Origin of the sequence: Micrococcus sp. 116, from assembly GCF_902506395.1 — a bacterium.
Lineage (GTDB): Bacteria > Actinomycetota > Actinomycetes > Actinomycetales > Micrococcaceae > Micrococcus > Micrococcus luteus.
This window is the reverse complement of sequence record NZ_LR732370.1, coordinates 1,134,000-1,186,640: the sequence shown is the minus strand read 5'-3', so window position 1 is coordinate 1,186,640 and position 52,641 is coordinate 1,134,000. Positions and strand designations below refer to the sequence as shown.

At 73.9% G+C, this 52,641-nt stretch carries 40 protein-coding genes and 3 pseudogenes; 28 read left to right on the top strand and 15 right to left on the bottom strand.

What is annotated here, in order from left to right; translation table 11 throughout:
- The 18 genes and pseudogenes from CITRIK5_RS05490 to nrdR all read left to right on the top strand — a co-directional run.
- A partial coding sequence (locus CITRIK5_RS05490; RefSeq protein ID WP_159833219.1) for a Mur ligase family protein occupies positions 1 to 1,693 on the top strand: 1,693 nt, incomplete at its 5' end.
- The gene (gene murF, locus CITRIK5_RS05485) at positions 1,690 to 3,204 is read left to right on the top strand and encodes a UDP-N-acetylmuramoyl-tripeptide--D-alanyl-D-alanine ligase (protein ID WP_095694686.1); all 1,515 of its coding nucleotides are present in this window, start codon (positions 1,690 to 1,692) and stop codon (positions 3,202 to 3,204) included. The genes CITRIK5_RS05490 and murF, both read left to right, overlap by 4 nt.
- Entirely contained in the window at positions 3,201 to 4,328 is a 1,128-nt protein-coding gene (mraY, locus tag CITRIK5_RS05480; protein WP_044659502.1) for a phospho-N-acetylmuramoyl-pentapeptide-transferase, read from the top strand. The genes murF and mraY overlap by 4 nt, the downstream gene beginning before the upstream one ends.
- A complete protein-coding gene (gene murD, locus CITRIK5_RS05475) occupies positions 4,325 to 5,920 on the top strand; it encodes a UDP-N-acetylmuramoyl-L-alanine--D-glutamate ligase (protein ID WP_044659503.1) in 1,596 nt (531 codons plus the stop codon). The genes mraY and murD overlap by 4 nt, the downstream gene beginning before the upstream one ends.
- Before the next feature lie 44 nt (positions 5,921 to 5,964).
- Positions 5,965 to 7,098: pseudogene (locus CITRIK5_RS05470) on the top strand (FtsW/RodA/SpoVE family cell cycle protein); the annotation flags it as partial.
- A gap of 154 nt (positions 7,099 to 7,252) precedes the next feature.
- Positions 7,253 to 8,383 (top strand): undecaprenyldiphospho-muramoylpentapeptide beta-N-acetylglucosaminyltransferase, encoded by a 1,131-nt coding sequence (murG, locus tag CITRIK5_RS05465; RefSeq protein ID WP_036314165.1) that lies wholly within the window; start codon positions 7,253 to 7,255, stop codon positions 8,381 to 8,383.
- Positions 8,380 to 9,867, top strand: coding sequence for a UDP-N-acetylmuramate--L-alanine ligase (gene murC, locus CITRIK5_RS05460; RefSeq protein ID WP_095694684.1), 1,488 nt, complete (start codon positions 8,380 to 8,382; stop codon positions 9,865 to 9,867). Before murG ends, murC begins: the two co-directional genes overlap by 4 nt.
- 53 nt (positions 9,868 to 9,920) lie before the next feature.
- Entirely contained in the window at positions 9,921 to 10,649 is a 729-nt protein-coding gene (locus CITRIK5_RS05455; RefSeq protein ID WP_179288578.1) for a cell division protein FtsQ/DivIB, read from the top strand.
- 317 nt (positions 10,650 to 10,966) lie between these two features.
- Positions 10,967 to 12,207, top strand: a pseudogene (ftsZ, locus tag CITRIK5_RS05450) (cell division protein FtsZ).
- Entirely contained in the window at positions 12,204 to 13,025 is an 822-nt protein-coding gene (locus CITRIK5_RS05445; protein ID WP_095694683.1) for a polyphenol oxidase family protein, read from the top strand. Before ftsZ ends, CITRIK5_RS05445 begins: the two are co-directional and overlap by 4 nt.
- The gene (locus CITRIK5_RS05440) at positions 13,022 to 13,810 is read left to right on the top strand and encodes a YggS family pyridoxal phosphate-dependent enzyme (protein ID WP_095694682.1); all 789 of its coding nucleotides are present in this window, start codon (positions 13,022 to 13,024) and stop codon (positions 13,808 to 13,810) included. The genes CITRIK5_RS05445 and CITRIK5_RS05440 overlap by 4 nt, the downstream gene beginning before the upstream one ends.
- A 110-nt stretch (positions 13,811 to 13,920) precedes the next feature.
- Positions 13,921 to 14,553, top strand: a complete 633-nt coding sequence (sepF, locus tag CITRIK5_RS05435) for a cell division protein SepF (protein ID WP_095694681.1) — start codon at positions 13,921 to 13,923, stop codon at positions 14,551 to 14,553.
- A gap of 7 nt (positions 14,554 to 14,560) precedes the next feature.
- Positions 14,561 to 14,857 (top strand): YggT family protein, encoded by a 297-nt coding sequence (locus CITRIK5_RS05430; protein WP_049146938.1) that lies wholly within the window; start codon positions 14,561 to 14,563, stop codon positions 14,855 to 14,857.
- 139 nt (positions 14,858 to 14,996) lie between these two features.
- Complete coding sequence (locus CITRIK5_RS05425) at positions 14,997 to 15,596, top strand: DivIVA domain-containing protein (RefSeq protein ID WP_036314182.1); 600 nt, start codon at positions 14,997 to 14,999, stop codon at positions 15,594 to 15,596.
- A gap of 56 nt (positions 15,597 to 15,652) precedes the next feature.
- On the top strand, positions 15,653 to 16,123 hold the full coding sequence (gene lspA, locus CITRIK5_RS05420) for a signal peptidase II (protein WP_036314214.1): 471 nt from the start codon (positions 15,653 to 15,655) through the stop codon (positions 16,121 to 16,123).
- Between the two features lie 4 nt (positions 16,124 to 16,127).
- Positions 16,128 to 17,090, top strand: a complete 963-nt coding sequence (locus CITRIK5_RS05415; protein WP_078025836.1) for an RluA family pseudouridine synthase — start codon at positions 16,128 to 16,130, stop codon at positions 17,088 to 17,090.
- A 107-nt stretch (positions 17,091 to 17,197) separates the two neighbouring features.
- Entirely contained in the window at positions 17,198 to 20,794 is a 3,597-nt protein-coding gene (gene dnaE / locus CITRIK5_RS05410) for a DNA polymerase III subunit alpha (protein WP_159833217.1), read from the top strand.
- Positions 20,795 to 20,837: 43 nt separating this feature from the next.
- Positions 20,838 to 21,332 carry a transcriptional regulator NrdR gene (gene nrdR, locus CITRIK5_RS05405; protein WP_002855838.1) on the top strand — a complete coding sequence of 165 codons (495 nt, stop codon included), beginning with the start codon at positions 20,838 to 20,840 and terminating at the stop codon, positions 21,330 to 21,332.
- 158 nt (positions 21,333 to 21,490) lie between these two features.
- On the opposite strand, the gene ppgK is transcribed toward nrdR, so the two are convergent.
- Together ppgK and map are read right to left on the bottom strand one after the other, a co-directional pair.
- A complete protein-coding gene (gene ppgK / locus CITRIK5_RS05400) occupies positions 21,491 to 22,315 on the bottom strand; it encodes a polyphosphate--glucose phosphotransferase (RefSeq protein ID WP_159833215.1) in 825 nt (274 codons plus the stop codon).
- Between the two features lie 21 nt (positions 22,316 to 22,336).
- Positions 22,337 to 23,146 (bottom strand): type I methionyl aminopeptidase, encoded by an 810-nt coding sequence (map, locus tag CITRIK5_RS05395; protein ID WP_159833213.1) that lies wholly within the window; start codon positions 23,144 to 23,146, stop codon positions 22,337 to 22,339.
- 89 nt (positions 23,147 to 23,235) lie between these two features.
- Here map and CITRIK5_RS05390 point away from each other — a divergent pair, with 89 nt between their 5' ends.
- The gene (locus CITRIK5_RS05390; protein WP_010078516.1) at positions 23,236 to 23,448 is read left to right on the top strand and encodes an SPOR domain-containing protein; all 213 of its coding nucleotides are present in this window, start codon (positions 23,236 to 23,238) and stop codon (positions 23,446 to 23,448) included.
- A 68-nt stretch (positions 23,449 to 23,516) separates the two neighbouring features.
- On the opposite strand, the gene panB is transcribed toward CITRIK5_RS05390, so the two are convergent.
- On the bottom strand, positions 23,517 to 24,380 hold the full coding sequence (gene panB / locus CITRIK5_RS05385) for a 3-methyl-2-oxobutanoate hydroxymethyltransferase (RefSeq protein WP_159833211.1): 864 nt from the start codon (positions 24,378 to 24,380) through the stop codon (positions 23,517 to 23,519).
- A gap of 36 nt (positions 24,381 to 24,416) precedes the next feature.
- Here panB and glnA (CITRIK5_RS05380) point away from each other — a divergent pair, with 36 nt between their 5' ends.
- Together glnA (CITRIK5_RS05380) and CITRIK5_RS05375 are read left to right on the top strand one after the other, a co-directional pair.
- Entirely contained in the window at positions 24,417 to 25,757 is a 1,341-nt protein-coding gene (gene glnA, locus CITRIK5_RS05380; RefSeq protein WP_159833209.1) for a type I glutamate--ammonia ligase, read from the top strand.
- A gap of 10 nt (positions 25,758 to 25,767) precedes the next feature.
- Positions 25,768 to 28,890: a bifunctional [glutamine synthetase] adenylyltransferase/[glutamine synthetase]-adenylyl-L-tyrosine phosphorylase gene (locus CITRIK5_RS05375; RefSeq protein WP_159833207.1), complete on the top strand. Its 3,123-nt coding sequence runs from the start codon at positions 25,768 to 25,770 to the stop codon at positions 28,888 to 28,890.
- A gap of 66 nt (positions 28,891 to 28,956) precedes the next feature.
- Here CITRIK5_RS05375 and CITRIK5_RS05370 read toward each other — a convergent pair whose 3' ends face one another.
- A complete protein-coding gene (locus tag CITRIK5_RS05370) occupies positions 28,957 to 29,961 on the bottom strand; it encodes an LLM class flavin-dependent oxidoreductase (protein WP_095694674.1) in 1,005 nt (334 codons plus the stop codon).
- A gap of 153 nt (positions 29,962 to 30,114) precedes the next feature.
- On the bottom strand, positions 30,115 to 31,539 hold the full coding sequence (glnA, locus tag CITRIK5_RS05365; protein ID WP_095694673.1) for a type I glutamate--ammonia ligase: 1,425 nt from the start codon (positions 31,537 to 31,539) through the stop codon (positions 30,115 to 30,117).
- A 125-nt stretch (positions 31,540 to 31,664) separates the two neighbouring features.
- Between glnA (CITRIK5_RS05365) and CITRIK5_RS05360 the strand changes: the two genes are divergently transcribed.
- Entirely contained in the window at positions 31,665 to 32,165 is a 501-nt protein-coding gene (locus tag CITRIK5_RS05360) for an RDD family protein (protein ID WP_095694672.1), read from the top strand.
- A 71-nt stretch (positions 32,166 to 32,236) separates the two neighbouring features.
- Here CITRIK5_RS05360 and CITRIK5_RS05355 read toward each other — a convergent pair whose 3' ends face one another.
- The 3 genes from CITRIK5_RS05355 to lipB are packed head-to-tail and all read right to left on the bottom strand — an operon-like array spanning position 32,237 to position 34,781.
- Entirely contained in the window at positions 32,237 to 33,049 is an 813-nt protein-coding gene (locus CITRIK5_RS05355; protein WP_095694671.1) for a DUF4191 domain-containing protein, read from the bottom strand.
- Positions 33,050 to 33,075: 26 nt separating this feature from the next.
- Entirely contained in the window at positions 33,076 to 34,083 is a 1,008-nt protein-coding gene (gene lipA / locus CITRIK5_RS05350; RefSeq protein WP_002857341.1) for a lipoyl synthase, read from the bottom strand.
- Positions 34,080 to 34,781, bottom strand: a complete 702-nt coding sequence (gene lipB / locus CITRIK5_RS05345; protein WP_036314221.1) for a lipoyl(octanoyl) transferase LipB — start codon at positions 34,779 to 34,781, stop codon at positions 34,080 to 34,082. Before lipB ends, lipA begins: the two co-directional genes overlap by 4 nt.
- Positions 34,782 to 34,889: 108 nt before the next feature.
- Between lipB and CITRIK5_RS12160 the strand changes: the two are divergent.
- Positions 34,890 to 35,426 (top strand): annotated as a pseudogene (locus tag CITRIK5_RS12160) (protein kinase); the annotation flags it as partial.
- A gap of 95 nt (positions 35,427 to 35,521) precedes the next feature.
- Complete coding sequence (locus CITRIK5_RS12155) at positions 35,522 to 36,556, top strand: hypothetical protein (protein WP_236557145.1); 1,035 nt, start codon at positions 35,522 to 35,524, stop codon at positions 36,554 to 36,556.
- 116 nt (positions 36,557 to 36,672) lie between these two features.
- Here the strand turns inward: CITRIK5_RS12155 and CITRIK5_RS05335 are convergent, their stop codons facing one another.
- The 4 genes from CITRIK5_RS05335 to CITRIK5_RS05320 all read right to left on the bottom strand — a co-directional run bounded on the left by CITRIK5_RS05335 (position 36,673) and on the right by CITRIK5_RS05320 (position 41,946).
- Positions 36,673 to 37,017: a hypothetical protein gene (locus CITRIK5_RS05335; protein WP_010078527.1), complete on the bottom strand. Its 345-nt coding sequence runs from the start codon at positions 37,015 to 37,017 to the stop codon at positions 36,673 to 36,675.
- Between the two features lie 18 nt (positions 37,018 to 37,035).
- The gene (gene sucB, locus CITRIK5_RS05330) at positions 37,036 to 38,901 is read right to left on the bottom strand and encodes a 2-oxoglutarate dehydrogenase, E2 component, dihydrolipoamide succinyltransferase (RefSeq protein ID WP_060774488.1); all 1,866 of its coding nucleotides are present in this window, start codon (positions 38,899 to 38,901) and stop codon (positions 37,036 to 37,038) included.
- Between the two features lie 98 nt (positions 38,902 to 38,999).
- The gene (gene lpdA / locus CITRIK5_RS05325; RefSeq protein ID WP_036336938.1) at positions 39,000 to 40,379 is read right to left on the bottom strand and encodes a dihydrolipoyl dehydrogenase; all 1,380 of its coding nucleotides are present in this window, start codon (positions 40,377 to 40,379) and stop codon (positions 39,000 to 39,002) included.
- A gap of 115 nt (positions 40,380 to 40,494) precedes the next feature.
- A complete protein-coding gene (locus CITRIK5_RS05320; RefSeq protein ID WP_159833205.1) occupies positions 40,495 to 41,946 on the bottom strand; it encodes a leucyl aminopeptidase in 1,452 nt (483 codons plus the stop codon).
- Positions 41,947 to 42,113: 167 nt separating this feature from the next.
- Here CITRIK5_RS05320 and CITRIK5_RS05315 point away from each other — a divergent pair, with 167 nt between their 5' ends.
- The 3 genes from CITRIK5_RS05315 (at position 42,114) to CITRIK5_RS05305 (ending at position 45,891) form a co-directional block, all read left to right on the top strand.
- Positions 42,114 to 43,070, top strand: coding sequence for a PAC2 family protein (locus CITRIK5_RS05315; RefSeq protein ID WP_036384622.1), 957 nt, complete (start codon positions 42,114 to 42,116; stop codon positions 43,068 to 43,070).
- 36 nt (positions 43,071 to 43,106) lie between these two features.
- Entirely contained in the window at positions 43,107 to 44,165 is a 1,059-nt protein-coding gene (locus tag CITRIK5_RS05310) for a DUF4192 family protein (protein WP_159833203.1), read from the top strand.
- Positions 44,166 to 44,325: 160 nt separating this feature from the next.
- Complete coding sequence (locus CITRIK5_RS05305; RefSeq protein WP_205805457.1) at positions 44,326 to 45,891, top strand: RNA polymerase sigma factor; 1,566 nt, start codon at positions 44,326 to 44,328, stop codon at positions 45,889 to 45,891.
- Between the two features lie 65 nt (positions 45,892 to 45,956).
- Here the strand turns inward: CITRIK5_RS05305 and CITRIK5_RS05300 are convergent, their stop codons facing one another.
- The gene (locus CITRIK5_RS05300) at positions 45,957 to 46,166 is read right to left on the bottom strand and encodes a hypothetical protein (RefSeq protein ID WP_002858172.1); all 210 of its coding nucleotides are present in this window, start codon (positions 46,164 to 46,166) and stop codon (positions 45,957 to 45,959) included.
- Between the two features lie 252 nt (positions 46,167 to 46,418).
- On the opposite strand from CITRIK5_RS05300, the gene CITRIK5_RS05295 reads away from it, so the two are divergent.
- Positions 46,419 to 48,524: a type IIA DNA topoisomerase subunit B gene (locus CITRIK5_RS05295; protein ID WP_159833201.1), complete on the top strand. Its 2,106-nt coding sequence runs from the start codon at positions 46,419 to 46,421 to the stop codon at positions 48,522 to 48,524.
- Between the two features lie 124 nt (positions 48,525 to 48,648).
- On the opposite strand, the gene CITRIK5_RS05290 is transcribed toward CITRIK5_RS05295, so the two are convergent.
- A complete protein-coding gene (locus CITRIK5_RS05290; RefSeq protein ID WP_095694668.1) occupies positions 48,649 to 49,722 on the bottom strand; it encodes an NAD(P)-dependent oxidoreductase in 1,074 nt (357 codons plus the stop codon).
- On the bottom strand, positions 49,719 to 52,641 hold a 2,923-nt coding region (locus tag CITRIK5_RS05285; RefSeq protein ID WP_236557144.1), incomplete at its 5' end, for an alpha/beta fold hydrolase. The genes CITRIK5_RS05285 and CITRIK5_RS05290, both read right to left, overlap by 4 nt.

The following is a 52,641-nucleotide window of genomic DNA, read 5'->3' as shown; positions in this document are numbered from 1 at the left end:
CTCCCACACCCCCGCCACGCCCTGGCCCGCCCTCGCACAGGCGCTGGCCGGGGCGGGGATCGCGGCCCACGTCCACGGCGCGGCCCCGGCCGACGGCGTCACGGGGGTCAGCCTCGACTCGCGTGTCGTGCGCCCGGGCGACCTCTACGTCGCCGTCCCGGGGGCGCGCGCCCACGGCGCGGCGTTCGCGGCCACGGCGCTGGAGGCCGGCGCCGTCGGCGTCCTGACGGACGCGGCGGGCCGCGCGCTCCTGGCGGAGCAGGGCCTGGCCGACGTCCCGGTGCTCGAGGTCGACGCCGTGCGCACCGCCGCCGGCACCGTGGCGGCCCGCGTCTACGGCGGCGGGGGCGACGCCGGCCCGCGCCTGCTCGGCGTGACCGGCACCAACGGCAAGACCACCACGAGCTTCCTCGCCGCCGCCCTGCTCGAGGCCCTGGGGCGCCGGTCGGGCATCGTGGGCACGATCCTGATCCGCGCGGGGGAGCGGGAGGTCCCCTCCACGCTCACCACGCCCGAGGCCACCCAGCTGCACGCCCTCATGGCGCTCATGCGCGAGGAGGAGGTGGACACCGCCGTCATGGAGGTCTCCTCCCACGCCGTGGCGTACCAGCGGATCGCCGGCCTGCGCTACGCGGTGGCCGGGTTCACCAACCTGACCCAGGACCACCTGGACATGCACGGCTCGATGCAGGAGTACTTCGCGGCCAAGGCCGGTCTGTTCGACCCCGCCCGCACCGACCACGCCGTCATCACGCTCGACGGCGGCGAGGGGCCCCGCTGGGGCGTCGCCATGGCCCGGGCCGCCGGCGCTCCCGTCACCACGCTCGCCCTCGGGCCGGCCGCGCCGACGCCGGGCGCCCTGGCCGAGCACGACCCGGGCCTCCGGGCGGACTGGGAGGTCGCCGAGCTCGCGCCGGACGGCCTCGGCCACCGCTTCACGCTGCGCCACGCGGCCACGGGCCGGGAGCTGCGGGCCTCCGTCGGTCTGCCGGGCCGCTTCAACGTGGCCAACGCGGCCCTGGCGGTCCTGCTCGTGCTGCACGCCGTGGGGGAGGAGCACCTGGACGCGCTCGCCGCCGTCCTGGACGTGCCCGCGGGCGAGGGCCCTCTGGCCGCCGCCGTCCCGGGACGGATGGAGGTCGTGGGCCGCGAGCCGGACGCCGTCGTCGACTTCGCGCACAACCCGGACGGCATGGTCCAGGCACTGCGCTCCCTCGCCGACGCCCGGGCGGCGGCCGGGACGCGCGGGCGCACCCTGATCGTGTTCGGCTCCGCCGGTGACCGTGACCGTGACAAGCGGCCCGTGATGGGCGCGATCGCGGCCCGGGCGGCGGATGTGGTGATCGTCACCGACGACACCCCCCACTCGGAGGACCCGGCCCCGATCCGTGCCCACATCCTCGCCGGCGCCCGCGCCGAGGCCGACCGCATCGCGCGGGAGGAGGGCCGCACGGTCGTGATCGAGGAGGTGGCCGACCGTGCCGCGGCCATCCGCCGCGCCGTGGAGCTGGCGGGGCCGCAGGACGGCATCCTCCTGGCCGGCCGCGGACACGAGACCACGATGGACTACGACGGCGAGCTCGTCCCGCTGGACGACCGGGTGGCCCTCCGCGAGGCCCTGGCCGCCCGTGTCGCGGCGGCCTCCGCCTCGGGCTCCGGCCCCGCCCGCGAGGGTAAGGTCATCGAGTCATGATCGCTCTCACCGCAGCCCAGATCGCCGAGGCCGTGTCCGGCACGCTCTCGGCCACCCTCGACCCCGCCACCGTGCTGGTGCACGTCACCCCCGACTCGCGGGAGGTCACCGCCGAGGGCACGCTCTACGTGGCGAAGCCGGGGGAGCGCGCCGACGGCCACGACTTCATCGACGCCGCGCTGGGCGCCGGCGCCGCCGCCGTGCTCGCCGAGCGCGCCACGCACGCCCCCGACGGCGCCGCGCACCCGGCGATCCTCGTGGAGGACGCCGTGCTCGCGATGGGCGCGCTCGCCCGGGAGGTCGTGCGCCGCGTCCGGGAGCACTCCCCGACCACCGTCATCGGCATCACCGGCTCGGCCGGCAAGACCACCACGAAGGACCTGCTCGCCGCCCTGCTGGCCACCCAGGGCCCCACCGTCGCACCGGTCGGCTCGTACAACGGCGAGGTCGGCGTGCCGCTCACGGTGTTCCGGGCGGAGCTGGACACGCGCTTCCTCGTGGTCGAGATGGGCGCGGACCACGTCGGCAACATCGCGTACCTCTGCGACCTCGTGCGCCCGGACATCGGCGTCGTGCTCATGGTGGGCACCGCCCACGCGGGCAGCTTCGGCGGCGTGGCGAACATCGCACGCACCAAGGGCGAGCTCGTGGAGGCCCTCGGCCCCGACGGCGTCGCCGTCCTCAACCTCGACGACGAGCGTGTCGCCGGCATGGCGGCGCGGACCGCCGCCCCGATCACCTGGTTCACCGCGGACGAGCGGGGCGTCGCCCGCGCGGCCGAGGACGTGTCCGCCGGCCGCGCGTCAGGCCTCGTCGCCGCACGGGACGTGCACGCCGACGACCAGGAGCGCCCCGTGTTCGACCTGCAGGTCGGGACGGAGGGGGCCGCCCTGCGGCACCCGGTCGCCTCCGGACTGACCGGCCTGCACCACGTGCACAACGTGCTGGCCGCCGCCGCGGCCGCCCACGCCGCCGGCATGGACCCGGCCGAGATCGCCCGTGGTCTCGACGGGCTCGGACCCGCCAGCCGCTTCCGAATGGAGCGCACCGACCGCGCGGACGGCGTCACGGTCATCAACGACGCGTACAACGCCAACCCCGAGTCCATGCGCGCCGCGCTCCGGACGCTGGCCACCCTCGGCCGCTCCAGCGGCCGCCGCACCTGGGCCGTCCTGGGGGAGATGCTCGAACTCGGCGATGCCCGCGTCCGTGAGCACACCCTCGTGGGCGAGTCCGTGGTGCGCCTGAACATCGCCCAGCTGCTGGTGGTGGGCGCCGGAGCCCGGCCGCTCTACATCGGCGCCCTCAACGAGGGCAGCTGGGGCGAAGAGGCGCACTTCGTCGACGACGCCGCGCAGGCCGAGGCGTTCCTCACCGAGCACCTGCGCCCCGGCGACCTTGTCCTCGTCAAGTCCTCCAACGGCGTCGGGCTCGCGGCCCTCGGCGAGCGCCTCGCCACGGCCGACGCCGTCGCCGCCCCCTCCGCCTCCCCGAAGGAGTCCCGACCGTGATCGGACTGCTCATCGGCGGCGTGCTCGGCCTGGTCCTCTCGGCCGCCGGCACCCCGCTGTTCATCCGGTTCCTCGTCAAGCGCGGGTACGGCCAGTTCGTCCGCGACGACGGCCCGACCACCCACAAGACCAAGCGCGGCACGCCCACGATGGGCGGCGCGGTCATCATCGGGTCCCTCGTGCTGGCGTACCTGATCACCCACGGGCTGCTCGCCCTGCTCGGCGTCGACTTCGGCGGGCCCACGGCCTCCGGCCTCATCCTGCTGCTGCTCACCGTGGGCATGGCCTTCGTCGGGTTCGTGGACGACTTCACGAAGATCACGAAGCAGCGCTCGCTCGGCCTGACGCCGCGCGGCAAGATCATCCTCCAGGCCCTGATCGGCACCGCCTTCGCCGTCCTCGCCCTGAACTTCCCGGACGAGCGGGGCCTGACCCCCGCCTCGACGGCGATCTCCTTCGCCCGGGACATCCCGTGGCTCGACCTGGCCTTCGCCGGACCTGCGATCGGCGTCATCCTGTTCGTGATCTGGTCGAACCTCATCACCACCGCCACCACGAACGCCGTGAACCTCACGGACGGCCTCGACGGGCTCGCCACGGGCGCCACCGCCATGATCACGGGCGCCTACGTCCTGATGTCGCTCTTCCAGGCGAGCCAGTCCTGTGCGCTCGAGGGCACCCGCGGCTGCTACGAGGTCCGCGACCCCATGGACCTCGCCCTGCTCGCGGCGATCCTCACGGGCAGCCTGCTGGGGTTCCTCTGGTGGAACACCTCCCCGGCCAAGATCTTCATGGGGGACACCGGCTCCCTGGGCCTGGGCGGCGCCCTGGCCGGCTTCGCGATCTTCACGCGCACCGAGATCCTGGTGGCCGTGCTGGCCGGCCTCATGGTCGCGATCACCCTCTCCGTCATCATCCAGGTGGGCTGGTTCAAGGTCTCCGGCGGCAAGCGCGTGTTCCTCATGGCGCCGCTGCAGCACCACTTCGAGCTCAAGGGCTGGGCCGAGGTGACCGTCGTGGTCCGCTTCTGGCTGCTGTCCCTGATGTGCGTCACCGTGGGGCTCGCGATCTTCTACGGCGACTGGCTCATCCGCCAGGGCGGCCTCGCGGGGGTGACCCCGTGACCGGCCCCGCGTCCGACGCCGCGCCCGCACCGGTGCGCCGGCCCCGCGCCGACACCGCCCGCACCGCCGACCTCACGTCCTGGGACGCCCCGGGGTGGGCCGGCCTGCGCGTCGTCGTCACGGGCCTGGGCGTCACCGGCTTCTCCGTGGCCGACACCCTGGCCGAGCTGGGCGCCGCCGTCGTGGTGGTGGACGGCGACGGCGGCCCGGAGAACCGGGCGCGCGCCGAGACCCTGCGGATCGTGGGGGTCCGCGAGGTCCTGCTCGACCGGGCGGCCACGCAGGCGCTGCCCGAGGTCGACGGCGCCGCCGCGGACCTCGTCGTGACCTCCCCGGGCTGGCGGCCGGACCAGCCGCTGCTGATGGCCGCCCACGCGGCGGGCCTGCCGATCTGGTCCGACGTCGAACTGGCCTGGCGGCTGCGCGAGCGCGCCGGGCGGAAGACCGCCGACTGGGTGTGCCTGACGGGCACGAACGGCAAGACGACCACCGTGACGATGGTCGAGGCCATCCTGCGGGCGGACGGCCGTCGGGCGGTGGCCTGCGGCAACGTCGGCACCCCCGTGCTCGACGCGATCCGCGACCCGGAGGGTTTCGACGTGCTCGCCCTCGAGCTCTCCAGCTTCCAGCTGCACTGGACGCACGGCCTGGCCCCGGCCTCGTCCGCGGTGCTGAACCTCGCCGAGGACCACGTGGACTGGCACGGCTCGATGGACGAGTACGCCGCCGCCAAGGGCAAGGTGTATGCGAACACGCGGGTGGCCTGCGTGTTCAACGAGCAGGACCCGCTGACCCGCACCCTCGTGGAACGCGCGGACGTCCAGGAGGGCTGCCGCGCGATCGGCTTCACCACGGACACCCCGGGCCTGTCCGACATCGGCGTCGTGGACGGGATCCTCGTGGACCGTGCGTTCCTGGACAACCGGCGTCACGAGGCGATCGCCCTGGCCGAGCGCGCCGACCTGGGCCCGGTGGCGCCGCGCCACACCATGGCCAACGCGGCCGCCGCGGCGGCGCTGACCCGGGCCGTCGGGGTGAGCCCCGCGGCCGTGGCCGAGGGCCTGCGCGCCTACGACCGCGGCGAGCACCGCATCCAGCTCGTGGCCACCTCCCGCGACGTCATGTGGGTCAACGACTCCAAGGCGACGAACCCGCACGCCGCGGACGCGTCGCTGGCGGCGTTCAGCTCCGTGGTGTGGCTGGCCGGCGGCCTACCCAAGGGCGTGACCTATCACGAGCTGGTGGCCGCGCACGCCGACCGGCTCCGCGCGGTGGTGCTCCTGGGCAGGGACACCTCGGCCCTGCGCGCGGCCCTGGCCGCGCACGCCCCCGAGGTCCCCGTCCACGCCCCCCTCACCGCGGCCGACGGCACCGGCCCCGCCGACGGTGCGGCCGTGATGGCCGAGGCGGTGCGCGTGGCCGACGGCCTGGCCCGCCCCGGCGACACCGTGCTCATGGCGCCCGCCGCGGCGTCGATGGACCAGTTCCGCTCCTACGCGGCCCGCGGCGAGGCGTTCATCGAGGCCGTCGCCGGGCTGATGCGCGAGCACGGCTGGGACGTGCACGACGACGCCGCGCCCGACGCCGACTGACCCGCCGCCCACCCGACCGTCTCGCTTCCCCCGTGAGGAGGGCCATGTCCCCGATCGAGCTCCGCCCGGTGCGCTCCGGCGCGGACGACGACGCCCCCGAGCATCGGGAACGGCTCCTGCGCCGGATGTGGCGGGTCCTCGAGGGTCGCCGCGCCCTCGACCTGTCGGTCCTGCTCATCAGCGGCTGCACCGCCCTGCTCACGGTGCTGGGCCTCGTGATGGTGCTCTCCTCGTCCTCCGTCGAGGCGATCGGCACCGGCGGCGGCTCGTACGCCCTGTTCCTGCGCCAGACCGCCTGGGCGGTGGCGGGCGTGGCGGCCCTGCTCGTGTTCTCGCGCCTGCCGGTGCGCGTCCTCAAGGCGATGGCCTGGCCGGCGTTCGGCGTGGCCGTGATCCTGCTCGCGCTGGTCGCGTTCTCCCCGCTCGGCGTCACCGTGGGCGGCAATCGCAACTGGCTGGGCATCGGGGGGTTCCGGATGCAGCCCTCCGAGGCCGCCAAGCTCGCCCTGGCCCTGTGGGCGGCGGCGGTCCTGGAGCGCAAGCACCGCCTCGTCACCCAGGTGCGGCACGCGCTGATCCCGGTGCTGCCCGGCGGCCTGCTGCTGCTGGGCCTGGTGATGGCGGGCAGCGACCTCGGGACCGCGATCATCCTCGCGATCGTGCTGGCCACGGTGCTGTACGTGGCCGGCACCCACTGGGGGGTCTTCCTCACCTTCCTGGCGCTGAGCGTGCTGGGCATCCTGGCCCTGACCCTCCTCGCCCCGCACCGCATGGTCCGGGTGCAGGCCTGGATGGGGGACTGCTCCGACGCCACCGACCCCTGCTTCCAGCCGGCGCACGGGATGTACGCCCTGGCCTCCGGCGGCTGGTGGGGCGCGGGCCTCGGCCAGTCCCGCCAGAAGTGGAGCTACATCCCGGAGGCCGAGAACGACTTCATCTTCACCATCCTCGGCGAGGAGCTCGGACTCGTGGGCACGCTGGTGGTGCTGCTGGCCTACCTCGGCCTGGCGATCGGCATCTACCGCGTCGCCGCCGGGACCACGTCCACGTTCATCCGCCTCTCGACGTGGGGGATCCTGGCCTGGCTGGTGGGTCAGGCGGCCGTCAACATCGCGATGGTCTCCGGGATCATCCCCGTGGTGGGCGTCCCGCTGCCCTTCATCTCCTATGGTGGTTCCGCGCTCACCCTGTCCTTGAGCGCGGTCGGCATCGTGCTGGCCTTCGCCCGGCACGAGCGCCGCCGTGCCGTCCAGCCGGACGCCCGCCCGCAGGCGGACGAGCCGGACACCGACCCCCTCCCCGTGATCCCACCCCCGCCCTCCAGGAGCCCCGATGACGCAGACCTCTCATCCCTCCGGACCCCTGCGGGTGGTGCTGGCCGGCGGCGGCACCGCCGGCCACATCTCCCCGATGCTCGCGATCGCCCGCGCCCTGGAGGGCGACGGCGGCGGTCCCGTCGAGTGCACCATGGTCGGCACCGCCTCCGGCATGGAGACGCGTCTCGTCCCCGAGGCGGGCTACGAGCTCGACCTGATCGACCGGGTCCCGATGCCGCGCCGCCCGTCGATGGACGTCGTCCGCTTCCCGGCCCGCATGCGCGCCGCGGTCGCGACGGCGGCCCGGATCCTGCGGGACCGGCGCGCCGACGTCGTCGTGGGTGTGGGCGGCTACGTCGCGACCCCCGTGTACCTCGCGGCGTTCCGGGCCGGTGTGCCCGTGGTGGTCCACGAGGCCAACGCCCGCCCCGGCCTGGCCAACCGCATCGGCGCCCTGCGGGCCGCGCACGTCGGCACCGCCCTGCCGGACACCCGCCTCCGCGGCGCCCGCTGGGTGGGCATGCCGATGCGCCCCGAGATCTCCGGCCTGGACCGGGCGGCCGCCCGCCGTGCCGCCCGTGAGGCCCTCGGCCTCGACCCGGACCGGACCACCGTCGTGGTGACCGGCGGCAGCTCGGGTGCGCTGGCCGTGAACCGCACCGTGCGCGCCGCGCTGGGCGACCTCCTGGACGCCGGTCTGCAGGTATTCCACCTGACCGGTCGGGACAAGGCCCTCACCGAGGACGACGGCAGCCTGCTGGTCCGGGACGGCTACGTCCAGCGGGAGTACCTGGCGGGCATGGAGCAGGCCTACGCCGCCGCCGACCTGATCGTCGCCCGCTCGGGCGCCGGCACGGTCTGCGAGGTGTCCGCGGTCGGCCTGCCCGCCGTCTACGTCCCCCTGCCCATCGGCAACGGCGAGCAGGCGCTCAACGCCCGCCCCGTGGTGGAGGCGGAGGGCGCGCTGCTCGTCCGCGACGACGCCTTCGGGCGCGCGTGGGTGCAGCGTCAGCTGATCCCGCTGGCGACCGACCCTGAGCGTCTCGCGCGCATGGGGGAGGCGGCCGCCCGCTTCGGCGTCCGGGACGCGGACGTCACCATGGCCGGCCTCGTGCGCTCGGCCGCCCAGGAAGGAGCCCGGCGATGAGCCGAGACGAGAGCACCCGTCCCGCGGCCGAGGGCCGCTTCGCCGACCTGGGCCGCGTCCACCTGCTGGGGATCGGCGGCGTCGGCGTGTCGGGGGTCGCCCGCATCCTCCAGGAGCAGGGCGTCGCGGTGTCCGGCTCCGACGCGAAGGACCTGCCCGTGATGCGCGAGCTCGCCGCGGGCGGCGCCCGGATCACGGTCGGCTACGACGCCGCGCACCTCGGCCGGGACGTCACCACGGTGATCGCCTCCTCGATCGCCGGGCCGGGCAACCCGGAGCACGACGCCGCCGTGGCGCGCGGACTGCGCGTGCTGCACCGTTCCGAGGGCCTCGCCCTGGCCATGCGCGGCCACCGGGTGCTGGCCGTCGCCGGCACGCACGGGAAGACCACCACGTCCTCCATGGCCGCCATGGCCTTCTCCGACGCCGGCTGGGACCCCACGTTCGCGGTCGGCGCCGCCGTCGCCGGGCTCGGCACCAACGCCCGGGCGGGCCAGGGCGAGTGGTTCATCGCGGAGGCCGACGAGTCCGACGGCACCCTGGTGAACTACCCGAGCACGGTCGGGATCGTCACGACCGTGGAGGCCGACCACCTGGACCACTACGGGACCGAGGAGGCGGTGCACCAGGTCTTCCGGGACTTCGCGGGCGGGCTGCCGGCCGCCGCCCAGGGCGGGGTCCTCGTGGCCTGCCTCGACGACGCCGGCGCGGCGGACCTGGCCGCGTGGGCACGGGAGCACGCGGCCGCCGACGTCGTGACCTACGGCTCGGCGCCCCGTGACGGCGTGGCGCCGGACCTGCTGGTCACCGACCTCGCGGTGGAGCCGGGCGAGACCGGAGTGGGCCAGCGCGCCACGTTCCGGATGGCGGACGGCCCGGAGCGCACCCTGCACCTGCAGGTGCCCGGCCGCCACAACGCGCTGAACGCCGCCGCCGTGGTCCTGGCCGCCGTCCGGGCGGGCATGGCCTTCGAGGCCGCCGTGCGGGGCGTGGAGGCCTTCCGGGGCACGGCCCGCCGCTTCGAGTTCCGCGGCGCCGCGCGCGGCGTGCGGGTCTTCGACGACTACGCGCACCATCCCACGGAGGTGGCCGCCGCGGTCTCCGCCGGCCGTGCCGTGGCCGGCGACGCCCGCGTGCACGTCCTGTTCCAGCCCCACCTGTTCTCCCGCACCCGGGACTTCGCCGCCGAGTTCGCCGCCGCCCTCTCCGGGGCGGACGCGGTGCGCGTGCTGCCCGTGTACGCGGCTCGGGAGGAGCCGATGCACGGCGTCGACTCGTCCCTCATCGCGTCCCGCCTCACCACGGGCGCCGCCGAGGACCGTGTCGTCGCCGAGGACCGCGCCGAGGCGGTGCGCTCGCTCGCGGCGGGCGCCACGGCCGGCGACGTCGTCCTGACGATGGGCGCGGGGGACGTGACCGCCCTGGGCCCGGACCTGCTGGCCGAGCTCGGCCGGGACGCGGCGCCCGGCGTCGCCCACCCGTGAGGCTCGGCCGCGGGACGCCGCCGGTCGCTCCGGCCGGGGCCGACGCCTCCACCGTGGTCCGATTCCCGGGCCGCACCGCGCGCCGGCGCCGCGCCACGCGCTGGGGTGTGGCGGCCGCGGTGCTCGCGGTGCTGACCGTCCTGGGCTGGGTCGTGTTCTTCTCGCCCGTGCTCGCGGTGGACCGCGTCGAGGTCACCGGCACCCGCCATGTCTCCGCCACCGACGTCCAGGAGCGCCTGGAGCCCGTGTACGGCGTGCCGCTGTCCCGCGTCGGCGCCGGCCGTGTGGGCGAGCTGGTCGGTGGTCTGCCCGGAGTGGCCGAGGTCCAGACCGTGCCCCGCCTGCCCACCGGCCTGGAGGTCGCGGTCCGGGAGCACGAGGCGCGGGCCCGGCGGGACGGCGACGACGGCGTGCAGCTGCTGCTCGCGGACGGCACCGTCCTGACGGGAGTGCCGGAGGAACGGCTCGAGGGCGAGGACCTCCCCGCGTTCTCGGAGGAGCTGCCGCAGCGGGCGCAGGAGGAGCGCGCCGAGGTGGCCGAGGTGCTGGCCGCCCTGCCGGAGTCCGTAGCGGATCGTGTCGAGACGGCCGACTCCCGGGGCCCGGGCCAGGTCCGTCTGGCGCTTGAGGGCGGGGTGACCCTGGTCTGGGGCGACGCGCAGGACGCCGGTCTCAAGGGGTCCGTGGCCGAGGCGTTCCTGGCGGACGAGCGGCACGGATCCGCGGCGGGCGGCGTCGCCGAGATCGACGTCTCCGTGCCCACGCGGCCGATCACGCGCTGAACCGGGGCCACAGGAGTCTCCAGTAGAACGTGAAGGTGAAGGTCGGGGCGCGGGACCTCGTGCGAGTCGGGGGGTCCTCACCGCGGCTGCTGGTCCTTCGAGTCTCACGTGAAAGTTGATGTTGAGGCCGTCTTTTCCGCGTGGAAACGCCGTTTTCTTTTGCACGTGACGCGGGCCTCCCAGTACGGTGGACCCGAACGCGCGCGAGGCTCGCTTCACGCTGTGCTTGAAGGTGTCCACCCCGGGTGGCCGCCGATCACCGGGGCGATGTGCCTCGCGCTGACCTCTCGAGATCTCGAACAAAGGGAACCAACACCGTGGCTGCACCCCAGAACTACCTGGCCGTCATCAAGGTCGTCGGCATCGGCGGCGGCGGCGTGAACGCCGTGAACCGCATGATCGAGGTGGGGCTCCGCGGCGTGGAGTTCATCGCCATCAACACGGACGCCCAGGCGCTGCTGATGTCGGACGCGGACGTGAAGCTGGACGTGGGCCGCGAGCTCACCCGTGGACTCGGCGCGGGCGCGAACCCCGAGGTCGGCCGCCAGGCCGCCGAGGACCACGCGGAGGAGATCGAGGAGGTCCTGCGGGGCGCGGACATGGTGTTCGTGACCGCGGGCGAGGGCGGCGGCACCGGCACCGGCGGAGCGCCCGTCGTGGCCCGCATCGCGCGCTCGCTCGGCGCCCTGACCATCGGCGTCGTGACCCGTCCGTTCACGTTCGAGGGCCGCCGTCGCGCCGGCTCCGCCGAGGCGGGCATCGACGCCCTGCGGGACGAGGTCGACACCCTCATCGTGATCCCGAACGACCGCCTGCTGTCCATCTCGGACCGCAACGTCTCGGTCATGGACGCCTTCCGTCAGGCGGACCAGGTGCTCCTCTCCGGCGTCCAGGGCATCACCGACCTGATCACCACCCCGGGCCTGATCAACCTCGACTTCGCGGACGTGAAGTCCGTGATGCAGGGCGCGGGCTCCGCGCTCATGGGCATCGGCCACGCGCAGGGCGAGGACCGCGCCGTCAAGGCGGCCGAGCTGGCGATCGCCTCGCCGCTGCTCGAGGCCTCCATCGACGGCGCGTACGGCGTGCTGCTCTCCATCCAGGGCGGCTCCGACCTCGGCCTCTTCGAGATCAACGAGGCCGCGCGCCTGGTCCAGGAGGTCGCCCACCCGGAGGCCAACATCATCTTCGGCGCGGTCATCGACGACGCCCTCGGCGACGAGGTGCGCGTGACCGTGATCGCCGCGGGCTTCGACAAGGTGGACGTCACCTCCGCCCCGGCCGCCCCGCAGGCCGCGCAGCAGCAGGCGGCCCCGCAGCGGGCCGCGGCCCCCGCGCAGCCACAGCCGCCCCCGCGCAGCCACAGCCCGTCCCCGCCCAGCCTCAGCCCGCCGCCCCGGCCCAGCCGCAGCAGGCCGAGCGCCCCGCCGTGCGCGGCACCGTGCCGCTGGCCCCGCAGGAGCAGCAGCCGCGCCGCCAGCAGGACCTGCCCACCGTGGTGGAGCCGGACCTCGGCGCCGGGTCCTCGGACCTGGACGTCCCGGACTTCCTCAAGTGACGGCCGCGGAGGGGCCGGCCGGGACCACACGGGTCCCCGCCGGCCCCTTCGTGCACCGCGAGACCGTCCGCACCGCGACGGGCGCCGTGCACGTCGCCTGGACCTCCGTGGCCGCCGGCAACCTCGCGCTGCACGTGGTCCCGCCGGACGAGGCCGAGGGGCTCGCCCGCGTCAGCGCCGCCCGCCGCGCCCTGGAGCGCGTGATGGGGGTCCCCGAGGGCGCCACGCTCTATCTGGACCAGGTGCACTCGGCCGACGTCGTGTGGGCGGACGGGCCCGGGCGCGGCGGTGCCCCGGCCCCCGTGGCCGACGCCGCCGTGAGCCGCGACGGGTCCCGGCCGCTGGCCGTCATGGTGGCCGACTGCCTCCCCGTGGTCCTCGTCGACGAGACGACCGGCGCGACCGCCGTGGCCCACGCCGGGCGACGCGGGCTGCTGGACGGCGTCCTGGAGGCGACCGTCGATCGGCTGCTCTCCCTGCGTCCGGAGGCCGACCGGACCGGTCCCGGCCTGCGCGCCTGGATCGGCCCCGGCGTGTGCGGCCGCTGCTACGAGGTGCCCGCGGCCATGCGCGACGACGCCGCCGCCCGCCTCCCGGCGACCGCCGCCACCACGTCCTGGGGCACCCCCGCCCTCGACCTGCCCGCCGGCGCCGCGGAGGTCCTCCGTGCCCGCGGGGTGGCCACCGCGACGATCGACGTGTGCACGCGGGAGGACGAGCGCCTGTTCTCACACCGTCGGGCGCCCGGTGAGGGCCGGTTCGCCGGCCTCGTCTGGCGCGCCGACCCCGACGCCACCACCCCGAGAGGAGACGCATGACCGCCCCCGCCACCGCCGGGCCGACCCCGACGGACCCCCGCGCCCGGGAGATCGCCGACGCGCTCGCCGCGGTGCACTCCCGCATCGCCGACGCCGCGCGGGACGCCGGGCGCGAGGCGGAGCCCGCGCTCGTCGTCGTGACCAAGACCCACCCCGCCGAGGACGTCGTGCGCCTCGCCGCGCTCGGCGTGACCGACGTGGGGGAGAACCGCGACCAGGAGGCCCGGCCCAAGGCCGAGGCCGTCGCCGCGGCCCTGGGGGCGGACGCCCCGCGCTGGCACTTCGTGGGCCAGCTGCAGACCAACAAGGCCAAGTACGTGGTGCGCTACGCGTCCGTGGTGGAGTCGGTGGACCGACCCGAACTGGCCGAGGCGCTCTCGCGGGCGCTCGTGCTGCGGCGCGAGCGCGAGCCCGAGGCCGCGATCCCCGACCTGGAGTGCCTCGTGCAGGTGGATGTCGACGACCGCGCCGACGAGGACCGTCCCGAGGGGATCGGCCCGCGCGGCGGCGCCCGCCCCGAGGACGTCCCCGCCCTCGCGGCCGTCGTCGCCGGCCTGCCGGGCCTGCGGCTGGGCGGGCTGATGTGCGTGGCACCGCGCGGCCTGGACCCGGAGCACGCGTTCCGCAGCCTCGCCGCTCTCGGCGCGCGCGTGCGGCAGACGCATCCGGAGGCCACCGCCCTGTCCATGGGGATGAGCGCGGACCTCGAGGCGGCCGTGCGCGCCGGGGCGACACAGGTGCGCATCGGCTCCGACGTTCTGGGGGCCCGGGACGCGGTGGGCTAACGTTGACCCCGCGCGTCCCGGCGGGACGCGACAGGACCGTGCGGACGCACGCGCACCGACGACGAACGACGGCGGCCCCCGGGGCCGGAGGACGTGGTGAAGGAAGACTCATGGCTGGTGCCCTGAAGAAGACGATGATCTACCTCGGCCTGGCCGACGGCGACGAGTACGACGAGCAGCCCCGTGCCACCGAGCGGGAGACCGCGCCCCGACACGAGGTCGTCGAGGCGCGCCGCCCCGCGGAGCCGAACACCGACCCCCACATGGAGGCCGTCCGCCCCGCTGCGGTCCGCGATCCCGAGCCGGCCGATCGGCCGGAGCCCGTGACCCCGTCCGGCTCCACCGCGGCCGATCCCGTCGAACCCCGGCGTCCGGCGCGTCCCGAGCCGGCCGACCCGGGCTACCGGGCCCCGGTGACCCCCATCAAGCGAGCCGCAGCGTCGTCTGCCGAAGGAGCCTCCGTGCACACCCTGTCCACCGTCCACCCCCGCTCCTACAACGACGCGAAGGCGATCGGCGAGGCCTTCCGCTCCGGCGTCCCCGTGATCATGAACGTGACCGACCTCGGTGAGAACGAGGCCAAGCGCCTCGTGGACTTCGCGGCCGGCCTCGTCTTCGGCCTGCACGGCTCGATCTCCCGCATCACCAGCAAGGTGTTCCTGCTGACCCCGGCCACCGTGGACGTCGTCGGCGCCGAGCAGGGCGAGTCCGGCGCGGCCGACTCCCCGTTCGACGGCGACTGAGGCGCCCATGCAGCTGCTCCTCGCCCTCGCCTACCTCGCCCTGACGGTGGTGCTCGCGGCGCTGACCGTGCGGATCGTCCTGGACGTCACGCAGTCGTTCGCCCGCCACTGGCGCCCCACCGGGGCGGCCCTCGTGCTGGCCAGCGGCGTGTACGGGGCCACCGACCCGTTGCTGCGCCCCGTGCGTCGTGCCGTGCCGCCGGTGAACCTGGGCGGCATCGGCCTGGACGTGGCCTTCCTCATCGTGTTCCTCGGCGTCGTCCTGCTGCGGGTCCTGGTGCTGAGCCTGGCCGGCGTGGCCTGACCCGCGGCCCGGGGCGGCTGTCGGCCCCGGTGGTAGTCTTCGCGGCAGGATCGGCGCCGCCCCTCACCGGCGCGCCGACCGCCGACGCGCCGGGCCGCCCGGCCGTCCCCGAGCACCGAGCAGAGAGCGAGACGGTTCCATGGCGCTGTCCTGGGAAGACGTGGTCAACAAGCAGTTCCAGCCCACGAAGTTCCGCGAGGGCTACGACCAGACCGAGGTGGATGACTTCCTCGACGAGATCGTGGCGGAGTTCAAGCGCCTGATCGCCCTCAACGAGCAGCTCGAGTCCGAGAACGCGGAGCTGCGCGCCGGCGGCGCCGCCCCGGCCGCCGGCCCCGCTGCGGACACCCCGGAGGCCGCCGCGACCCCGGCCTCCGCCGAGGAGTCGGCCCCGGCCGCCGCCCCCGAGTCCGCCGACGCGGCCGCGACCTCCGCCGCCGGCGTCCTGGCCATGGCCCAGCGGCTGCACGACGAGCACGTCGCCGCGGGCGAGCAGCGCAGCACCGAGCTCGTCGCCGAGGCCGAGGCCACCGCGGCCCGGCTCGTCAGCGACGCCGAGGAGCAGAAGGCCCGCACCCTCGAAGCCCTGGCCGAGGAGAAGGCCGGCCTGGAGGGCGAGGTCGAACAGCTGCGCAGCTTCGAGACCGACTACCGCAGCCGCCTCACCTCCTACATCGAGGGCCAGCTGCGCGAGATCCGCGCCCAGAAGCGCGTCGAGCCCCCCACGCCCACGGCGTGAGCCGAGCCGTCGACGCCGCGCCGGCCCCGCGATCCCCTCGCGCGGGCCGGCGAGCCGTGCTCACCGCCCTCATCGTGGCGGTGCTGGCCTACGCCCTCGACCAGCTGACCAAGTACGCGGTCGAGAGCACGATGCAGCTGGGGGACTCCGTCGCGGTGATCCCCGGGGTGCTGCGCTGGCACTACATCCTGAACCCGGGCGCGGCCTTCTCCATCGGCGAGGACCACACCTGGGTGTTCACCATCATCCAAGCCGTGGTGGCGGTCGCCGCCCTCGTCGGGATCGCCCGCGTGCGCTCGACGCCGTGGGCCCTGGCGCTGGGCGGGCTCGCCGGCGGCGTGCTCGGCAACCTCACGGACCGGCTGTTCCGGCCCCCGGCGTTCGGGCGCGGCCACGTGGTCGACATGATCTCCGTGCCGCACTTCGCGATCTTCAACGTGGCGGACTCGTTCATCGTCTGCTCCGTCATCGGCGTCGCCCTGCTCGTGATGACCGGCCGCCGCCTGGACGGCACACGGGAGGCGTGAGGACATGGGCATGAGACCGGGACTGACCGAGCGGCTCGAGGTCACCGAGGCCGAGGCGGGCCGGAGGGTCGACGCGGTGCTCGCCGACGCGTTCGGCGTCTCCCGCTCGCTGCTGGCGGACTGGTTCTCCCGGGGCCTGGTGCGGGCCGAGTCGCGCTCCGGCCGCCGGGACCGTGTCCTGGCCAAGTCCGCGAAGGCCGTGGCGGGGGAGACCCTCGCCGTCGACGTCCCCGACGACCCCGACCCCCTGGAAGTGAGGGCAGAGCGCGTGGACGCGCTGAGCATCCTGTACGAGGACGAGGACCTGGTGGCCGTGGACAAGCCCACCGGCGTGGCCGCGCACCCCTCGCCGGGCTGGGTCGGGCCCACCGTGGTGGGCGCCCTGGCCGCCCTCGGCTACGACATCACCACCTCGGGCGCCCCTGAGCGCCAGGGGATCGTGCACCGGCTCGACGTCGGCACCACCGGGGTCATGGTCGTGGCCAAGACCGAGCGCGCCTACACGGCCATGAAGGACCAGTTCCGCGAGCGCGTGCCGGAGAAGGTCTACCACGCCGTGGTCCAGGGCATCCCGGACCCGCTGAGCGGCACCGTGGACGCGCCCATCGGGCGGCATCCCGGCCACCACTGGAAGTTCGCGGTGCTCGAGGACGGCCGGCCGTCCGTGACCCACTACGAGACGCTCGAGGTGTTCGGCCGGGCCACCCTGCTCGAGGTCCACCTGGAGACCGGGCGCACCCACCAGATCCGCGTGCACACCTCGGCGCTGCGCCACCCGTGCGTCGGCGACCTCACGTACGGGGCGGATCCGCGCCTGGCGGCCGAGCTCGGGCTGACCCGCCAGTGGCTGCACGCCCACCGCCTGGCGTTCCCGCACCCGGTCACGGGGGAGCCGGTGACGATCACCTCCCCGTATCCGGACGACCTCGCCCACGCCCTGGCGGCGCTGCGCGGCGACGAGGACTGAGCCTGCACCGTCGATGTGACCCCCGTCCCGGTCCGGCCCCGCCGCCCGGGCACCACGAGTAGGCTGGTGCGGCCCTGCCGTCCTCCCCGTCGAAAGGCCCACCCCGCATGACCGTGTCCGCCGACGCCCGCCCCGACGCCGTGAAGGACGGCGGCTTCGTCCACCTGCACACGCACACCGAGTACTCCATGCTCGACGGCGCCGCGAAGCTGGACGACCTGTTCGCCGAGGCCCAGCGGCTGGGCATGGACTCGCTGGCCATCACGGACCACGGCTACCTCTTCGGCGCCTACGACTTCTGGTCCAAGGCGAAGGCGGCGGGCGTCAAGCCGATCATCGGGCTCGAGGCCTACGTGGCCCCCGGGCAGCAGCACCGCACGGATAAGGAGAAGACCCGCTGGGGCGAGCCCCACCAGCGGGGGGACGACGTGTCCGGCGGCGGTGCGTACACGCACATGACGCTGCTGAGCGAGACCACCGAGGGGATGCACAACCTGTTCCGGATGGGCTCGATCGCCTCGCTGGACTCGGTGTACGCCAAGTGGCCGCGGCTGGACCGGGAGCTGCTGAGCCAGTACTCGAAGGGCCTGATCGCCACCACGGGCTGCCCCTCCGGCGAGGTGCAGACGCGCCTGCGCCTGGGCCAGTACCGGGAGGCGATGCAGGCGGCCTCGGACTTCCGGGACATCTTCGGCAAGGACAACTACTACTGCGAGATCATGCACCACGGCCTCGACATCGAGCGCCGGGTGATGACGGACCTGCGCCGGCTCGCCAAGGACCTGGGCCTGCCGTTCGTGGCCACGAACGACCTGCACTACACCCACGAGCACGACGCCAAGGCGCACGAGGCGCTGCTGGCCCTGCAGTCGGGCTCGAAGCTCAACGAGCCCAGCTACGACCAGGGCGGCTCCCGCTTCGCGTTCTCCGGCACCGAGTACTACCTGAAGTCCCCGCGGCAGATGCGCGAGCTCTTCGCGGAGCTGCCCGAGGCCTGCGACAACACGCTGCTCATCGCCGAGCGGTGCGAGGTCGAGTTCGACACGAAGGCCAACTACATGCCGGTCTTCCCCACGCCGGAGGGCGAGGACGAGACCAGCTGGCTCATCAAGGAGGTCGCCTCCGGTCTGGCCTACCGCTACCCGGACGGCGTGCCGGACCACGTGCGCAAGCAGGCGGACTACGAGCTGGACGTCATCATCTCGATGGGCTTCCCCGGGTACTTCCTCGTCGTGGCCGACTTCATCAACTGGGCCAAGGAGAACGGCATCCGGGTGGGCCCGGGCCGTGGCTCGGGCGCCGGATCGATGGTGGCGTACGCGCTGCGCATCACGGACCTGGACCCGCTCAAGCACGGGCTGATCTTCGAGCGGTTCCTCAACCCGGACCGCGTGTCCATGCCCGACTTCGACGTCGACTTCGACGACCGCCGTCGCTCCGAGGTGATCGACTACGTCACCCGCAAGTACGGCGACGAGCGCGTCACCATGATCGTCACGTACGGCACCATCAAGACCAAGCAGGCCCTGAAGGACTCGGCCCGCGTGATGGACCAGCCGTTCTCGATGGGCGAGTCCCTCACCAAGGCGCTGCCGCCGGCGGTGATGGCCAAGGACATCCCGCTCAAGGACATCGAGGACCCCGCGGCCCCGCGCTACGGGGAGGCCGCGCCCTTCCGCGAGCTGATCGCCACGGACCCGGTGGCGAAGGAGGTCTTCGAGACCGCCAAGGGTCTCGAGGGTCTGAAGCGGCAGTGGGGCGTGCACGCGGCCGGCGTGATCATGTCCTCGGTGCCGGTGATCGACGTCATCCCGATCATGCGTCGTCTCCAGGACGGCCAGGTCATCACCCAGTTCGACTACCCGATGGCGGAGTCCCTGGGCCTGATCAAGATGGACTTCCTGGGGCTGCGCAACCTCACGATCATCTCGGACGCGCTCGAGAACGTGAAGGCGAACCAGGGCGTGGACCTGGACCTGGAGACCCTCGACGTGGACGACCCGGCGGCCTACGAGCTGCTGGCCCGCGGCGACACCCTCGGCGTGTTCCAGCTCGACGGCGGGCCCATGCGCTCGCTGCTGAAGATGATGCGCCCGGACAACTTCGAGGACATCTCGGCGACCATCGCCCTGTACCGCCCCGGCCCCATGGGCGCGAACTCGCACACCAACTACGCGCTGCGCAAGAACGGGCAGCAGGAGATCACCCCGATCCACCCGGAGCTGGAGGAGCCGCTGCGGGAGATCCTGGACACCACCTACGGCCTGATCGTGTATCAGGAGCAGGTCATGGCGATCGCCCAGAAGGTGGCGGGCTACTCGCTCGGCCAGGCCGACATCCTGCGCCGTGCGATGGGCAAGAAGAAGAAGTCGGAGCTGGACAAGCAGTACGAGGCGTTCCACCAGGGGATGCTGGACCGCGGCTACTCGGAGGCCGCGGTGAAGGCCCTGTGGGACATCCTGCTGCCCTTCTCGGACTACGCGTTCAACAAGGCGCACTCGGCCGCCTACGGCCTGGTCTCCTACTGGACGGCCTACCTCAAGGCGCACTACCCGGCGGAGTACATGGCGGCGCTGCTCACCTCGGTGGGCGACGACAAGGACAAGCTGGCCATGTACCTCAACGAGTGCCGCCACATGGGCATCACGGTGCTGCCCCCGGACGTGAACGAGTCCCACCTGACCTTCACCCCCGTCGGCCGGGACATCCGCTTCGGCATGGGCGCCGTCCGCAACGTGGGCCCCAACGTGGTCAAGGGCATGGTCCAGGGGCGCGAGGACGGGGGTTCGTACACGGGCTTCGGCGACTTTCTGGCGAAGGCGCCGCTCGTGGTGTGCAACAAGCGCACCATCGAGTCCATGATCAAGGCCGGCGCCTTCGACTCCCTCGGCTACGCCCGCCGCGCCCTGCTGGCCGTGCACGAGGAGGCCGTGGACGCCACCGTGGCGCAGAAGCGCAAGGAGGACCACGGCGAGTTCACCTTCGACCTGTTCGCGCTCGGCGGCGGCGACGAGGACGACTCCGACGCCGCGGACGGCGTCGCCGTCCCGGACCTGCCGGAGTGGGCGAAGAAGGAGAAGCTCGCGTTCGAGCGCGAGATGCTGGGCCTGTACGTGTCCGACCATCCGCTGCAGGGCCTCGACGGCGTCCTGGCCCAGCACGCCGACGTCCAGATCACCCGCGTGCTCGACGACGACGGGCCCGCCGACGGCGCGATCGTCACCATCGCGGGCCTGATCACCACGCTCGAGCGCCGCATCGCCAAGTCCTCGGGCAACGCGTACGCGCGCTGCGAGATCGAGGACCTCGGCGGCTCGATGGACGTCATGTTCTTCGGCCAGGTGTATGCGCCCATCGCGATGATGCTGGCCGAGGACCTCGTCGTCGCCGTCAAGGGCAGGGTGCAGCGCCGGGACGACGGGTCGGTGTCCCTGTCGGCGATGGAGCTGACCATCCCGGAGCTCTCGGACGGCCCCGGCGGCCCCGTGCGGATCACGCTGCCCGCGTTCAAGGCCACGGAGCAGGTCATGGGCCAGCTGGCGGACGTGCTGCGCACCCACGAGGGCTCCTCGGAGGTGCGGCTGTCCCTGGTGGGCCAGCGTGCCACGCAGGAGTTCCAGCTGGGCCCGCAGTTCCGGGTGAGCCCGAACCCGGCGCTGTTCGGGGACCTCAAGATCCTGCTGGGTCCGGCCTGCCTCGGCTGAGCGGACGTAGCATGGGAGTGCCCCGCCCAGGAGGAGAGAGCTGATGCACTGCCCGTTCTGCCGTCATGAGGACTCGCGCGTGGTGGATTCACGCTCCCTCGACGACGGCTCCGCCATCCGTCGGCGTCGGCAGTGTCAGGCCTGCGGGAAGCGGTTCACCACCATGGAGACCACCGCCCTGACCGTCGTCAAGCGCTCCGGGGTGGCGGAGCCGTTCGACCGCTCCAAGGTGATCAACGGCGTCCGGAAGGCGTGCCAGGGGCGGCCGGTGACGAGCGACGACCTGGCCATGCTCGCCCAGGAGGTCGAGGAGACGGTCCGTGCCACGGGCAACGCCGAGGTGGACGCCCACGACGTCGGCCTGGCCATCCTCGATCCGCTGCGCCGTCTCGACCAGGTGGCCTTCCTGCGCTTCGCCTCCGTCTACCGGGACTTCGAGTCCCTCGACGACTTCGAGGAGGCCATCGCGGAGCTCCGGGCCGGTGACGGGGACGACCGCGGCCGTCCCGCCGTGCAGCCGCGGCTGTTCACCCGCTGACCCGGGCCGATGCGACGGCGCCGCCGGGATCGACGGTGCAGTGGTGCGCACGGCCTCCAGGCGCTACAGTGATCCCCGGGCCGACCTCAGTCGGCCCGGCAAGACCGCCGAGGGCGGTTCCGGAGGGGAAGCCGGAACCGCCCTCGGTGTCTGCGCCCTCAGTTGCCGTCGGCGAGCGAGCCGTGCGCGGCCAGGGCGGCGCCCACGATGCCCGCGTTGTTCTGCAGCTGGGCCGGGACGATCGGGGTGCGCAGGCGCAGCAGCGGCAGGTAGTCGTCCGGCCGCTTGGAGATGCCGCCGCCGACGATGAACAGGTCGGGCGAGAAGATCCGCTCCACGTGGGAGAAGAAGCGCTGCAGTCGCTCGGCGTACTCGGCCCAGCTGAGCTGATCGCGCTCCCGGGCCTTCGCGGAGGCCCGCGACTCGGCCATCACGCCGTCGAGCTCCAGGGAGCCGACCTCGAAGTTCGGGACGAGCACGCCGTCGTGGATCATCGCGCCGCCGATGCCGGTGCCGAGGGTGATCACGTGCACCAGGCCGCGCACGCCCCGCCCGGCCCCGTAGCGGGCCTCCGCGAGGCCGGCCGCGTCGGCGTCGTTGACCACGGTCACGGGGCGGCGCAGGTGCTCCTCGAACGTGCCGCGCAGGTCCGTGCCGATCCACGAGTGGTCGATGTTGTTCGCGGACAGGCACACCCCGTCCTTGACGATCGAGGGGAAGCACACGCCCAGCGGGGCGGAGGGCTGCGGCGCCTTCTCGCGCCCGTCGAGCTCGGCGGTGATGGCCGCCAGGGTCGCCGCCACGGGCTCGGGCATGGCCGGCTGCGGCGTGGGGATGCGGAAGCGGTCCCCGCGCAGGGTGCCCGCCTTCGGCCCCGACCCGAGGCGGACCAGGCCGCCCTTCATGCCGGTCCCGCCGACGTCGATGCCGATCGTCGTGGGGTATTTGGAGGAGCGCTGGGCGGTGCTGGTGTGCGTCGTCACGGCCCCCAGCTTAGTGCCGGGTCACGGCAGCGTGAGAATCTCCGCGCCGTCGTCCGTGACCACGATCGTGTGCTCGAACTGCGCGGTGCGGCGGCGGTCGCGAGTCACCACGGTCCAGCCGTCGTCCCACTGGTCCCACTCGATCGTGCCGAGGGTGAGCATCGGCTCGATGGTGAACACCATGCCGGGCACGAGCAGCCGGTCGTGGGCCGGGGCGGCGTCGTAGTGGGGGATCACGAGGCCGGAGTGGAAGTCCACGCCCACGCCGTGGCCGATGAAGTCGCGCACCACGCCGTAGCCGAAGCGCTTGGCGTAGGACTCGATGGCGCGGCCGATCACGTTGACCTGACGGCCGGGCTTCACGGCGCGGATGCCGCGGCGCAGGGCCTCCTCGGTGCGCTCGACGAGCAGCCGGGACTCCTCGTCCACGTCGCCGACCAGGTAGGTGCGGTTGTGGTCCCCGTGGACGCCGTCCAGGTACGCGGTGATGTCCAGGTTGACGATGTCCCCGTCCTCCAGGACGGTGCCGTCCGGGATGCCGTGGCAGATGACCTCGTTGATCGAGGTGCAGATGGACCGCGGGAAGCCGCGGTAGCCCAGGCAGGACGGGTAGGCGCCGCGCTCCACGAGGAAGGCGTGCGCGATCCGGTCCAGCTCGTCCGTGGTGACGCCCGGGCGGATGTGGGCGGCGGTGTGCTCCATGGCCTGCGCGGCCAGGCGGCCGGCGGCGCGGATCCGCTCGACGCCGGCGGCGTCGTAGACGTCCGAGGCGTTGCCCTCGTCCGGGGTGGCCTTGCCGACGTACTCGGGGCGCGGGATCGCGGCCGGCACGGGCGGGGCCCGTTGTGGCTGGACGGGGCGGCGGGGTTCTGACGCTGGGACATGTCCTCCAGCCTATCGGCCCGGCTACTGTGGCCCCCATGACCGAGACGAGCGAGTTCTGGTACAACGTCAACACGCATCAGGTGGAGGTGGGCGCCCAGTCGGACTGGTCCCAGCTGCTGGGCCCGTTCGGCACCCGTGAGGAGGCCCAGGCCGCGATGGACCGCGTGCGGGCGAACAACGAGGCCGCCGACGCCGAGGACGAGCGCGACGACGACTGGGACAGCCGCCCCGTCGACGACGCCTCCTGACCACGGCGCCGAACGACACCGGGCCCCCGTCCCTCAGGACGGGGGCCCGGTCGTCTCACGGGGCGGGTTCAGCCCTCGAAGCCGTGCTCCGGGGCCGGGAACGCGCCGTCGAGCACGTCCGCGCGATAGGCCCGGACCGCGTCGCCCACGACCTCGTGCAGGCGGGCGTACTGACGGACGAACCGGGGCACCCGTTCCTCGCGCAGGCCGAGCATGTCCTGCCACACGAGCACCTGGCCCGTGGTGCCCGGGCCCGCGCCGATGCCCACGGTGGGCACCCGCAGCGCGGCGTCGACGGCGGCGGCGACGTCCGAGGGGACCATCTCCATCAGCACGGCGAACGCCCCTGCGGCCTCGAGGGCCCGGGCCGACGCCGTCATCCGCTCGGCCGCCCCCGCGCCGCGGCCCTGCACCCGGTAGCCGCCGAGCACGTGCTCGGACTGGGGGGTGAAGCCGATGTGGGCCATGACCGCGACGCCGGCGGCCGTCATCGCGGCCACGTGCTCGGCGAAGCGCTCGTCGCCCTCCACCTTGACGGCGTGCGCGCCGGACTCCTTCACGAGGCGCACGGCCGACTCGACGGCCTGCCGCGGGGAGGCCTCGTACGAGCCGAAGGGCAGGTCCGCGACCACGAGGGCACGCTCGGCACCGCGTACCACGGCCTGGGTGAACAGGATCATCTGGTCCAGGGTGACCGGCAGGGTGGTGGGATGGCCCAGCACGGTGTTGCCCACCGAGTCGCCCACGAGCAGCACCTCGACGCCGGCCTCGTCGAACAGGGCCGCCGTCATCGCGTCGTAGGTGGTGAGCATCGCGAAGCGCCGGCCCTCGTCCTTGGCCCGCTGCAGGTGGACCGTCCGGTACCGGGACGGGGCGGGCGGCCCGTAGGGGGCGGTGTCGTCAGGCTGCCGGGGGGACTGGGGAGCAGACATGGGCCGGAGTCTACGCGGCGCGTCTAGAGTGGCGGCATGGATCGACAGCAGGACTACGTGCTCCGCACCATCGAGGACCGGGACGTCAGGTTCGTCAGGCTCTGGTTCACGGACGTGATCGGTACGCTGAAGTCGGTGGCCCTGTCTCCGGCCGAGGTGGAGAACGCCTTCACGGAGGGCCTGGGCTTCGACGGCTCCTCGATCGACGGATACACCCGCATCTCGGAGTCGGACATGCTGCTGCAGCCCGATCCCTCGACCTTCCAGATCCTGCCCTGGCGCGGCGACCAGGGACAGAGCTCCCGGATGTTCTGCGACGTGCTCACCCCGGACGGCCGCCCCGCCCCCGCCGACCCGCGGCACGTGCTGCGCCGCGTGCTGGACCGGGCCGCGGACCAGGGCTTCACGTGCTTCACCCACCCGGAGATCGAGTTCTACCTCCTGCAGTCGGACCAGCCCGGCCCGGACGGGGAGCCGGTGCCCGTGGACCGCGCGGGCTACTTCGACAACGTGCCCGGCTCCGACGCGGCCGACTTCCGCCGCGACGCCGTCAGCCTCCTCGAGGGCATGGGCATCTCCGTCGAGTTCAGCCACCACGAGAACGGCCCCGGCCAGATCGAGATCGACCTGCGCGCGGCGGACGCGCTCACGACGGCGGACAACGTGATGACGTTCCGGACCGTCGTCAAGGAGGTCGCCGCCGCCCAGGGCACGTACGCCACGTTCATGCCCAAGCCGTTCTCCGAGCACCCCGGCTCGGGCATGCACACCCACATCTCCCTCTTCGAGGGCGACTCCAACGCCTTCTACGACCCCGCGGACGAGTTCCGGCTCTCCGTGACGGGCCGCCGGTTCATCGCGGGCCTGCTGCGCCACTCCGTGGAGATCAGCGCCGTCACCCACCAGTTCGTGAACTCCTACAAGCGCCTGTGGGGCGGCGGCGAGGCGCCCTCGTACGTCTCCTGGGGCCACAACAACCGTTCCGCGCTCGTGCGCGTGCCCCTGTACAAGCCGGACAAGGCCGGCTCCGCCCGCATCGAGTACCGCGGCATCGACGCCTCGGCCAACCCGTACCTGGCCTACGCGCTGCTGCTGGCCGCCGGCCTGAAGGGCATCGAGGAGGGCTACGAGCTGCCCGAGTCCGCCGCCGAGGACGTCAGCGCGCTCACCACCCACGAGCGGCGCGTGCTCGGCCACGTCCCCCTGCCCGGCACCCTGCACGACGCCCTGCGCGCCGCCGAGGAGTCCGAGTTCGTGGCGTCCGTGCTGGGCGAGCACGTCTTCGACGCCCTGCTGCGCAACAAGCGCCAGGAGTGGGACGACTACCGGGTGGAGGTCACGCCGTACGAGCTGCGGCGCTACCTCTCCGGCCTCTGAGGCGCCGGCCGTGTCCGCCCTGCCCGACGCGGCGACCGCCGACGCCCCGGACCGCCGCACCCTCGCGCACGCCGGCGTCGCCGACGCCGGCCGCGTGCAGACGCTGCTCACCTCGCCCGAGTTCGAGGGCGTGGACGTGCGTCCCCTCGTCGAGCTCCTCGGCCACGCCGCCGATCCCGACCGGGCCCTGCTGCTGTGGGTGCGCCTGGCCGAGCGCGAGCCCCGCGTCCACCACGCCCTCCGGGACCCCGAGACGACGGCCCGCCTGCTGCGGCTGCTCGGCGCCTCCGAGGCCCTCGGCGAGTTCCTCATCCGCCGTCCCGAGCACCTGGACCTCGTCCTCGACCCGGACGCGGCCGCCGCCACCGCGCCCGCCCTCGCCCAGCCCGACCCGACCGCCGGCGAGCCCTGGGGTGATGCGTCCGCCGCCCTGCGCCGCCTGCTCCTGGACTCGGTGGGCGCCGACCCGGACGCCGACCGCCCCCTCGCGGCCGTCACCGGCAAGGACGCCGCCGTCGCCCTGCGCCGCGCCTACCGCCGCCAGCTGGCCGCGATCGCCCTGCGCGACCTCGACTCCGCCGAGCCCACGGCGGCCATGCCCTCGGTGGGCCGCTGGCTCGCGGACCTGGCCGGCGCCGCCGTGGACGCGGCGCTCGCCGTCTCACGGGCCGTCCTCACCGAGCGGGAGGGCCCCGTGGTGGACCGCCTGGACCTCGCCGTGATCGGCATGGGCAAGTGCGGCGCCGGCGAGCTCAACTACGTCTCGGACGTGGACGTCGTGTTCGCCCACGCCGTCCGCGAGGCCGCGGACGGCGCGGACCCCGACGCCCAGGTCCCGGACGGGCCGCGCGCCGCCGCGCTCGCGGCCGAGCTGGCCGCGGGCATCGGCCGCGTGATCCAGGGTGCGGCCCCCGAGCCGGGACTGTGGGAAGTCGACGCCAACCTGCGTCCCGAGGGCAAGGACGGCGCCCTGAGCCGCACCGTGGAGTCCCACGCCGAGTACTACCGCCGCTGGGCCCACGGCTGGGAGTTCCAGGCCCTGCTCAAGGCCCGCCCGATCGCGGGCTCGCCACAGCTCGGCGAGCGCTACATCGCGGAAATCTGGCCCCGGGTGTGGGAGTCCTCCGCGCGCGACGGGTTCGTCGAGTCCGTCCGGGCCATGCGCGCCCGGGTCCTGGACACCCTCGCCCCCGCGGAGCGCGAGCGGGAGATCAAGCTCGGGCCCGGCGGTCTGCGCGACGTCGAGTTCACGGCCCAGCTGCTCCAGCTCGTGCACGGCCGTGCGGACGAGTCGCTGCGGGTGCGCGGCACGCTCGACGCGGTGCGGGCGCTGCACGCCGCCTCCTACGTCACCACGCGAGACGCGCGGGCGTTCGACGAGCACTACCGGTGGCTGCGCACCCTCGAGCACCGCATCCAGCTCGTGCACCTGCGGCGCACCCACCTGATGCCGGTCAAGGAGGAGGCCCGCCGCGTCGTCGCCCGGTCGATGCGCGGCGCCGCCGACCGGGGCCCCGCCACCGGCGAGGACCTCCAGGCCGAGTTCACGCGCGTGCGCCGCGCCGTGCGCGGTCTCCACGAGACCGTGTTCTACCGGCCGCTGCTGTCGACGACGGCCGCCCTGTCCGCCGAGGACGTGCGGCTGTCCGCGGAGGCCGTCCGCGACCGCCTGGCGGCGCTGGGCTACCGCGACCCGCAGGGCGCCCTGCGGCACATCGAGGCCCTCACGCAGGGCGTCTCGCGCCGGGCCGCGGTCCAGCGGCAGCTGCTGCCGGCCATGCTCGGGTGGTTCGCGCGGGGCGCCGACCCCGACGGCGGCCTGCTCGCCTTCCGCCGGCTCTCCGAGTCGCTGGGCGGCACGGCCTGGTATCTGCGGATGCTCCGCGACTCCTCGGACGCCGCCCGGCGGCTGTGCCTGGTCCTGTCCGGCTCCCGGTTCGTGGGGGACCTGCTCGAGCACTCGCCCGAGGCCGTGGCCTGGGTGGGGGACGACCGGGAGCTCGACCCCCGGGGCGCCATACAGCTCTGGCGCCAGGTCGACGCGCGGCTCGACCGCCGCGTGGCCGCGCAGGAGGCCCCGGCCGCCGTCCGCCACGTGCGGCAGGTGCGCCGCAGCGAGACCCTGCGCGTGGCCCTGGCGGACATCTCGGGGCTGCTGGACCTCGAGGCCGTCACCGGGGCCCTGTCGGACATCGACCAGATCACCGTCGTCGGCGCCCTGCGCGTGGCCTCGCGCGCCGTCGTCGGGGACGCCGACCCGCTCACCGACGTGCTCGTGGTGGCCATGGGCCGCCAGGGCGGCCGGGAGATCACCTACGGCTCGGACCTCGACGCCCTGTTCGTGCACCGGCCACGCCCCGGCGTCGACGAGGGGCGGGCGCGCGAGCAGGCCGAGGAGGTCGTGCGGACGCTGATGTCCCTGCTGCACCGCCCCGCGACCCCGCCGCTGCCCGGCGAGCGGCCGCTCGAGGTGGACGCCGACCTGCGCCCCGAGGGGCGCCAGGGGCCGCTCGTGCGCACCCTGGACTCGTACCGGGAGTACTACGGGCGCTGGGCGGAGGTGTGGGAGCGTCAGGCGCTGCTGCGCGCCCGGCCCCTGGCCGGCGACGACGACCTCGCCACCGACTTCCGGCGGTGGGCCGACGGGGTCCGCTACGCCGGGGACCTGACCACCGCGGACGCGCGGGAGATCCGGCGCATCAAGGCCCGTGTGGAGGCCGAGCGCCTGCCCCGCGGCGCGGACCCCTCCCGGCACGTCAAGCTCGGCCGCGGCGGGCTCTCGGACGTGGAGTGGCTGGTGCAGTCCCTGCAGCTGCGCCACGCGGGAGAGGTCGAGGACCTGCGGGTCACCGGCACGCTGCCGGCCCTGCGGGCGATCGCCCGGCACGGGCTGCTGCCCGAGGCCGAGGTCGCCGTGCTGGAGGAGGCGTGGCTGCTGGCCACCCGGATCCGCGCCGCCCTGCTGCTGTGGACGGGCAAGGTCTCGGACGTGCTGCCCACGAACATGCGCGACCTCGAGGCCGTGGCCCGCCTCAGCGGGGTGGGCACGGCCGGCGGGGAGCTCGAGGAGCGCTACCTGCGGGTGACCCGCCTGGCCCGTCAGGTGTTCGAGACCCGGTTCTACGGGCTCTGAACGACGCCGGCCCGCCACCTCGACGGGGTGGCGGGCCGGCCGTGCTCCGGTGTCGCGAGCGCCGGCTCAGGCGCGCACGACGTGCTCCCCGAGCAGCTCCAGGGTGCGGCGCCGCACGGCGGGGTCCTGCGCGGCCGTGGTCACGATCAGCTCGTCCGCCTGGACCCGCGCCGCGAAGTCGTGCAGCCACGCCGCCGTCGTCGGGCCGGTGCCCACGGCCGTGCACTCGAGCATCCCGAGCACCTGCTGACCGGCGGGGGAGTGCAGCAGCATCTCGACCTCGTCGTCGGTGAGGGTGCGGCCCCGGCCGAGCATCATCCGGATGCGCGCCCGCTGCGCGGCCTGCCACTCCCGCTCGGCCACCTCCTCGGTGTCCGCGGCGATCACGTTGGCCGCCGCGATGAAGTGCGGCTCCGCGAGGGCCTCGGAGGGCTCGAAGTGCTCCCGGTACAGGCGCGCCGCATGCTCGAGCATCTGCGGTGCGAAGTGGCTCGCGAACGCGTAGCCCAGGCCGAGCTGCGCGGCCAGCTGGGCGCCGAACGCCGAGGAGCCGAGGATGTACAGCGGCACGTTGGTGCCCTTGCCGGGGTAGGCGTCGATGCCGGGGATCAGGCTCTGGCCGGTGAGGTAGCCCTGCAGCTCGAGCACGTCCTGCGGGAAGCGCTCGGCCGCCGACGGATCCCGGCGCAGCGCCTGCAGCGTCCGCTGGTCGGTGCCGGGGGCGCGACCCAGGCCCAGGTCGATGCGGCCGGGGTGCAGCTCGGCCAGGGTGCCGAACTGCTCGGCGATCACCAGCGGCGAGTGGTTGGGCAGCATGACGCCGCCGGAGCCGAGGCGGATCGAGTCGGTGTGCGCGGCCACGTGCGCGATGAGTACGGCCGTGGCGGAGGAGGCGATGGAGGGCATGTTGTGGTGCTCCGCGTACCAGACGCGCCGGAAGCCGGCGGCCTCGGCGACGCGGGCCTGCTCCACGGATTCGGCGAAGGCTTCGCCCATCGGGGCGCCGTCGCGGACGAGGGCGAGGTCCAGCAGGGACAGCGGCAGGGGGGTGGGGGCGGTGTGCTCGGTCATGGTGCTCCTGGTCTGCGGGCCGCCCGGCCGGGCGGAGGTCTCCACAGATCCAGCGCCCACCGGCCCCGGACTATTCCGCGGCCGGGCACGACGACGGCCGCCCGCCTCCGGCGTGGGAGACGAACGGCCGTCGTCGGGGCCGCGGCGGGCGGATCAGACCGAGTAGTACAGCTCGAACTCGTAGGGGTTCGGGCGCAGGGCCAGCGGGGCGATCTCCATCTCGCGCTTGTACGCGATCCAGGTCTCGATCAGCTCTTCGGTGAACACGTCGCCGGCCAGGAGGAACTCGTGGTCCTCCTCGAGGGCGTTCAGGGCCTCGTCCAGGGTGGCGGGTGCCTTCTGGATGTCGGCGGCCTCCTCCGCCGGCAGCTCGTAGAGGTCCTTGTCGATCGGCTCGGCCGGCTCGATGCGGTTGCGGATGCCGTCCAGGCCGGCCATCAGCTGCGCGGCGAACGCGAGGTACGGGTTGCCCGAGGCGTCCGGGGCGCGGAACTCGATGCGCTTGGCCTTCGGGTTGGAGCCGGTGATCGGGATGCGGATGCCCGCCGAGCGGTTGCCCTGCGAGTAAACCATGTTCACGGGGGCCTCGAAGCCCGGCACCAGGCGGCGGTAGGAGTTCACCGTGGGGTTGGTGAAGGCCAGGACCGCGGAGGCGTGCTTCAGCAGGCCGCCGATGTACCAGCGGGCGGTGTCCGAGAGGTTCGCGTAGCCCTTCTCGTCGAAGAACAGCGGCTCGCCGCCGTTCCACAGGGACTGGTGGCAGTGCATGCCGGAGCCGTTGTCGCCGAAGACGGGCTTGGGCATGAAGGTCGCGGACTTGCCGAACATGTTGGCGACGTTCTTGACGACGTACTTGAACTTCTGCAGGTCGTCCGCCGAGTGGGTCAGCGTGTTGAAGCGGTAGTTGATCTCGGCCTGGCCGGGCGCGCCCACCTCGTGGTGCGAGCGCTCCACGGTGAGCCCGACCTCGGCGAGGACGGCGCAGATCTCGTCGCGCAGGTCGGCCTGCTTGTCCGTGGGGGAGACGGGGAAGTAGCCGCCCTTGAGGCCGGTCTTGTGGCTCAGGTTGCCGCCCTCGTCCTCGCGGGAGGCGTTCCACCAGGCCTCGTCCGAGTCCACGGCGTAGAACGAGCCGCGGGGGGAGGACTCGTAGCGGACGTCCTCGAAGATGAAGAACTCGGCCTCGGGGGCGAAGAACGCCGTGTCGGCGATGCCGGAGGAGCTCAGGTAGGCCTCCGCGCGCTGGGCCACGCCGCGCGGGTCGCGCAGGTAGGGCTCGCCGGTGCGGGGGTTCACGATGGAGAAGTTCATCGTGAGGGTCTTGCGGACCCGGAAGGGGTCCACGAAGGCCGTCGCGACGTCCGGGATGAGCTGCATGTCGGACTCGGCGATGCCGGCGAAGCCCCGGATGGAGGAGCCGTCGAAGAGCTGGCCGGTGACGAAGAAGTCTTCGTCGACACTCGAGGCGGGCACGTTGAAGTGGTGCTGCAGCCCGGGGAGGTCGGTGAAGCGGACGTCGACGAACTCGACCCCCTCTTCCCTGATGTACGTGAGGACTTCCTGGGGGGAGGTGAACATGGTTCGCTCCTGGCCTTCCTGTGTGTGGCGGCGACGCCTGCGACGGCGGACGCCTCTATACTACGCGCCCGGCGTGGCCCCGCCAGACCGGCGCGCGTGCCGTGGTCGCGCACTACGCTGGTGGGGTGGCACGCAGAGCACCCGACCCCCAGGACCGCACCGAGACGACCGGCCGAGCGGAGCCGCTGATCACGCGCCGCGATCTGGCCGGCTGGGTGGACGGTCCCGGCGGGGGGCGCGCCGGCGGCCGCTGGCCGGGGGACCTGCTCGGCCTGCCGGAGCGCGGTCCGGCCTCCATGGCGACGGCGGCCCGCCGCATGGGCGCCCTCGTCCTCGACTGGTTCATCGCCCTGGGCATCTCGTGGCTGGCCTTCGACGGCGACGCGATCGCCACCCTCCTCGTGTTCGCCGCGATGCACGTGATCGGTCTCACCCTGCTGGCCACCACGGTGGGCAAGGCCGTGTGCCGCATCCAGGTCGTCCGCGTCGGCGGCCGCCCGGCCGGCCTGCTCCGGATCCTGCTGCGCACGGCCCTGCTGTGCCTCGTGCTGCCGGCCGTCGTCGTCGGGCCGGACGGGCGCGGCATGCACGACAAGCTCGCGGACACCGTCGAGATCCGCATGTGACCGTCCCGCCCGCACACGACAGGGGCGCCCCGCCGTGCGTCGGCGGGGCGCCCCTGTCGTCTGCGGGCGGTTCAGCGGCCGCGCATCGCGCGGCGGCTCGGGCGCACCTTGTTCGGGTCGACGCCCTTGGGGATGGGCAGCCGGTTGGTGTTGAGCGCGGTCAGACGCTTGTCCACGGCCTGGACCTCCTGCGCCGTGAGGGCCTTCTTCATGCCCTTGAGCGTGCCGGGCAGCTCGTGCAGCGGGACCTGGCCCTGGCCGTTGCCGGACTCCACCACGGTGACGGGCACGCCGGGCAGGAAGCGGCGCATGGCCTTCTCCTCCTTGACCACCAGCGCGGCGACGCGGGGGGAGGGGCCCTCCGTCACCAGCACGACGCCCGGCCGGCCCACGGCGCGGTAGACGAGGTCCTGGGTCTTCGGGTTCACGGCGGCCGGCTGCTCGGACACGATCCAGCCGCGGCCCAGCGTGGAGAGCGCGGCGCCGGCGGCGCCGGGGCGGCCCTCGAGCTGGGCGAACCCGGCGCGGCGCGCCTTCCGGTTCAGGATGACGACGGCGGCGAGCACACCGAACGGGATCGCGATGAGCAGCCACGTGATCCAGTTGTCCAGGAGGAAGCCGATGACGAGGCCGACGACCAGGGCGCCCAGGAAGGCCAGCAGCATCCACAGTCCGACCTTGGGGTCGTGCGCCTTGGTCATGGCGTAGGCCTGCTTGAGCTGGGAGATCACGCCCGGGCCCTTCGTGGCGCGCTTGTCCCGGCGCTGGGCCTTCGCCTGCTCCTTCTCGCGGAGGCGACGCTCGCGCTGCATGGCCTTGACCTCCTTGAGCGTGGCGGAGGTGGAGCCGGAGGAGGACGCGGGGGGCTGGCTGTTCTTCGTCATGACGGGGTCCAGTCTAGTCGGGCGGCTCAGGACATCTGGGCGACGACGGCGGAGGCCTCCTGGCGGGCGGTCTTCTCCCCGGCCAGGTGCGCCAGGTTCTCCGGCAGGGTCCGGCCGAGGCGCTGCATGGCCTGCGCGTAGAGCTTGCCCGCGCGGTACGACGAGCGCACCAGCGGGCCCGCCATGACGCCCTGGAAGCCGATCTCCTCGGCGCGCTGGGACCACTGGACGAACTCCTGCGGCTTCACCCAGCGGTCGATGGGGTGGTGCAGCTTCGAGGGCCGCACGTACTGCGTGATGGTGATGATGTCGCAGCCGGCCTCGTGCAGGTCCACCAGGGCCTGGTCGATCTCGTGGTCCTCCTCGCCCATGCCCAGGATGAGGTTGGACTTGGTGACGAGCCCGTCGGCCTTGGCCATCGTGAGCACCTTGAGGGACTTCTCGTACGTGAAGGCCGGGCGGATGCGCTTGAAGATGCGCGGCACCGTCTCCAGGTTGTGCGCGAACACCTCGGGCCGCGCGTCGAACACCTGCTGGACGAGCTCCGGCACCGCGCCGAAGTCCGGCGGCAGGATCTCGACGCCGGTCCCCGGGTTGAGCGCGTGGATGCGGCGGATGGTCTCCGCGTAGAGCCACGCCGCGCCGTCCTTCTGGTCGTCACGGGCCACGCCCGTGACGGTGGCGTACCGCAGGTCCATCTCGCGGATGTTCTCGGCGACCTTCTGCGGCTCCTCCATGTCCAGGGGACGCGGCTTGCCGGAGGTGATGTCGCAGAAGTCGCACCGGCGGGTGCAGATGTCGCCGCCGATGAGGAACGTGGCCTCGCGGTCCTCCCAGCACTCGAAGATGTTGGGGCAGCCGGCCTCCTCGCACACGGTGTGCAGGCCGGCGGACTTGACCTTGTTCTTCAGGCCGATGTACTCGGGGCCCATGTGGACCTTGGCCTTGATCCACTCGGGCTTGCGCTCGACGGGCACCTCGGCGTTGCGCGCCTCCACGCGCAGCAGGCGGCGGCCTTCGGGGGCGAGGCTCATGCGGGGATTCCTTCCGTGGGGGTGACGGCGATGTACGCCGGCCCGAGCTCGTCCAGATGACGGGTGAGCACCGGGACGACGTCGGCCGGCGTGATGGTCCGGCCCGTCTCGACCGACAGGGTGGTGGTGGCGGCGTCCGTGATGCCGCACGCGATGATCCCCTCGTAGGGGGCCAGGGAGTTGGAGCAGTTCAGCGCGAAGCCGTGCATGGAGACGCCGTCGTGGATGGACAGGCCGATGGCGCCGACCTTGCGGTCCGGGCGGGCCGTGCCGTCGTCGTCCCGGTCCGCGAGGACCCAGATGCCTGCCCGCCCGTCCACGCGGACGGCCGTGACGCCGAACTCGGCGGCGGTGCGGATCAGCAGCTCCTCGAGGAACCAGACGTAGTCCTTGACGTGGGCACGGTCGCGCAGCCGGACCACGGGGTAGCCGACCAGCTGGCCCGGCCCGTGCCATGTGATCTTGCCGCCGCGGTCCACGTCCACGACGGGGGCGCCGTCCGTGGGGCGCTCGGCGTCCTCGGTGCGACGACCGGCCGTGTAGACGGCTTCGTGCTCCAGGAGGAGGAATTCGCCGTCGGAGCGGCCGGCGACGACGTCCGCGTGCAGGGCGCGCTGGGCGTCCCAGGCGGCGTGGTAGTCCACCAGGTCGGGCGCCAGGCCGAGCACGCGCAGGGGCGGCAGGGGTGTCTCGGGCATGACGTCCACTGTAGTCCTCGGGCCCGGACCTGTGGACAACCGCCGTGACGCTCGGGGGCATGCGGCACCCTGGGCTGGAACGGACGGCGCGGCGGAGAGGGGAGACCGATGCGGGACTGGGACGAGGCGGACGGCGGCGCGGCCGGACGCGTCGGCGGCGGGCCGGAGACCGAACCGGAGAGGTCGTCGGAGCCGGGCACGGCTGCGCCGCGCGCCCCGGGCTGGGAACCCGTCCGGCTGCTCGGCGCGGGCGCCCAGGCGGAGGTCTGGCTCGTCGAGGACGGTCGGGGCGTCCGGGCCGCCCTGAAGGTGCCCCGTGCCGGCGCGGCGCCGGATGCGCTGGCGGCGGAGGCGCAGGCCGGACGGGTCGCGCATCCCCATCTGCTGCGCGTGCTCGGCGTGGTGGAGACGGACCGGGGCCTCGGGGTCCTCACCGAGCACCGCGCGGCCGGCACGCTGCAGGACATGGTGCAGCGGGTCGGACCCCTGAGCCCGGGGCAGGCCGTCACCGTGCTCGTCCCGATCGCCCAGGCTCTCGCGTGCCTGCACCGCGAGGGGGTGGTGCACGGCGACGTGTCCCCGGCGAACGTCCTGTTCGGCGTCGACGGCAGCCCGGCCCTCGCCGACCTCGGCGTCGCCCGGGTGGTCGGCGGGGCGTCGGGGGCCGGGGCGACGCCGGGCTTCGCGGCCCCCGAGGCGCTCGCCGCGGTGGGGGGGCGGAACCGGGGGCGTCTCCGGCGGTGGGGGCGCCGAGTGACGTCCATGCGTGGGCCGCCCTGGGCTGGTACGCGCTCACCGGTCGGGCGCCGGGCGCCGCCGGGCATCGGGCGCCGCTGCCCGTCCTGGTCCCCGAAGCGTCCCCCGAGCTCGCGCTGCTGCTCGATGCGGCGCTCTCCCCGGACCCGGCGGCGCGGCCGAGCGCGGAGGAGGCCGCCGCAGCCGTATACGCGACGGCCCGGCCCGAGCCGGTCCCGCTGGGAGAGGCCGCCCCCGCCGAGGTGGCGCACCTGCTGCCCACGGTGCTGCCGGGCTCCGGGTTCACGCGGCGACGCCGGGGACGACGCGCGGCTCCGAGACGGCGCGCGCTCGCGCGCCGACGGGGGGCGGCGCCACGCCGGGGCGTCCTCGTGGCCGCCGGGCTGGCCACCGCGCTGGCTGTCGGCGGCGGCACCGCCGGGCTGTGGTGGCCGGCGTCCCTGGGCGACGCGACGGAGGGGGCGCCGGAGCCGGCGGGCGCGGTGCCGGCCGGCACCTCGGTGGACGCGGCGCGCCCGGCGGACGGGACGCCGGAGAGCGGGACGCCGGCGAGGGTGCCGGACGCGGGTGCCCCCGGGGAGGACGCCGCCGGGGAGGACGCCGTCGACGTGGGCGAGGCGCTGGCCGCGGTCGGCCACGCCCGGACTGCCGCGCTCATCGACCCGGAGCCTGCGCGACTGGACGCCTACGCCGTGCCCGGGGGACCGGCGTGGGAGAACGACCGGGATCTGCTGCGCCGGCTGACGGACGAGGGGTTCGCCTTCTCCGGCCTCGAGGTGACGGTGGAGCAGGCCGGACCCGCCCGGCGGGCCGGGGACGACGCGCTGCGTGTCGACGCCGTGCTCCGGACGTCGGCCCACACCGTGCTGGACCGCGCGGGACGCGTGGCGGCGCATCGGGAGGCGACGGCCGAGGAGGTCGTGCTGGTCCTGCGCAGCGGCCACGGAGAGGGCCCCGAGGGGCGGGACGGCGGCGCGGCGGGTCGGACGTGGCGGGTCGAGACCGTCGATCCGCGCTGACCCCGGGCCCGGATCCAGCGCCGGAGGCCGGCGGTCCAGACGGGGGGACGCCGCGGGCCCCGGGGAGAAGCTCCCCGGGGCCCGCGGCGTGGTGCGGCGTCAGCCGCCTGGGCTGATCACTGCCAGAGGACGGCGACCAGGATGTTCACCAGGCCCAGACCGCCCACCGCGTGGGCCAGGCCCGTGGGCACGACCTCCCCGCGGTTGGACTTGCGGCGGCCGATCAGGGCGGCCACGAAGACGATGACGCCGATCAGGAACTTGACGCCCAGCTTCATGTGGTTCGGCTCCCCGCTCATGGCGAGGCCGAAAAGCACCACGCCGGAGACGATCATGCCCACGGAGCCCCACCACTGCGAGGTGGTGACGGTCGGGTTGCGGAAGTGCGCGAACCAACCGCCCACGATCGCTGCGGCGGACACGATGTGCACGGCCACCAGGATGCTGTGCAGGATATCCACAGTCCTTCTCCCTTTCCGTCAGAGACCCAGCTCGTTGGCGAACTCGCCGCCCTCGAGACGCTGACGCAGCGTCGTCAGGAAGCGGCCCGCGTCGGCCCCGTCCACCAGGCGGTGGTCGTAGGTCAGGGACAGGTACATCATGTGGCGGATGGCGATCGAGTCGTTGCCGTCCGCGTCGGTCACCACCATGGGGCGCTTCACGATCGCACCGGTGCCCAGGATCGCGACCTGCGGCTGGTTGATGATCGGCGTGTCGAACAGCGCGCCCACGGAGCCGATGTTCGTGATCGAGAACGTGCCGCCCGAGAGCTCGTCCGGCGAGATCTTGTTCGTGCGGGTGCGCTCGGCCACGTCGGCGATCTTCTGGGCGAGGCCCGTCAGGTTCAGGGAGCCGGCGTCCTTGATGACGGGAACCAGCAGCCCCTTCTCCGTGTCCACGGCGATCGCGATGTCCTCGGACGCGTGGTAGGTGATCTCCTTGTTGTCCTCGGAGAACGACGCGTTCAGCTTGGGGTGCTGCTTGAGGGCCTCGGCGACCGCCTTGGTGATGAACGGCAGGTACGTCAGGTTCACGCCGGCCTGCTGCTGGAAGGAGGCCTTGGCCTTCTTGCGCAGCTGCACGATGCGGGTGACGTCCACCTCGTGCACCTGGGTGAGCTGGGTGGACAGGTCGAGGGACTCGCGCATGCGCTGGGCGATGACCTGGCGGATGCGCGGCGCCTTCTCCACCTCGCCGCGGACCGAGGGGTCCACGGAGGAGCTCGCGGCCGGGGCGGACGCAGCGGCCGGGGCCGACGACGGGGCGGCAGCCTCGGAGGCCTGCTCGGCCGGAGCCTCGGACCCGCCCGCGGCGGCCTGCGAGGCCAGCGCGGCGGCGAGCACGTCCTGCTTGCGGATGCGGCCGCCGACGCCCGTGCCGCGGACCGTGGACAGGTCCACGTTGTTCTGGTGGGCCAGGCGGCGCACCAGCGGGGTCACGTAGCCCTGGCCGGGCTCGGTGGCGGAGGGCGCCTCGGCGGACTCGGCCTGCGCGGAGTCGCGCTCAGCGGACTCGCGCCGGGAGGCCTCCTCGGACGGGGACGCCTCGGGCGTCTTCTCCGACTTCTCGGCGCCGGCGGCCTCGGCGGCCTCCTCGGTCTCCTCGGGGGCCTCGGCCTCGGTCGCCTTGTCCTCGATCTCCTCGGCGGACGCCTCGTCCTGGCCGGAGGAGCCCTCCGACGGGGCGGAGCCGCCGCCGGCGGAGCCGGAGCCGACGAGCGCGAGGACGGCGCCCACCTCGACGGTGTCGTCCTCCTCCGCACGGATCTCCAGGAGGGTGCCCGCCACGGGGGAGGGGATCTCGGTGTCGACCTTGTCGGTGGAGACCTCGAGCAGCGGCTCGTCGACCTCGACCTCGTCGCCGACGGACTTCAGCCAGCGGGTCACGGTGCCCTCGGTCACGGACTCGCCCAGCGCGGGCAGGGTGACCTCGGAGGCCTCGCCGCCGGCCGACGGGGCCTCGTCCGAGCCCTGGTCGGTGGAGGCGCGCTCCTCCGGGGCCGGCTCGCCTGCGGGCTCCTGCTGGGCGTCGTCCTGCTGCGCCTCCTCGACGGCGGGCTCCTCGGCCGCGGCGTCGTCCTCCGACGCGTCGGCGGAGCCGCCGCCGGAGCCGTCGCCGATCGTGGCCAGCGGGGCGCCGACCTCGACCGTGTCGTCCTCCTCGACCAGGATCTCCTCGAGCACGCCGGCCACGGGGGACGGGATCTCGGTGTCGACCTTGTCGGTGGAGACCTCCACCAGGGGCTCGTCGACGGCGACCTCGTCGCCGACGGCCTTGAGCCAGCGGGTCACGGTGCCCTCGGTGACGGATTCGCCCAGGGCGGGCAGGTTCACGGTTTCAGACATGGTTCCGATGCTCCTCATGAGGGGTGGGCGCCGGGGGCGCCCACCCGGGGTTGCGAGGTGGGCCCGACGCACGGACCCGGGATGGTCAGTGCGGTGGGTCAGCTGTGCAGCGGGTGGCCGAACAGGGCCATGGCGGCCTCGCCCAGGGCCTCGTTCTGCGTGGGGTGCGCGTGCACGAACTGGGCGACGTCCTCGGGGTAGGCCTCCCAGTTCACGATGAGCTGCGCCTCGCCGATCTGCTCGCCGATGCGCTTGCCGATGCCGTGCACGCCCACGATCGGGCCGTTCTTCTGGCGGATCATCTTGATGATGCCGCCGGTGCCGAGGATCGAGGACTTGCCGTTGCCGGCCAGGTTGTACTCGGCGACCTCGACGTTGTCCTTGCCGAACTTCTCCTCCGCCTTGGGCTGGGTGTAGCCCACGGACATGATCTCCGGCTCGGTGAAGGTGACCTTCGGGATGTTGATGTCCTCGACGACCATCGGCTTGTTGCCGGCGATCTCCTCGGCCACGAAGATGCCCTGCTGGAAGCCGCGGTGCGCCAGCTGCAGACCGGGGACGATGTCGCCCACGGCGTAGATGTTGCCGACGCCGGTGTGCAGACGCTCGTCGGTGAGGACGAAGCCGCGGTCCATCTTGACGCCCTGCTCCTCGTAGCCGAGGCCCTCGGTGTTCGGGCCGCGGCCGACGGCGACGAGGCAGACCTCGGCCTCGAACTCCTTGCCGTCCGCGAGGGTCACCTTGACGCCCGAGTCGGTCTCCTCGACCTTGTCGAAGAACGTGCCCAGGTTGGTCTTGATGCCCTTCTTCTTGAATTCGCGCTCGAGGACCTTGATGATCGCCGGGTCCTCGTTGGGGACCAGGGTCTTCAGGCCCTCGATGATGGTGACGTCGACGCCGAAGGAGTTCCACAGGGACGCGAACTCGGAGCCGATGACACCGCCGCCGAGCACGATGGCCGACTTCGGGGTGTAGTCCAGCTCGAGGGCCTCCGTGGAGGTCATGATCTTCTTGGAGATGGGCAGGCCCATGGTCTTGGCCACGGAGCCGGAGGCCAGCACGATGTTCTCCGCCGTGTAACGGGTGCCGTCGACCTCGACCTCGTTCTTCGAGACGAGCTTGCCCTCGCCCTCGATGACCTGGACCTTGCGCATCTTCAGCAGGCCGGCCAGGCCCTTGTGCTTGCCGGCGACGATGCCGTCCTTGTAGTCGCGCACCTTCGCCATGTCCACGGACTCGAGGGTCGCGTTGACGCCGAACTTGGCGGCGTTGCGGGTCTCATCGGCCACCTCGGCGGCGTGCAGGTAGGCCTTCGTGGGGATGCAACCCCAGTGCAGGCAGGTGCCGCCGACCTTGGACTTCTCCACGAGGGCGACGGACTTGCCGTACTGCACGGAACGCAGGGCTGCGGCGTACCCGGCGGAGCCACCGCCGAGGACGAGGACGTCGAATTCCTGAGCGGTTGCCTTGTCGGCCACGGTGTTGCTCCTTGGTGCTGGGTTCGGTGGATCGTGGTGGTGGTGCGTCACCGCCACCCCCGGCCGTCGGCGGCGGGCCGCGCGGCCGGGGATGCGGTGGACATCGGGACCAACCTTACCGGGCACGCCCCTCGATGAGACCCAACAGGGTCCGCACCATCACGCCGGTGGCGTCCTGCGGGGTGTAGCCGTACGCGGCCGACTCGTTGAAGGAGGGACCGGCGATGTCGAGGTGGGCCCAGGGGGTCCGCGCGGCGGCGTCGCCCTCCGGCCGTCCGGCGTCGACGAATTCTCGCAGGAAGGTGGCGGCGGTCATCATGCCGCCGAAGCGGTCGCCCATGTTGGAGATGTCCGCGACGCGCGAATTGAGCGAGGCGCGCAGCTGCTCCGGCAGGGGCATGCCCCACGCGAGCTCCCCGGCGGCGTCGGCCGCGGCGACGACCTCGTCGCGCAGCGCGTCGTCACCCATGACGCCCGTGTGGCGCACGCCGAGGGCGACCAGCTGGGCGCCGGTGAGGGTGGCCACGTCGAGCACCGCGTCGGGGCGCTCGTCGGTGGCCGCCACGAGGGCGTCGGCCATGACGACGCGGCCCTCGGCGTCCGTGTTCATGACCTCCACGGTCTTGCCGCCGTACATCGTGATGACGTCGGACGGGCGGATGGCGGTGCCCGAGGGCATGTTCTCGGCCAGCGCCAGCCAGCCGGTCACCTTCACAGGGACGTCCAGGGCCGCGGCGGCGCGCACGACGGCGAAGACGGTGGCGGCGCCGGCCATGTCCGACTTCATCGTCATCATCGAGGCGGCGGGCTTCAGCGAGATGCCGCCCGTGTCGAAGGTGATGCCCTTGCCCACCAGCGCGATGTGCGCGGCGGCGTCGGCCGGCGCGTGCTCGATGCGCACGAGCCGCGGCGGGCGGGAGGAGCCCTGGCCGATCGCGAGGATGCCGCCGAAGCCCTCGGCGCGCAGGCGGTCCTCGTCCCACACGTCCACGCTCACGGACGAGTCCGCGAGGTCCTCCGTGACCGCGTCCGCGAACGTGGCCGGGTAGAGGTGCGAGGGGGCCGTGTTCACCAGGTCGCGCACGGCGCAGACCGCGTCGCCCACGACGGCGGCCCGGCGCAGCACGGGGTCGGCGTCCGCGGCGGCGAGCGGGGTGACGACCTCGACCTCGCGGACGGGACGGGACGTGTCCGTCTCGGCGCGGGCGCGCTCGGACTTCTGGGCGGTGAAGGCGTACGCGCTCAGGACGGCGCCCTCGGCGACGGCGGCCAGTCGGGCCGGGGTGTCGGCCGGCAGGGCCAGGGCCACGGCGTCGGTGCCGGCCAGGGAGCGCACGGCAGCCCCGGCGGCGCGGCGCAGGGACTCGTCCGCGGCCTCGCCGTCGTCGTCCAGACCGCCGACGCCGGCCAGGACCAGCAGCGGCACCGGCACGCCGCCCAGGCCCGGCAGGCGATGGACCTCGTCCTCGGCGCCCCGCACGCCCAGCAGCTCGAACGAGGCCTCGAGGGCGGTGGCCGCCTCGGCCGGCAGCGCGTCCGTCAGGAGCACGGGGCCGTCCCGCGTCATCCTAGCCAGAGGGCTCGCGCGCCCGTCCAGGGCGCGCGGGCGCGGAATAGGAGGGTGCCGTGCCGTGGTTGACTGACGCCAGAGGATAGGGAGGGATCCGCGTCCGTCGCCATCCGGGCGGCGGGGACGGCTCTCCCGCAGACAGACCACCGGAAGGGGAACGAGACGTGCAGGACGCCGCGCCGCTGTACACCCGTCATGAGGGGGCGCCCGTGCCCCCCGGCCTGGGCATGCTCGTGGCCCTGACCGGGCACATGGACGCGGGCCGGGTCGCTCGGCAGGTGCGGGCCGCCCTGCATGAGCACCTGACCCATCGGACCGTCGTCTCCTTCGACGTCGACTCGATGTTCGACTACCGCGCCCGGCGTCCCCGGCTCCGGTTCGACCGGGACCGCTACCGCGATCTGCGCCTGCCCGCGCTCGAGGTGCAGCTGGTCGAGGACCTGCTCGGCCACCCCTTCCTGCTGCTGTCCGGCCCCGAGCCGGACTTCCGGTGGCAGGCGGTGACGGAGGCCGTGCTCGGCCTCGCGCAGGAGTGGGAGGTGGACTCGCTCACGTTCCTCGACGCGGCCCCGCTGCCCGTGCCGCACACGCGGCGGCTCGGGGTCACGACCCACGGGTCCCGCGCCGAGGCCGTCGAGGGGCTGTCCACCTGGAGCCCGCAGGCGGACATCGTCGCGGGGCTGCTGCAGATGCTGGAGCTGCGCGCCGAGGAGGCGGACCTGCCGACGGCGGGCTACACCGTCCATGTGCCGCACTACGTGGCCGAGGCGTCCTTCCCCCAGGCGGCCGTGGCCGCGCTCGAGTACGCGGGGGCCGCCATGGGGCTCATGCTGCCCTCGGACGACCTGCGAGACGCCTCGCGGGACATCGAGGCCGAGCTGGAGCGCCAGGTCTCCGGGTCCGGGGAGATCCAGCAGATGATCGCCGGCCTGGAGCGCAACTACGACCAGAACGCCGAGGACCAGGAGCGGTCGCTGCTGGAGACCGAGCAGGGCCTGCCCGACGGGGACGAACTCGCCTCCGCCGTCGAGGCGTACCTCGCCGCGCGGGACGCCGGCGGCGGGTCCGCTCCTGCACAGGAGGACGGACCCGGCCGTCCGTCCACCGACGACGGGGACTGATTCCACCGCGGGGGCCCGGTCGGCGAGGGTGGCGGCATGGAAGCCCCCACCTCGCTCGACGCCCCCGTCCTGCCGGCCCGCGGCCCGGAGGACCTGCTCGCCTACGTCGGCCACGCCCTCGGGCGGTTGCCCGAGGACAGCCTCGTCCTCCTCACCCTGCACGACGGGCGCCTGCGCGCTGTGGTGCGGGTCGATCTGCCTCCCGAGGAGGTCGACGTCGACGCTTGGGCCTGCGCCGTGGCCGAGGTGTGCCGGCGGGACGCGGCAGCGGACGCGACGCTCTGCCTCGCGTTGCCGGACGGCGCCCGAGCCACGCTGACCCGTCCCGGCTGGGCCGCGGCGCTCGACGACGCCCTGGCGTCCGCGGGTCGCCCCCTGGCCGCGGCCTGGACGTGCGCGCACGGACGGGCGCGCCCCTGGTGGGGGAGCAGCATCGCCGAGGAGGGCCCGCTCGACCCCCGAGCCGCGCCGCTGTCCCTGCACCTGATGACCCGCGGTTCGGTCTGGGACCGCGCGGCGGTGTCCGACCCGGTCCCGCGTCGTGGTCCCGCCGCGGCCCGGCCCGACGACGCGCGGTGGCGGCCGCCCGAGCAGGACGCGCCCCCGGCACGCCGCGCGTGGCTGGCGCAGTGGGAGCCGGTGCTGACCGGCACGGCGCGTGGCCGCGGTGCGCCCGCCCCCGCCGTGCTGGGCTCGCCGCTGACGCGTCCGGCCTGGCGCGACGGCCTGCTGCTCCATGCCGCCGCGCCGTCCGGCGCGGCCACGGGGGATCCGGGGGACGAGGAACGGATCCTCACCGCGGCCTCGCGCCGGGCGCCGGCCTGGGACCGGCTGGACGCCCTGCGGGCGGGGCTGCGCGCGCTCGTGCCCGTCGCGACGCCGGCCGTGGCGGCTCAGGCCCTGGCACTGGCCGGGTGGGTCGGCTGGGCCCGCGGCCACGGCTCCGACGCGGACGCCCACCTGACCGCGGCGGCGGCGCTGAGTCCCGGCGACCCGTTCGTCTCCGTCCTGCGACGCATCGTGGCCGCGGGGTGCGTCGCCGGCTGGGCGACCGACCCGGCCACCGCGTGGCGGCCCGACGGTGGCCGCCCATGAGAGAATGATGCGGCTTCACGACGGCACGGCCGACCGCAGCCCGTTTCCCGGGTTCGGAATAGATCGGTCTCAGCCGTCGTTGGCACTCACGGACCCTGCAGTCGGCGGGCCCGGACGACGTCGGTCGTCCGAGGCCGCGACTTGACAGGGTCACGTGTCTATGGACTGCAAGGATCCGCGGGTGGCCGCGGACGAGACGGAAAGGCCTCGAGTGACCACTTCGACGACCAGCGGTGTGCAGGACGGCAAGGAGACCACTGCCTCCGAGGCCACGACCACGCGCACCCGCTCCACGGCAGCCAAGAAGTCGGCAGCCAAGAAGTCGGCAGCCACGAAGAGCGCCACGACCAAGGGCGCCACGACGCGGACGACCGCGACGAAGTCGGCGGCGACCAAGACCGCTGCCACGCCGACGGCCAAGAAGAAGGCGACCCGGAAGCCCACCGCGGCCAAGACCACCGCCACGGCCAAGACCACCGCCGCGAAGAAGACCGCCACGACCGGGGGCAAGAAGGCCACCGCGTCCGCCGCCTCCGCCGAGCAGGCCGAGGACGACGAGGAGCTCGTCCAGGCGCGCGAGCGCACCGAGGCCGCGGACGCCGTCGAGGAGGACGTGGTGGCGGACGAGACCGCCACCGAAGACTCTGATGATGAGGACGCGGACGGCTCGGACGCTCCGGAGCGTCCGGCGATGGACGCGGAGGCCGTGACCGGCACGACGGCCGCCACAGGCCAGAAGGTGGCCCAGTCCAAGGGCGCGTTCGTCATGGACGACTCCGAGGACGACGCCCCGGTGCAGCAGGTGGTCGTGGCGGGCGCCACGGCGGACCCGGTGAAGGACTACCTGAAGCAGATCGGCAAGGTCGCCCTGCTCAACGCCGAGCAGGAGGTGGACCTGGCCATGCGCATCGAGGCCGGCCTCTACGCCGAGCACGTCGTGCAGCACGAGGCCTCCGACGACTACCGCGAGCGCCGGGACATCCAGCTGATCATCGCGGACGGGCGCAAGGCCAAGAACCACCTGCTCGAGGCCAACCTGCGTCTGGTGGTCTCCCTGGCCAAGCGCTACACCGGTCGCGGCATGCTGTTCCTGGACCTCATCCAGGAGGGCAACCTCGGCCTGATCCGCGCCGTCGAGAAGTTCGACTACACCAAGGGCTTCAAGTTCTCCACGTATGCCACGTGGTGGATCCGTCAGGCCATCACCCGCGCCATGGCGGACCAGGCCCGCACCATCCGCATCCCGGTGCACATGGTGGAGGTCATCAACAAGCTGGCCCGCGTGCAACGGCAGATGCTCCAGGACCTCGGCCGCGAGCCCACCCCGGAGGAGCTGGCCAAGGAGCTGGACATGACCCCGGAGAAGGTCGTGGAGGTGCAGAAGTACGGCCGCGAGCCCATCTCCCTGCACACCCCGCTCGGCGAGGACGGCGACTCCGAGTTCGGCGACCTGATCGAGGACTCCGAGGCCGTCGTGCCCGCGGACGCCGTCTCCTTCACGCTGCTCCAGGAGCAGCTGCACTCGGTGCTGGACACGCTCTCCGAGCGCGAGGCCGGTGTCGTCGCCATGCGCTTTGGCCTGACCGACGGCCAGCCCAAGACGCTGGACGAGATCGGCAAGGTCTACGGAGTGACACGAGAGCGCATCCGCCAGATCGAGTCGAAGACCATGTCCAAGCTGCGTCACCCCTCCCGCTCGCAGGTGCTCCGGGACTACCTGGACTGAGTCGCAGCGGCATGACGAAGGGCCGGACCCCCGCGGGGGTCCGGCCCTTCGTCATGCCGGGCGCGTCAGGCGCCGGCGGTGAGGCGGTCCGTCTCGTCCTGCCACAGCGCGGCCTGGGGACGCAGCGCGTCCTCGACGGCGCGGGCGTGGTGGGCGCAGAACTGGAGGGCGCCGCCCGAGTGCAGCACGGCGCGGACGTAGGCCTGCGCGCCGCAGCGGTCGCAGCGGTCGGAACGGGTGAGGGCGGCCGGCTCGGCCACGGCGGTGATGGACATGGTGTCCTCCTCGGGTCTCTCGGGGCTGGAGGGCGACGACGCCGGTGGGGCGGGTCGGTCCTCCTCTTGTCCCATGGAACAGCAAGGATGGCAGGGAACTTCCCCGCGCGCCCGCCCCGCACCCGCGTTTCGCCACCCGCGTACGCGGGCAGCCGGGCCGGGCTGCCCAGGGACGTCCGGCCCGAACCCTGGCGTGTCCGGCCCGCGGAGTAGGCTGGACCGGCCGCCGTCGTCCACCGAAAGGCCCGCCCCGTGCCCGCGAACACCGAGTACAACGCCCGCCACCTCTCCGTGCTGGAGGGGCTCGAGGCCGTCCGCAAGCGGCCGGGCATGTACATCGGCTCCACCGATTCCCGCGGCCTCATGCACTGCCTCTGGGAGATCATCGACAACTCGGTGGACGAGGCTCTGGCCGGCTTCGGGCAGTCGATCGAGATCACCCTGCATCCGGACGGCTCCGTCGAGGTCGAGGACAACGGGCGCGGCATCCCCGTGGACGTGGAGCCGCGCACCGGCCTGTCCGGCGTCGAGGTGGTGTTCACCAAGCTCCACGCCGGCGGCAAGTTCGGCGGCGGTTCCTACGCCGCCTCGGGTGGCCTGCACGGCGTGGGCGCGTCGGTGGTCAATGCCCTGTCCTCGCGCCTGGACGTGCAGGTGCTGCGCGGCGGCAAGGTCCATCAGATGTCGTTCCGGCGCGGCGAGCCGGGCCGCTTCCAGGACGGGTCGCGCCCGTCGCCAGACGCCCCGTTCGAGCCGTCCACGGACGCCTCGCCGCTGGACGTCGTCGGGAAGGCCAAGCGCGGGCAGACCGGCACGCGCGTGCGCTACTGGGCGGACGAGCAGATCTTCGTGAAGGACGCGACGTTCTCCGCCGAGGAGCTCCAGGCGCGGGCGCGCCAGACCGCCTACCTGATCCCGGGCCTGCGGATCACAGTCAAGGACCTGCGCCGCCGACCCGGCACGCCCGGCGCCGACGGCCCGGTCGAGGAGGTCTTCCAGTACGACGGCGGCATCTCCGAGTTCGTGGAGCACCTCACGCCCGCCACCCCGGTGACGGACGTGTGGCGGATCCAGGGCTCCGGCACCTTCAAGGAGCGGGTCCCGGTGCTCGGCGAGGACGGGCGCACCTCCATGCAGGATGTGCAGCGCACGTGCGAGGTGGACGTCGCCCTGCGCTGGGACGTCGGCTACGACACCGTGTTCCGGTCCTTCGTGAACATCATCGCCACGCCCAAGGGCGGCACCCATCAGTCCGGGTTCGAGGCGGCACTGCTGAAGGTGTTCCGGGCCCAGGTGGAGGCCAACGCGCGCCGGCTCAAGGCCGGGTCGGACAAGGTGGAGAAGGACGACGTGCTGGCCGGCATGACCGCCGTCCTGACGGTGCGGCTCGCCGAGCCGCAGTTCGAGGGGCAGACCAAGGAGATCCTCGGCACCTCCGCGGTGCGGCGGATCGTCTCCCAAGTGGTGGAGAAGCAGCTGACCGCCCGCCTCACCTCCACGGCCCGCGCCCAGAAGCAGCAGGTGCACACGCTGCTGGAGAAGGTCGTCGCCGAGATGAAGTCGCGCATCTCCGCGCGCACCCACAAGGAGAACCAGCGGCGCAAGAACGCCCTGGAGACCTCGACGATGCCGGCCAAGCTGGCGGACTGCCGCAGCAACGACGTCGCCTCCTCCGAGCTGTTCATCGTCGAGGGCGACTCGGCGCTCGGCACCGCCAAGCTGGCCCGGTCCTCCGACTTCCAGGCCCTGCTGCCGATCCGGGGCAAGATCCTGAACGTGCAGAAGGCCTCCGTCTCGGACATCCTGGCCAATGCCGAGTGCGCGGCGCTGATCCAGGTCGTCGGAGGTGGTGCGGGGCGCAGCTTCGACCTGGATGCGGCCCGCTACGGCAAGGTCGTGCTGATGACGGACGCGGACGTGGACGGTGCCCACATCCGCACCCTCCTGCTGACGCTCTTCTTCCGCTACATGCGGCCCATGGTCGAGGCCGGGCGCGTGTACGCGGCCGTCCCGCCGCTGCACCGGATCGAGGCGGTGACCCGGGGCGTCAAGGAACGCGAGGTCATCTACACGTACTCGGAGCAGGAGCTACACGCGACGCTCGCCCGCCTGGAGCGGGAGGGCCGCTCGTATCGCGAGCCGATCCAGCGCTACAAGGGTCTGGGCGAGATGGACGCCGACCAGCTGGCCGAGACCACCATGGACCCGCGCCACCGCATGCTCCGCCGCGTGAACATCGCCGAGGTGGAGGCCGTCGAGCGCGTCTTCGACCTGCTCATGGGTTCCGCGGTGGCCCCGCGCAAGGACTTCATCGTCTCCCACGCCGACGAGCTGGACCGCGAGCGCATCGACGCCTGACCCTCCGCTTTCGTTCGGGAAACGGCGGCGCGGCCGCCGCCGTTTCCCGAACGAAAGCGGCGTGACCCGCGCCGTTTCCCGAACGAAAGCTCGGGACGGGCGCTCGTTCCGGCCGCGGCGGGCGTCAGCGGTCGCGGTAGTACGCCGCGACGCGGTGCAGGCCCTCGTCGATGCTCACGGTCGGCGTCCACGAGAGGACCTCACGGGTGCGACGCTGGTCGAACCAGTGGGCGGTCGAGAGCTGCTCGGCGAGGAACTCGGTCAGCGGCGGCTCGCCGTCGTCGGAGCCCACGCCCCGGGACCGCAGCCCGAACAGATCCCGCTCCCACGCCCGCTCGATCAGGGCACCGGCGCGCCGGGCCAGGCCCGCCGGGACGCGGCGCTCGGGCTCCGCGGCGCCGCCCGCCAGCGCGATCTGGCGGATCAGCTCGCCGACCGGTCGCGGCTCGCCGTTGGTGACCACGAGGGCCTCGCCGTGGTGCACGTCGGCCGCGGACACAGCCGCCACCACGGCCTCGACGGCGTTGGCCGTGTACAGCGTGTCGACCAGGGGAGCGCCCGTGCCGAGCACGGGCATTCGCCCGGCCCGCGCGCGCTGCACGATCCGGTCGGTGAGCTGCAGGTCCCCGGGCCCCCACATCAGGTGGGGGCGCAGCACCAGGACGCGGAAGTCGTCGCGGTCGGCGGCCAGGGCCAGTCGCTCGCCGGCCGCCTTCGTGCGCGCGTAGGGTCCGCGCGCGTGCTCGGGGCTGGCGGCTCCGGCGCCCTCGCCGACGATGGAGTCGCCGGCGTGCGCCACGGAGGGGGAGGAGACGTGGACGAAGCGTCGCACGCCGTGGCGCTGTGCGGCGTGCAACAGGATGCGCGTGCCCTCCACGTTCACGGCCTCGTACTCGTGCTCGGGGCCGGACACGGACACCTTCGCGGCCACGTGCACCACGGTGTCCGCGCCGGTCAGGGCCTCCTCGACGGCGGCCGGGTCGGTCACGGACCCGCGCACGTCCCGCGCACCGGGCACGCCCGACGGACGCCGCTGCAGGGTGGTCACGTCGTTGCCGGCATCGGCGAGCACCCGGGCGACGCCCGCACCCAGCAGCCCCGAGGCGCCGGTCACCAGGACGCGGCGCGACGCGAGGCGCTCGACGAGGTCGGGCATCCCGGCGGCGTCGAGGTCGACGTCGTAGCCGAAGCCGCTCACAGCGCACCCACCTTCCCGCCGGCGAGCACGGCCTCCGCCCAGTCGGCCACCCGGGCGCGGTCGATCTTGGAGTTGTGCCGGATGTCCGTGGGGATCTCATCGGCCACGAGCACCGCGGCCACCGGCAGCGGCTCGAGGGCCGCGCGCACGGCGGAGGCCAGCGCGGTCGGGGCGAGGCCCTGCTTGGGCCGGCCGTCCCGGTGGTGACCCGGGCGCCGCGCCGGGCGCGTGGCCGGCACGGCCGCCTCCACGACGACGACCACGGCCTGCGTGCCCCGGGGCCCGACGCCGACGACGGCGCTGCGCCGCACCGGCCCGAGGGCGTCGACGGTCTTCTCGGGCCCGCCCGGGCCGATCGGGCCCTCGGGCGTGGTGATCACGTGCTGGAGCCGACCCTCGAGCCAGACGCGGCCCTCGGCGTCGAAGTGGCCGACGTCGGCGGTGCGGTGCCACACCCGGCCGTCCCGCCGCCACAGCCCGTCGCGCTTGCTCTGCTGGTCGGTGTGCCAGAGCGCGTCGTAGCGGTCCTTCAGGTGGGGGGCGCTGACCACGATCTCGCCGAGGACGCCGTGGCCCCGCGCGGGGTCGAGGATGACGTCGTCGGCGCTGCCGTCCTCGAGCAGCGGCGCGATGGCCAGGGACACCGTGGGCAGCGCGGAGCCCACGCAGACGCCCTCGTCGTCGGCGGTGCGCAGGCGCTGCACCTCGTCGCCGTCGATGTCCGTGAGCAGCAGCCCCTCGGTCATGCCCCACGGCGTGTGGACCCGGGCGTTCGGCATCAGGTCCGAGACCTGACGCATCAGCTGTGGGTGCACGGGGGCGCCGGCCGAGAGCACGAGGCGCACGGCGTCGAGGGCCTCGCGCCGGGGCGCGTCGAGGCCGTCGGCGGTCGCGACCACGTTCGCCAGGGCGGCGGGGGAGGCGAACAGCACGCTCGACTGCCCGGCGATCGCGGCGTCGGCCAGCTTCTGCGCGGTGAGGGTGGCCGGCTGGGTGACGTCCATGTCCGGGGAGACGGACGCGGCGCCGAGGGCGGGCCCGAGCAGCGCGAACGGGGCGAAGCCGGCGAGCAGGGAGCCGCCCGGGCGGATGCCCAGGGTGCGGGAGATCAGCGCCACGAGGCGGCCCAGCCGCTCGTGCGTGTACACGACGCCCTTGGCCGGGCCCGTGGAGCCGGAGGTGAACAGCACCGCGGCGTCCGCGTCCAGGGCGGGCTCGGGCAGCACGGTGCCGTGCTCGTCGACGGCGTCGCCCGCGGCCGGGTCGCGGTGGCGGTCGATCATCGCGTAGAGCGAGTCGGAGACGTCGAGCAGGCGGCGCTGGGCGGCGCCCGGCTCGGTCACGGAGATCCGGGTGCCCGGCCAGGACTGGGCGCGGGCCAGCGTCAGCCCGGGGGTGCGGCCGATGATCCAGCGGGGGCGGGCCGACTTCATTGCCCGGGTCATGCCCTTGACCCCGAGGCCCTGGTCCGCCACCACGGCGACGGCACCCACGCGCAGCACGGCGTACAGGGCCGCCGACAGGTCGCGGCCCGGCGGCACGAGCATGGCGACCCGGTCGCCCGGCCGCATGCCCGCGGCCCACAGCCCGGTGGCGATGGCCGAGACCATCTCCTGCAGCTCACCCCAGGTGACGGCCACGGGTCGGCGGGCGGTGCCCACGAGCGAGCGGCCGGCCTGGGCCCCGGCCATGTCCACCAGCGCGGTGTACTCGCGGTGGTCCGAGCCGGGGGCGCCCCAGTCGCGCAGGTGGTCCCAGAGCCGGACCACGCCGGGCTCGCGGGCTCCGGGCTCCTCCCCGAGGTCCACCTCCAGGCCCGGGTCGGCGGCCGCGTCGGCGGTGGCGTGCGGGACGGGGCCCGGCAGCCCCGAGGCGGGGTCGGCGAGCTGGCCGCCGCGCAGCAGCTGGGCCCACTGCAGCAGGGGCGCGGTGATGTCGCGGTCGTCCACGAGCAGGTGCCCCGCCTGCTCGTAGCGGTGCACGCGCGCGTGGGGCAGGCGGTCGCGGAGGTCGTCGAGGTAGCGGTCCAGGAAGACCGGGTCGTCGGCGCCCCACAGGATGAGGGCGGGCACGTCGGTGCGGCCCAGGGCGGCGAGGTCCTCGCCCACCCGCTGCAGTTCGGGATGGCTGCCGTGGCCGGGGTCGGCCGGGATGTCCGCGACGAAGCCGCCGACGCCGCCGCGTCGGGCCGCCGTGTCGTAGGGCAGGTGGTAGGCGGCCCGCGTCTCGCGGTCGAGGGCCGGGGTGGCGAGGGAGGTCGTCACGGAGAGGAAGGCGTCCGTGGTGACGGTGGAGGCCGGCAGGACGGGCCCGGCGAGGGCGGCCTGCAGCGGGGCGGGGATCGGCGCCCCCGCGGGCTGGTGGACCGCGGTGTTCAGGGTCGCGACGCCGGCCACCAGCTCCGGATGACGCGCCGCCCAGCCGAGGGACACGACGCCGCCCCAGTCGTGGCCGAGCGTGATCAGCGGGTGGCCGGTGGCTGCCAGGTCGCGCAGCCCGAGGGCCGCCAGCAGGGCGTCCAGGTCGGCGATGCGGCCGCCCAGCGTGCGGTAGGTGTCGCCGGCACGGCCCATCGACGCGGCGGACGGGGAGCCCGCGTGCGCGAGGCGCTCGGAGAAGCCCATGTCCAGCTGGTCCGGCGCCACGACGCGCCACGCGGCCATGCCCCGGCGTGCCCGGCGCACGGTCTCCGCGAGCAGGGACCGCCACAGCCAGGACCACGTCGGGTTGCCGTGCACCGCCACGATCGTGCCGACTATCTCGGCCCCGGCCGCGGCGAGCACGGGACCGGTGTCCGCCACGTGCAGCGTCCGCACGGTCCCCTCCGGGTCCGCGGCGGAGCGGATCTCCACGAGGCGGGACCACGCCGGGTCCCAGCCGGGCAGTCGGTCGGCCGGCGGCAGGGCGGCGGGGGCGGCG

What these genes read in the sequence shown, in the direction of transcription:
- dnaE (WP_159833217.1), top strand. Translation starts at nt 17,198, where the DNA reads ATGACCGTGTCCGCCGACGCCCGCCCCGACGCCGTGAAGGACGGCGGC.
- lipA (WP_002857341.1), bottom strand. Translation starts at nt 34,083, where the DNA reads ATGAGCCTCGCCCCCGAAGGCCGCCGCCTGCTGCGCGTGGAGGCGCGC.
- murF (WP_095694686.1), top strand. Translation starts at nt 1,690, where the DNA reads ATGATCGCTCTCACCGCAGCCCAGATCGCCGAGGCCGTGTCCGGCACG.
- CITRIK5_RS05430 (WP_049146938.1), top strand. Translation starts at nt 14,561, where the DNA reads ATGCAGCTGCTCCTCGCCCTCGCCTACCTCGCCCTGACGGTGGTGCTC.
- CITRIK5_RS05390 (WP_010078516.1), top strand. Translation starts at nt 23,236, where the DNA reads ATGACCGAGACGAGCGAGTTCTGGTACAACGTCAACACGCATCAGGTG.
- panB (WP_159833211.1), bottom strand. Translation starts at nt 24,380, where the DNA reads ATGTCTGCTCCCCAGTCCCCCCGGCAGCCTGACGACACCGCCCCCTAC.
- lipB (WP_036314221.1), bottom strand. Translation starts at nt 34,781, where the DNA reads ATGCCCGAGACACCCCTGCCGCCCCTGCGCGTGCTCGGCCTGGCGCCC.
- sucB (WP_060774488.1), bottom strand. Translation starts at nt 38,901, where the DNA reads ATGTCTGAAACCGTGAACCTGCCCGCCCTGGGCGAATCCGTCACCGAG.
- CITRIK5_RS05425 (WP_036314182.1), top strand. Translation starts at nt 14,997, where the DNA reads ATGGCGCTGTCCTGGGAAGACGTGGTCAACAAGCAGTTCCAGCCCACG.
- CITRIK5_RS05370 (WP_095694674.1), bottom strand. Translation starts at nt 29,961, where the DNA reads ATGACCGAGCACACCGCCCCCACCCCCCTGCCGCTGTCCCTGCTGGAC.
- CITRIK5_RS05305 (WP_205805457.1), top strand. Translation starts at nt 44,326, where the DNA reads ATGGACTGCAAGGATCCGCGGGTGGCCGCGGACGAGACGGAAAGGCCT.
- glnA (WP_159833209.1), top strand. Translation starts at nt 24,417, where the DNA reads ATGGATCGACAGCAGGACTACGTGCTCCGCACCATCGAGGACCGGGAC.
- murC (WP_095694684.1), top strand. Translation starts at nt 8,380, where the DNA reads ATGAGCCGAGACGAGAGCACCCGTCCCGCGGCCGAGGGCCGCTTCGCC.
- sepF (WP_095694681.1), top strand. Translation starts at nt 13,921, where the DNA reads ATGGCTGGTGCCCTGAAGAAGACGATGATCTACCTCGGCCTGGCCGAC.
- CITRIK5_RS05355 (WP_095694671.1), bottom strand. Translation starts at nt 33,049, where the DNA reads ATGACGAAGAACAGCCAGCCCCCCGCGTCCTCCTCCGGCTCCACCTCC.
- murG (WP_036314165.1), top strand. Translation starts at nt 7,253, where the DNA reads ATGACGCAGACCTCTCATCCCTCCGGACCCCTGCGGGTGGTGCTGGCC.
- CITRIK5_RS05415 (WP_078025836.1), top strand. Translation starts at nt 16,128, where the DNA reads ATGGGCATGAGACCGGGACTGACCGAGCGGCTCGAGGTCACCGAGGCC.
- CITRIK5_RS05310 (WP_159833203.1), top strand. Translation starts at nt 43,107, where the DNA reads ATGGAAGCCCCCACCTCGCTCGACGCCCCCGTCCTGCCGGCCCGCGGC.
- CITRIK5_RS05320 (WP_159833205.1), bottom strand. Translation starts at nt 41,946, where the DNA reads ATGACGCGGGACGGCCCCGTGCTCCTGACGGACGCGCTGCCGGCCGAG.
- glnA (WP_095694673.1), bottom strand. Translation starts at nt 31,539, where the DNA reads ATGTTCACCTCCCCCCAGGAAGTCCTCACGTACATCAGGGAAGAGGGG.
- CITRIK5_RS05300 (WP_002858172.1), bottom strand. Translation starts at nt 46,166, where the DNA reads ATGTCCATCACCGCCGTGGCCGAGCCGGCCGCCCTCACCCGTTCCGAC.
- CITRIK5_RS05440 (WP_095694682.1), top strand. Translation starts at nt 13,022, where the DNA reads ATGACCGCCCCCGCCACCGCCGGGCCGACCCCGACGGACCCCCGCGCC.
- nrdR (WP_002855838.1), top strand. Translation starts at nt 20,838, where the DNA reads ATGCACTGCCCGTTCTGCCGTCATGAGGACTCGCGCGTGGTGGATTCA.